Consider the following 56,184-nt stretch of genomic DNA (forward strand, 5'->3'; position numbering starts at 1 on the left):
GGGAACTGCCAGGCATCAAATTAAGTAGTAAGCCGGTGCATTAATCCGGTGGTTACAGAAGTATTCGGTGGAGCGGTAGTTCAGTCGGTTAGAATACCTGCCTGTCACGCAGGGGGTCGCGGGTTCGAGTCCCGTCCGTTCCGCCACTTATTAAAAGCCCTGAGCTAACGCTCAGGGCTTTTTTCTTATCTGTCGTTTTACTATTGCGAAATTAGCAAAAATCCTCTGCGTTTTACGATCTTTTTCGACATAACAACCACAGCGATAATCCTCCTCAGTTTACGAACATAACGATTGAGGAATGATATGACTATCCCTGCACTGGGTCTGGGCACTTTTCGCCTGAAGGACGACGTTGTTATCGCATCTGTTAAAACCGCACTCGAGTTGGGCTATCGCGCTATTGATACGGCGCAGATTTATGACAACGAAGCTGCCGTAGGTCAGGCTATTGAGGAGAGCGGCGTACCGCGCCATGAGCTTTTCATCACCACCAAAATCTGGATTGAGAACCTCAGCAAAGACAAGCTGATCCCAAGCCTGAAGGAAAGTCTGAAAAAGCTGCGTACTGATTATGTTGATCTGACGCTGATCCACTGGCCATCACCTGGCGATGCCGTCTCCGTAGAAGAGTTCATGCAGGCGCTGCTGGAAGCAAAAGAGCAGGGCTTAACGCGTGAAATTGGCATCTCGAATTTCACTATCCCATTGATGGAAAAAGCCATTGCCGCAGTGGGTAAAGAGAATATTGCTACTAACCAGATTGAACTCTCTCCTTACCTGCAAAACCGCAAAGTTGTGGACTGGGCGAAACAGCATGGCATTCACATCACCTCGTACATGACGCTGGCATATGGTAAGGCCCTGAAAGATGAAGTGATTGCGCGCATCGCTGAAAAACACAATGCAACAGCTGCACAGGTGATCCTGGCATGGGCGATAGGTGAAGGATATGCCGTGATCCCGTCTTCAACCAAACGTGAAAACCTGGCAAGTAACCTGTTAGCGTGGGATCTCCAGCTCGATGATGAAGATAAAAAAGCGATCGCTGCACTGGAATGCAACGATCGTCTGGTCAGTCCCGAAGGGTTAGCACCTAACTGGGATTAATAAAAACCCTCCCTCTGTGCCTTTAAACCCTCATACAGCTCCTCCGGGAGCTGTTTTTATATGCTCACTAAGGAAGTCGATAAATGCGCGTATGCGCGTACTTACTGCTCTGTCACTGTAATACACCGCGCTAAAAGGCATCTCTACAGGTAAGCGTTTGTCAGCCATTAGCTCAACTAGCTGGCCCGCAGCTATTTCCTTATCAATCATATAGTCTGATAAACAGGCGATCCCGTTTCCTTCAAGACATAGCTGTTTCAGCGTTTCCCCGCTATTAGACGAAAGTCCGCAGGTGATCTCATGAAGTTGTCCGTCATGACAGGCCACGGGCCAGGTGTTCAGCGAGACAGGCTCCGTAAAGCCCAGGCACAGGTGCTGCTTCAGCTCCTCAACGGTCTCAGGTTTGCCATGCTCTGCAATATATTGCGGTGACGCGATAATTTTGCGGTAGCTGGTGAACAGAGGGCGAGCGCGTAAACTTGAATCCGTCAGGGTTCCCGCGCGGATCGCCACGTCAACTTTACGCTCAATCAGGTTAATGAACGTCTCAGAGGAGACCAGAGACAGGGTCATCTCCGGGTAGCGTTCGCGGAAGGGTTTAATCAACGGCATCAGGAAATGCAGCACGACCGGCGTCGCCGCATCTATACGCAGCAGCCCACGAGGCGTGCTGCGAGATTCCATGATTTCCGTTTCTGCTGCCGCCATCTCCTGCAAAACGGACTGCACGCGTCGAAAATAACGTTCACCTTCTTCCGTCAGGCTGAGCTGCCGCGTTGTTCTGTTGAGCAGACTCACCCCGAGCTTCATCTCCAGCTTTTTCACCGAGCGGCTGATGGCGGAGTTCGCCTGTCCGAGCTGTTCGGCAGCACGGCTGAAGCTGCCGCTTTCAACAACGGCAACGAAGACAGTCAGTTCTTCCGATGTGGCTTTCATTATTGCATCACCTGCAAAATTCTATTGAGATTCTAACCATTTTTGTTATTTAAACACTGGCGCATACTGCCTGTCATCTTAATCCTGAAGAGACGGAGTATTTTATGCCACTGGCGCTTCTTGCCCTGACGATCAGTGCCTTCGCAATTGGCACGACCGAATTTGTTATTGTAGGACTTGTTCCTACCATTGCTGAACAACTCGCTATCTCGCTGCCTTCTGCCGGGCTGCTGGTATCTATTTACGCGTTAGGCGTCGCTGTTGGGGCGCCTGTGCTGACCGCACTGACTGGACGCTTTCCACGTAAACAACTGTTAGTTGCCCTGATGGTGCTCTTCACCGCCGGCAATATTCTGGCGTGGCAGTCACCGGATTACTCCACGCTGGTCATTGCCCGCCTGCTGACAGGCCTCGCGCACGGTGTCTTCTTCTCCATCGGTTCCACGATTGCAACCAGCCTGGTGCCAAAAGAGAAAGCGGCGTCAGCCATTGCGATTATGTTTGGTGGCTTAACCGTCGCGCTGGTCACCGGCGTGCCGTTAGGAACGTTTATCGGACAACATTTTGGCTGGCGTGAAACCTTCCTCGCCGTATCGCTGTTGGGCGTGATTGCTCTGGTAGCCAGCCTGCTGCTGGTGCCCTCCAGTATTCCGGGACGCGCGAGCGCCAGCCTGAGCGATCAGGTTAAAGTTCTGACACACCCGCGCCTGCTGCTGATCTATGCCGTTACGGCCCTGGGTTATGGAGGTGTGTTCACTGCGTTCACCTTCCTTGCACCGATGATGCAGGAACTGGCTGGTTTTTCTCCGGGCGCGGTGAGCTGGATTTTACTGGGCTACGGTATCTCCGTCGCAATCGGCAATATCTGGGGCGGCAAGCTTGCGGATAAGCATGGTGCGGTACCGGCGCTGAAATTCATCTTCGCCGCCCTGGTTGCCCTGCTGATGATTTTCCAGTTCACCGCATCGATGCAATACGCCGCGCTGGTAACGGTGTTGGTTATGGGGATATTCGCTTTTGGTAACGTGCCGGGATTGCAGGTATATGTTGTGCAGAAAGCCGAACGTTATACGCCTAATGCGGTGGATGTCGCATCTGGGCTGAATATCGCCGCATTTAATATCGGTATCGCACTCGGTTCGGTTATCGGTGGGCTGGTGGTTGAACATGTTGGATTAACCCAAACGCCATGGATTGGTGCGGTAATTGTGCTTATCGCTTTCCTCCTTATTGGTCTCAGTGGACGGCTTGATAAACCCGCTCGCGTCGCACTTGGATAAGTATCAGTAAGTGCTTGCTTACAAAACTGGAAAGCGGTTTCTCAGTAATTGCGTTGAAAGTGTGACCTAAAATCCCTATAACATTAGAACCAGTCCGTTTTCCGGGCTGGTTCATGTTACAGAGGCCGTTTCCAAAAGTGCGAAAAAATACCTATGCCATGCGTTATGTTGCCGGAATGCCTGCGGAGAGGATCTTGCCTCCGGGGTCGTTTGCGAGCCTTAGCCAGGCATTACCAGCGGGCACTCCATTAAGCAGTGACGAAAAAATTCGCGTACTGGTGTGGAACATCTTTAAGCAACAGCGTGCGGAGTGGTTATCCGTACTTCAAAATTTTGGTAAAGATGCGCATCTGGTTCTGTTACAGGAGGCGCAAACCACGCCTGAACTGGTCAGGTTTGCAACGACGAACTATCTTGCAGCCGATCAGGTGCCTGCCTTTGTTCTGCCACAGCATCCTTCCGGGGTGATGACCCTTTCAGCCGCACATCCGGTCTATTGCTGCCCGCTGCGTGAACGTGAGCCGATCCTGCGTCTGGCAAAATCAGCGCTGGTCACGGTCTATCCGTTGCCCGACACCCGTCTGCTGATGGTGGTAAACATTCATGCGGTGAACTTCAGCCTGGGTGTTGATGTGTACAGTAAGCAGTTACTTCCCATCGGCGATCAGATTGCTCATCACAGTGGGCCGATCATTATGGCCGGGGACTTCAATGCCTGGAGCCGTCCGCGTATGAACGCGTTGTACCGCTTCGCGCGTGAAATGTCGCTGCGTGAAGTTCGTTTTAACGATGACCAGCGCAAGAAAGCGTTTGGTCGTCCTCTCGATTTTGTCTTCTATCGGGGTTTAAGCGTGCACGACGCCTCCGTTCTGGTGACGCGCGCCTCCGATCATAATCCTCTACTAGTCGAATTCAGTCCCGGCAAACCTGATAAATAATGGTGCGTCAGGTCTGCCGTGGGGCAGGCCTGTGCGGGTGCTGCCCTTTATTTTTTTAACCCATAAAAGGACAGCAACATGACAACAACACACTCCCATCATGACAACGTCGAAAAACAGTTTGGTTCTCAGGCAAGTGCCTACCTGAGCAGTGCCGTACATGCCTCTGGCCGCGATCTGGTACGTCTCGGCGAACGGCTCGCCGCGTTTCCTGACGCGCACGTGCTGGACTTAGGCTGTGGGGCGGGGCACGCCAGTTTTACCGCCGCACAGCAGGTTGCTCAGGTGACGGCGTATGACTTATCGAGCCAGATGCTGGATGTGGTTGCTGAAGCGGCGAAAGCGAAAGGGCTGAATAACGTCACGACGCGCCAGGGCTACGCTGAATCTTTGCCCTTTGAGGATGCATCCTTTGAGGCTGTGATTAGCCGTTACTCTGCACACCACTGGCATGATGTGGGGCAGGCATTACGGGAAGTGAAACGCGTGCTCAAACCGGGCGGAATATTCATCATCATGGACGTGATGTCTCCCGGGCATCCGGTACGGAATATCTGGCTCCAGACGGTTGAAGCGCTGCGTGATACCTCGCACGTGCAAAACTACTCCAGTGGAGAGTGGCTTACGTTTATCACCGAAGCTGGCTTGATTTCACGCTCATTGATAACCGACCGTTTGCCGCTGGAGTTCACGTCATGGATTGCACGGATGCGCACACCGGAGGCATTAACTCAGGCGATCCGATTGTATCAGGAGAGTGCCTCTGCTGATGTCAAGGCGTACTTTGAATTGCATGACGATGGTTCGTTTACCAGCGACACCATTATGGCTGAAGCGCAAAAAGCGGGATAAGCAAAAAAGGCACCGAGGGGAATCGGTGCCTTTTTAATAAGCGATCGTACTATCAGGAATCTGGCGTAGCGCTGTTTTTCACAAACAACGTCAGCTGGTCGCCAGGTTGCAGATTGTCAGTATCGTTGTTCCAGCGCATCACATCTTTGATGTTTACGCCGTGACGCTTAGCAATACTGGACAGCGAGTCGCCTTTACGTACGCGATAGGTAATGCTATCGCTGTTTTTAGCGAGACGCTGTGCGCTGCTACCTGCACCTACGGTCAGCGTTTGACCCACTTTCAGACCGGATCCGCGCAGATTATTCCACTGCTGGAGATCTTTCGTATTCACGCCAAGACGTGATGCAATACCTGAAAGCGTATCACCTGAACGCACCTTATAGCTGCGGCTGCTTACAGGCGACGTATCAGCAATCAGCGTAGACTGAACGGCTGCAATTTCACCCGAAGCTAAAGACTCACGTAACTGCTCCGCGTGTTTCTGCGGAACCATCACATAGCGCGGGCCGCTTGCACCTAGCGTGGAGCCTTTAACACCTGCATTAAAGGTTTTAAGCTTACTTACCGACATACCCGTCATATCGGCAACCTGTTGAATATCAACAGGGCTGCTGAGGCGGACACGCGCCAGTGCACGACTTTCGTCTGGTGTTGGCAGTTGTACACCGTAACGTTTGCTGTTCTTGAGAATGTCACTCAATGCCAGCATTTTCGGTACGTAAATCTTTGTTTCCTGTGGCAGTGAGAGCGACCAGAAGTCTGTGGATTTTCCACGCGCTTTATTCGCTTTCATTGCCTTCAGTACACGACCTTCACCACTGTTATACGCCGCGACAGTCAATAACCAGTCGCCGTCAAACATCTTGTTCAGACGTTGCATCATGTCGAGAGCGGCTGTCGTTGAAGCGACAACATCACGACGCGCATCGTAGTTGCGGGTCTGCTTTAAACCATAATTTCGCCCTGTGCTCGGAATGATCTGCCAGATGCCTGCTGCATTGGCGCCAGACGTCGCGTGCGGGTCAAAAGCGCTCTCCACTATGGGTAGTAGTACCAGTTCCATAGGCATGTTACGTTTCTTAACTTGCCCTGCTATCCAGTACATATACGGCTCTGCCCGTAATGTTACATCGTGGAGATAGCTCTTATTTCTCAAATACTTCTGTTTCTGTTCGCGAATCCGGCTGTTTTCCGGAATTCCCATCTTTAGCTCGTCGCCAATAGAGGCCCACAAGTCTTGTTCCTGCGCGAAGGATGTCCCATCGTCCAACCATCGCGCCTGACTTGTAAACTTCCCTGCTTCCCCTTGACCAGCCGCAGAAAGGCTCTGTGCGTGCTGTTGTACGTTGCTGCCGTTTTGTGACTGGCAACCTACAAGCAGGACAGAGGCGAGTAATATCGCTTTTGCCTTCATGTGTGTGTCAATAGTTGCTTAAAAGACGAGCGATGATAACGGCGAAATTTTGAAAAGGCAACCCGCAATTATCTGAAGTTATCTTTCTTTGACCTTAACCATGCAAATCGCACTTCAGGTTGTAACAAATTTGTTTCTTGATTAATTTTATTAATTAAATCAACGTCATTCGTTCTTAAAAATAAATTTATTTGTCGCTCATTTTTCAGAATTACGGGGAGTGTTTTTTGGTTTTTTGCACGTAACTCCTTCACTTTCTGGTAATAATCCTGAATCGCCCGATCCTCTGGTAGTACGCTTGCAGCAAACTTCATATTCCCTAATGTATACTCATGTGCGCAACAAATTACGGTGTCGGCTGGCAGAGCATTAATTTTTTGTAAAGATTGATACATCTGTTCTGGCGTGCCTTCAAACAGCCTTCCACAGCCGCCGGAAAACAGCGTGTCGCCACAAAAAAGATAAGGTTTGCTGTAGAAACAGAGATGACCGGAAGTGTGACCTGGCGTAGCAAATACGGAAAACTCGCACCCGAGGATGAGGATACTTTCGCCTTCTTCGACAACTTGCGTCGTACCCTTATCCTGTGTCTCTGCTGGTCCGTAGACGGGAATATGGGGATAGCGCGCAAGGAGATCGGGAACACCACCGACATGATCGTGATGGTGATGGGTAAGGAGGATCGCTTCAGGCTGCCAGTCGTTTTCTTCTATCGCGTGCAGGATCGGTACGGATTCGCCGGGATCAACAATGATGCATCTGCGATCGTCATCGACTAAAACCCAGATGTAATTGTCCTGAAAGGCGGAAATACTGATAAGATTCATGCATTACCTCTTATAGCGTGGCGGGTGTTTTGATGAAACCGGCAAGGATACCTCAGACTGTCGCACCACCGGAACGTTGGGCAGAGTTGCCCTGGGGTGAATATTATCGCGAGGCCTTAGAACTTCAGCTTAAACCCTGGCTCGCGAAAATGTATGGTTTTCACCTGCTTAAGATTGGCAATCTGAGCGCAGAAATCAATACCGAAAGCTGCGCTATCTCGCATCAGGTTAGCGTATCGCTTAATGGCTCCCCGGTTCAGGTGAAGGCTGATCCGCTGCATTTGCCTTTTGCGGAAAAATCCATTGATGCCTGTCTGCTCGCCCATACGCTGCCCTGGTGCAGCGATCCCCATCGTCTGCTGCGGGAAGCCGACCGCGTTTTGATTGATGACGGCTGGCTGATCCTGAGCGGTTTTAATCCGCTGAGTCTGATCGGGCTACGTAAACTGACGCCCGTTCTGCGCCGCACGGCGCCATATAACAGCCGGATGTTTACCATGATGCGCCAGCTGGACTGGCTTTCACTGTTAAATTTCGAAGTGCTGAGCTACGGGGGTTTTCAGGTCATCCCCTGGACGCGTAAAGGCGGGGTCTTATTAAGTACCCATTTACCCGCGCTGGGCTGCATGCAATTTATTGTCGCGCGTAAGAGGACGATCCCACTTACGCTCAACCCAATGAAGCAAAGCAAATCAAAAACGCGGATCCGCCAGACCGTGGGTGCCACGCGGCAGTACAAAAAACCGTGATCAGGATTCAGGTTGATAACCTGCATCCTCATGGGTTGGGTTTGATGCCGCCGCGCGAGCCAGCTCGTCACAGCGTTCGTTTTCAGGGTGACCGGCGTGCCCCTTTACCCACTCCCATTTGATTTCGTGCTGACCGAGGGCGGCATCAAGACGCTTCCAGAGATCGACATTCTTGACGGGTTTTTTCTCTGCCGTTTTCCAACCGCGCTTTTTCCAGTTGTGGATCCATTGGGTAATGCCCTGGCGAACATACTGGCTGTCGGTACTCAGCACCACGTCACAATGTTCTTTTAAGGCTTCCAGCGCCACGATGGCCGCCATCAACTCCATGCGGTTGTTGGTGGTCAGGAAATAGCCTTCACTAAATGTTTTTTCATGCTGGCGATAGCGCATAATGGCGCCATAGCCGCCGGGCCCTGGGTTACCGAGACAAGATCCATCGGTGAAAATTTCTACCTGTTTACGCATCTCTGGTAGACTTCCTGTATTTGAAACGTTCAGTAAAACGATAAGTCTGACATAAATGACCGCTATGAGCACTGCAATTACTCGCCAGATTGTTCTTGATACCGAAACCACCGGTATGAACCAGATTGGCGCCCACTACGAAGGGCACAAAATCATTGAGATTGGTGCCGTTGAAGTGGTGAACCGCCGTCTTACGGGCAACAACTTCCACGTTTACCTCAAACCCGATCGGCTGGTGGATCCGGAAGCGTTCGGCGTTCACGGGATTGCCGATGAGTTTTTGCTGGATAAGCCCACCTTCGCCGATGTCGCGGATGAATTTCTCGACTACATCAGAGGTGCGGAACTTGTCATTCATAACGCGTCGTTCGATATCGGCTTTATGGACTATGAGTTCAGCAAGCTCAACCGCGATATTCCAAAGACCAATACGTTCTGTAAAGTCACGGATAGCCTGGCGCTGGCAAGGAAGATGTTTCCCGGCAAGCGTAACAGCCTTGATGCCCTGTGCTCTCGCTATGAGATAGACAACACCAAGCGAACCCTGCACGGCGCATTGCTCGATGCCCAGATCCTGGCCGATGTTTACCTGACCATGACCGGCGGGCAAACGTCGATAAAATTCAGTATGGAAAATGAATCCCAGCAGACGCGGGATGAAGGCGGCATTCAGCGTGTCGTGCGCCAGGCTAATCGCCTGCGGGTTGTTTTAGCCAGTGATGAAGAGCTAATGAACCACGAATCTCGCCTCGATTTAGTGCAGAAGAAGGGCGGAAGCTGTCTGTGGCGTGGATGAAAAAAGGCGGAAACGTTTGTTAAATCGCCGTTTGGGTGATTTTTGCAGCAAACGATTCAAAACCTGAGAAAAAGCGTTGACGAGTTCAGAGGCAAACCGTAATATTCGCCTCGTTCCCCAAACGGGAACAGTGGAGCGGTAGTTCAGTCGGTTAGAATACCTGCCTGTCACGCAGGGGGTCGCGGGTTCGAGTCCCGTCCGTTCCGCCACTATTCAGAAAGCCTGAATCAGAAATGATTCAGGCTTTCGTCGTTTTATACTCCCTACACTCGCTTATCTCTCTTCTTATTTTCGTTAACAAAAAGTTAATATAATCAGTGCAATTTATTAACATTTGCACGGTTTTAGTGCGTTATTTGCACTGCTTTTGTGCATTGTTTGCCCATCCCCTCTCCGAACCTCACTTAGTTATGTAATAATTATGTAAAAATAATTCATAAGAAATCATTCGGTTACCGATCATTTTTCAGAAAAGATCTGAACCAATGCGCTATTGGTTCGCTTATTGCTTAATCATTAGCACGATAAGTAGTTCGTCATATCAATAACTTATCGTTAATAAAAATAAAGTCATGATGAAAGCGAGCGAACCAATATGGAAAAACCTTCACGGGTTTTAGCAAATTCCAGCACCGCGCTTGACCAGTTGCGCGGGCTTATCAACCAGCACGAGTCAACACCAGGCACTCCGCTGCCCACTGAACGTGAGCTATCGGAAACACTCGGCGTAGGACGACGCGAAGTGCGTCGCGCGCTGGACGTGCTGGAAGAAGAAGGGCGGATCTGGCGCAAGCAGGGCAAAGGTACCTTCATTGGTCCGGCTGCCCCTGTTGAGCCGTTGGCGCTTCAGGGATTGGTTCAGCAAACCAACCTGCTGGAAGTCATGGAAGCTCGACTACAGCTCGAACCCGGCTTAGCCCGACTTGCGGCACTGCGTGCCACCAGGGAAAACCTCGCGCTCATGCAGCGCATGCTGGAACGCATTGACAAGGTCAGCCCGGATGACCGCGATCTTAACGAACTGTGGGATAGCGCCTTTCATCGCGCCATTGCGGAAGCAGCCGGCAACCGCCTGATGCTAGGGCTTTTCGATGCGATAGATGCCGTCCGCCGGGAGCCCGGCTGGCAGTATTTACGCGAGCTTGCCCGCACCCCCGAACGTGTCGACAACTACAACGACCACCATCACAAAATCATGTCAGCGATTATTCATCGCCAGCCTAATGAAGCTGCGGCCGCCATGCGCGAACACCTGCTCAGCCTGCAAACCGCCCTGATTCAGGCTATCCACCTTGAGGACGATTCCACGCTATGACGACGATACCCTTTAAGGACTCCATGCCCGTACTGCGGCTGCAAAACCTCAACGTTAAATTCGCGGGCTCGCCGGTAAGCGTGCTCGAAGACATCTCGCTGACGGTCAGGGCGGGAGAGACGCTGGCGCTGGTGGGCGAGTCCGGCTGCGGTAAAAGCATCACTTCCCTGGCGCTGATGGGGTTATTGCCTGCCAGCGCCAGGATCGTCAGTGGGGAGATGCACTTCCGCCGCCACGATCTGCGCAAGCTCTCGCCGCGCGAGTATGCCAATCTGCGCGGCAGCGAGCTGGCGATGATATTCCAGGAGCCCATGACCTCGCTCAACCCGGCTTTCACGCTTGGCGATCAGCTCAGTGAAGCGGTGATGCGCCATCAAACGATCTCCCGGGCTGAGGCGATGACGGTTGCGCTACAGATCCTGGAGAAGGTGCAGATCCCGGCCGCAGAGATGCGCCTTAAGGCTTACCCGCATCAGCTTTCCGGCGGTATGCGCCAGCGCGTGATGATTGCGATGGCGCTGATAAACCATCCCAAATTACTGATCGCTGACGAACCCACTACCGCTCTGGACGTGACCATTCAGGCGCAAATTCTCGCTCTGCTCAATACCTTAAAAGAAGAAACGGGCACGGCGGTGCTGATGATCACCCACGATTTAGGCGTGGTGGCCGAAGTGGCACAGCAGGTGGCGGTGATGTATGCCGGCCAGGTAGTAGAGCAGGGAAGCGTCGAGGCGATATTTGCCGACCCGCAGCACCCGTACACAATTGGCCTGATGGGCTCGATCCCCTCCCTTGGCGTACGCAAGGGCCAGCTTTCCACCATTCCCGGATCGGTCCCGCTGCCGGAATCCATGCCTCAAGGCTGCCGCTTTGCCACCCGATGTCCCTTCGCGCAGACGCGCTGTCATGCTGAAAAACCACCGCTCACTATGCTCGGCACGGGTCATCAGGTTGCCTGCTTCCGCGTGCCGCTGGAACAACACATTGCCCTGGGAGAAATTGCATGACCACGCCCATTCTTGAAGCCCGGGATCTGAGCAAGCTTTTCCCCGGCCCGAAAAAACTGTTTACGCCGGCCCGCTTTGTCACGGCTGTTGACCGCGTTTCACTGTCGGTGCTGCCAGGCGAAACGCTGGCTATTGTCGGCGAATCAGGTTCCGGGAAATCCACCCTCGGCCGTCTGCTGCTGCGCCTGCTGGGCGCCAGCGAAGGGCGCGTATTTTATCAGGGTGAGGAGATCACCCACGCCTCAGGCGCACGTCTGAACCAGCTCCGGCGTGAGCTACAGATCATCTTTCAGGATCCCTTCGCCTCGCTGAACCCGCGCATGACGGTAGAACAGATTGTCGGTGAGCCGCTGTGGCTGCACCAGAACATGAAAAAAGCGGATCGCCAGTACCAGGTCGCCGAGCTGCTCAGGACGGTCGGCTTGCCCGCGGCCTGGGCCGGACGTTATCCGCACGAATTTTCCGGCGGGCAGCGTCAGCGTATCGGCATTGCGCGCGCGCTGGCGTCAGGCCCAAAGCTGCTGCTGGGCGATGAACCGGTTTCCGCACTGGATGTTTCCGTCCAGGCACAGGTGGTCAATTTACTGGAAAGCCTGAAGCACCAGTTGGGGCTAACGATGGTGATCGTCGCCCACGGTCTGGCGGTTATCCGTCATATGAGCGACCGCGTGGCGGTGATGTATCTTGGGCAAATCGTCGAGCTGGCCACCGTCGACGATATCTTCGACGCGCCGCTGCATCCTTATACTCAGGCGTTAATCGCCTCAGCACCGCAAATGCAGCCAGGCGTAGCGCGGGATGCGCCGCTGTTGCAGGGGGATTTACCGAACCCGGCTAATCCGCCCTCCGGCTGCCGTTTCCACACCCGTTGCCCCTACGTTACCGATGAATGCCGCCAGGTCGAGCCGATTAATCAGTTCATCGACGGCGGGCGTCAGGTCGCCTGCCACCGCTGGCAGGAGATTAACCGCGATCGCAGCGTTATCCAGATCGCACCGCCATCCGCCACATTTTTGCGCCGCCGCGCGCTGTTTGAACACGCGGCTACTCACTCCTCCCTTCCTTCAAGGAACTCATGATAATGACAATGCGTAATTCTCTTTTGACCGTACTGGGAAGTGTTATGTTGCTTGGTGCGGCGCTGCCCGCCCATTCTGAAAGCGTGCTGCGAATCGGCCTGGGTGCAGATCCGGACATGCTGGACCCGCATCTGGCGCGTACCTATTATGGCCGCTTCGTCTTTGCCTCCCTGTGTGACCGGCTGGTGGACGTGGACGAGCACCTCAAGGTGGTGCCGGGACTGGCGAAATCCTGGGCGTGGAGCGATGACGGCAAAACGCTGACCCTGGATCTCCGTGAAGGCGTGGCCTTCCACGACGGTGAAAAATTCGATGCCGCCGCCGCGAAATACAACCTCGACCGGGCCCTGACGCTAAAAGGCTCTCTGCGTAAAAGTGAACTCTCTTCCGTTGAGTCGGTGGAGGTCACCGGCCCGATGCAGATAGCCCTGCACCTGAAAACGCCGGATGCCGCACTTCTGATGCAGCTCACCGATCGCGCAGGCGCAATGATGGCGCCGGAAGCCGCGAAAAAAGCCGATTTTGCCGCCCATCCGGTCTGTTCCGGCCCCTATAAATTCGACAGCCGCGTGTCGCAGGACCGCATTGTGCTGACCCGCTTCGACAACTACTGGAACAAAGACGCCTACCACTTCGATAAAATTATCTATCTGCCGATCCCGGATGCCTCCGTGCGCCTGGCGAACCTGCGCGCGGGCGATCTCGACCTGACCGAAGGCATTGCCGCCAGCGACGTCAAAACCGTCGAAGCCGACAGCAAGCTGGCGCTGGCGAAGGTGACGGGCCTCGGATACCAGGGCATCACCTTCAATATTAACAATGGCAGAGTCCCGGCGAACGATCCCTTCAAAGATGCCCGCGTGCGTGAAGCATTTTCCCAGGCCATCGATCGCGATGCTTTAAACCAGGTAGTGTTCGAAGGGCTTTACACTCCGGCAAACCAGGCGTTTTCGCCGGTAAGCCCGTATCACGTCAATCTTCCGGTTCCCCCGCGTGACGTCGACAAAGCCAAAGCGCTGCTGAAAGCCGCAGGCGTCACCGCGCCGCTGACCGTCAATCTACTGGTGCCGAACAACCCAACCTCGCAGCAGGTGGGACAGGTATTGCAGGCGATGGTGGCAGAGGCGGGCTTTAACCTGAACCTGCAAATGACCGAGTTCGCCACGCTGCTGGATCGCCAGCAGAGCGGTGACTACCAGTTGAGCTTCTCCGGCTGGTCGGGTCGCCCGGATCCAGATGGCAGCATCTACGGCTTTATCAACAGCAAAGGCACCCTCAACGACGGCCGCTACAGCAATGCTCAGGTGGATGAATGGCTAACGCAGGCGCGTCAGAGCACCGATCAGGCCGCCCGCCAGCCGCTGTATGACAAGGTTGTGAAGCAGCTTCAGACCGATATGCCGATTGCATACCTTTACTTCGAACCGCGCATTTTTGGCCTGAACAAGCGCGTGCAGGGCTTTAAAGCGTACCCGGACGGCATTGTGCGTCTGGCTGGCTTAACGCTGGCGAAATAAACCTCCTGAGGAGAACCCATGCTGGAACTGATTTGCAAACGTCTGCTGCTGGCTATACCCACTCTGCTGCTGGTGAGCATGATGGTGTTCGGCCTGCAAAAGCTGCTGCCTGGCGATCCGCTGATTGCCATGGCCGGGGAGGAGCGCGATCCGGCGGTGATCGCCCAGCTGCGTGCTGAGCTGAATCTGGACGCGCCGATCCCCGTGCAGTATTTCAACTGGCTGACGCGGGCGCTGCAAGGCGATCTGGGTGTCTCCTTACGCACTCATGAGCCGGTCACGCAACTGATTGCCAGCAAGCTGCCGGTCACGCTGGAACTGTCGCTGCTGGCGATGATTATCGCGCTGGTGTTTGGTATCAGCATGGGGATCCTCGCGGCGGTGAACAAAAACAGCTGGGTCGATCACGGGGCGAACTTTGTGGCGATCTCGGGGATCTCAATACCGCACTTCTGGCTGGGGATCCTGCTGATTCTGGTCTTTTCAGTAAACCTGCAATGGTTGCCTGCGTCCGGTTATGTGCCGTTCAGTGAAGATCCGATCCAGAACCTGCGGACATTGCTGCTGCCCGCGTCCGTGCTCGGAACCGGCCTGGCGGCGACGCTGATGCGCCATACCCGCGCGTCGATGATTGCGGTGCTGAAAGCGGATTACATCCGCACCGCGCGCGCTAAGGGGCTGCTGCCGAAAGCGGTGATCCTGAAGCACGCCTTTCGCAATGCGCTGGTGCCGGTGATCACCCTCACCACGTTGCTGTTCGGCGAGCTGCTGGGCGGGGCGGTGCTGACCGAGCAGGTGTTCACCATTCCGGGCTTCGGCAAAATGATCGTCGACTCGGTGTTCAACCGCGACTACGCGGTGGTGCAGGGCGTAGTGCTGATCGTGGCGATCGGTTTCCTGATGCTCAACCTGCTGGCTGACGTGCTCTACGTCCTTATCAACCCGAAAATGCGAGGTTAATCATGGCGGAACTGACGACGCAAACCGTGGCGCCCGCGCTGCCGCGCGCGCAAAACCGGGTGCTGAAAAAATTCCTCGCCAATAAAAGTGCGGTGATTGGCGCGCTTGTGGTGGGCTTTTTTGTGCTGGTGGCGCTGCTGGCGCCGTGGATCGCGCCATTTGACCCGGTCAAAGCTAACTTCCTCGCGGTGCGCAAAGCGCCATCGGCGATGTACTGGTTCGGCACCGACGAGCTGGGGCGCGATATCTTGTCCCGCATTATCTGGGGGGCGAGAACCTCGCTGATGGCGGGCTGTATGTCGGTGGCGATCGCGGTTGTCATCGGCGTGCCGCTGGGGCTGGTGGCGGGTTATTTCCAGAAGATGTGGGACGGGGTGATCTCCCGCTTTATTGAGGCACTGCTGGCCTGTCCATTCCTGATCATGGCGATCGCGCTGGGGGCATTCTTAGGCCCAAGCCTGACGAATGCCATGATCGCTATTGGACTCTCGGCAATGCCGATCTTCGCCCGCCTGACGCGCGGCCAGGTGATCGCCATTCGCAACGAAGAGTACATCGACGGCGCGCGGGCGATTGGCCTGCCGGACCGCTGGATCATCATTAAATACGTTCTGCCCAACGTGATGTCACCTATCCTGGTGCAGGCCACGCTGGCCATTGCCTCGGCGATTATCGCCGAAGCCAGCCTTTCGTTTTTAGGGTTAGGCCAACAGCCGCCGAACCCATCCTGGGGCTCCATGCTCAACACCGCAAAAGGGTTTCTCGAACAGGCGCCGTGGATGTCGGTTTTCCCCGGCGTGGCGATTTTCCTTGCCGTTCAGGGCTTTAATTTACTCGGCGACGGGCTGCGCGATGCGCTCGATCCGCGCCACGACTAAGGAGTCATGATGACCAAAGCGCTCGATTTTACAACCGGTTACGATTCACGACGCCCGCCGATGATGGGCCATAACGCCGTTGCCACCTCGCAGCCGCTGGCGGCACAGGCGGGAATGAAGATGCTACAGCTGGGCGGAAATGCCGTTGATGCGGCGGTTGCGACCGCCATGGCGCTGACCGTTGTCGAGCCGACCGGCAACGGCATCGGCAGCGATGCTTTTGCCATTGTCTGGGACGGTGAAAAACTTCACGGTCTGAATGCGTCCGGTCGTTCGCCAGCCAGCTGGCATGCGGATCTGTTTGCCGGAAAAACCGCCGTACCGGAAATCGGCTGGGACGCGGTGACCGTGCCGGGTGCGGTGTCGGGCTGGGTGGCGCTGGCTGAACGTTTTGGCACGCTGCCGCTGACCACGCTCGCGCAGCCAGCCATTGATTACGCGCGCAACGGTTTCCCGGTCTCGCCGCTGATCGGCCATCTCTGGCAGCGCGGCTACAACAAGCTGAAAGATCAGCCCGGGTTTAGTGCCTGCTTTGCGCCGGAAGGCTGCGCGCCGCGCGTGGGGGAGATCTTCCGTAACCCGGCGCAGGCGAACTCACTGGAGCTGATCGCCAAAACCAACGGCGACGCGTTTTACCGTGGCGAACTGGCGCAGAAAATTGCCGCCTTCGCCAAAGCACATGGTGCACACCTGACCGAAGCAGACCTGGCGAATCACCGTGTGGACTGGGTGGAACTGCTATCGCGCGACTTCGCGGGCGGTTCGGTGCAGGAATTGCCGCCAAACGGTCAGGGGATCGCCACCCTGATTGCGCTCGGCATTCTGGAGCAGTGCGGCATCGAGAAACATCACCCGGATTCCGTGCAGGGGCTGCACCTCTCTATAGAGGCAATGAAGCTGGCGCTGGCGGATCTCGATCGCTACGTTGCGGATGAAGAGCATATGGAGTTTGCCGCCAAAGCGCTGCTGAGCGACCATTATCTGAAGTCGCGCGCCGCGCTTATCAACCACGATAAAGCCTCTGATTTTGTGTACGGATCGCCGACGCAAAGTGGGACGGTTTACCTCAGCGCAGCGGATTCCAGCGGGATGATGATCTCCTTTATCCAGTCCAATTTTATGGGCTTCGGTTCAGGGATCGTGGTGCCGGAGACGGGGATCAGCCTGCAAAACCGCGGCTGCGGCTTTGTGCTCGATCCCAAACACCCGAACGCGCTGGCGGGCAGCAAGCGTCCTTTCCACACCATCATTCCGGGCTTTGCGATGGACGGTAACGGCAAACCGCTGATGTCCTTCGGCGTGATGGGCGGCCCGATGCAGGCGCAGGGGCACATGCAGATGGCGCTTCGCATTATGCTGCACGGGCAAAACCCGCAAGCGGCGATTGACGCCCCGCGCTGGCGCGTGGTGCAGGGCAGGGAAGTGGTTGTTGAATCGACCTTCGATCGCAATACCATCGCGGCGCTGCGCGAGCGCGGACACCAGATAGTGGTGGAAGATCCGCTTCAGGATTACAATTTTGGCGGCGCGCAGGTGATTTACCGTATGCCGGAAGGGCACTACGTGGCTGCGACGGAGAGCCGCAAAGACGGGCAGGCGTTGGTGAGCTGATTTATAGGCCGGGTAAGGCGCAGCCGCCACCCGGCTTTTTCTTATCCAATGCTAAATGGATCTGCATCCTGCCAGGCCGGAAACTTCTCCCGATACTCCTTTAACGCCGTTAACGAGATCTCAGCGTCAATTCGTGTCGCCTGATGCGGCTCGGCGGTGGCAATAATCTCACCCTGCGGACTGATCACCCGGCTGTCACCGCGATAGTGATGCCCGTTGCCGTCCGTTCCTACGCGGTTACAGCCAACGACATAAGCCTGATTTTCAATCGCGCGCGCGGTCAATAAAGCCTGCCAGTGCAGGGAGCGTGGGGCGGGCCAGTTGGCGACGTACAACGCCAGGTCATAATCGTTGCGGTTGCGCGACCACACCGGGAAGCGCAGGTCATAGCAGACCAGCGGCAGAATACGCCAGCCGCGCCATTCAAATACCACGCGTTCGTTTCCGGCTTCATAATGTTGATGTTCATCCGCCATGCGGAACAGATGGCGCTTATCGTAGAAATGGACGTTTCCTTCCGGCTCGACCAGCAGGAAGCGATTGACCGGTCCGCGCCCGGTCTGGAGCGCGACGCTGCCGGCAATCAGCGCGTTTGTTTCCTGCGCCCTGGCGTGCATCCAGGCCACCACCTCGTCCTGCGGCATGGACTGTTTTGCTGCCTCCATCGCGAAACCTGTGGTGAACATCTCCGGCAGGACAATCACATCGCGTCCGGTAATCTCTTCCAGCTGGCGATCAAAATGGCGAAGGTTGGCGGGGCCGTCCATCCACACTAAAGGTTGCTGCAAAACAGAAATCTTTAAACCAGGCACGATACAGGCTCCTTAATAAACACTTTTTGACACTGTAGCACGTCATTACCAGAAAATGTGGCAATAAAAAACCCCGCGCGGGGCGGGGTTTGTGAGAACAAAATACCTTATGCCGCTTCAGGTTTGCGGTGCTTCTCTGGCAGCTTTACCGGCTGAGTCGCCAGCTCTTCTGGTTCGAAATCATCCACGTTAATACTGCGCAGACGGCTCTCTTCGGCTTTCACCAGAATCGCAGCTTCGCTGTTGTCGATGATGCCACCCGCCAGCGCCTGTTTTGCCAGCTCATCCAGTCGTGTAAACGGCAGGTTTTTGCCCAGCTGTTTGCAGATCTTCTGGTGAATCGGGTCGGCGGCCATCACGTCAAGCAGCGCTTCTTCCAGCAAACCTACCGGGTTATGCGGGGTAGGTTCCAGGTATTGACCACGGCCAATACGGGAACGGGTTGCGCTTGGTACCTGGAGGATCTTCGCCACTTTATGATCCAGCTTGTCAGACGGTGCCAGATGGTGACGACCGGTCGGGAAGATCACCGCGCGCAGGGCGCCCGCCACGAAGCGGTTCGGGAAGTTTGCCAGCAGGTCGTCAATCGCCTGTTCCGCCTGATACATCGCATCCTGCACGCCCCAGTGCACCAGCGGCAGATCCGCTTCCTGACGGCCTTCATCGTCGTAGCGTTTCAGCACCGCAGAGGCCAGGAAGATCTGGCTCAGCACATCACCCAGACGGGCGGAGATGCGTTCGCGACGCTTCAGGCTTCCGCCCAGAACGGCCATGGAGACGTCAGACAGCAGCGCCAGGTTAGCGCTCAGACGGTTCAGGTGTTGGTAGTAACGTTTGGTTGCATCGCGGGTCGGCGTCGCGCTGGTCAGCCCCCGCGTCAGGCCGAGCCAGAAGCTGCGAACTTCATTGCTGCCAACGTGACCGATATGTTTGAACAGCAGCTTGTCGAAGGCATCCACGTCGTTATTCTGCGCGGCAGCCATCTCTTCCAGCACGTACGGATGGCAACGAATCGCACCCTGGCCGAAGATCATCATGCTGCGGGTCAGGATGTTTGCCCCTTCCACGGTGATGGCAATCGGTGCGCCCTGATAGCCGCGCGCCAGGAAGTTGCCTTCGCCAAGCATAATGCCTTTACCGCCTGCGATATCCATTGCATCAATAATTGACTGCTGTGCGCGGTGGGTACAGTGGTACTTCACAATCGCCGACAGCACGGCAGGTTTTTCGCCCAGCATAATACCGTAGGTAATCAGCGAGGCTGCGGCGTCCATCACGTAGGCATTGCCCGCAATACGCGCCAGCGGCTCTTCGATACCTTCCATCTTGCCGATGGAGATTTTGAACTGACGGCGGATATGCGCGTAAGCCCCAATCCCCATCGCCACCGATTTCAGACCGCCGGTAGAGTTCGATGGCAGTGTAATGCCGCGGCCCACCGACAGACATTCCACCAGCATACGCCAGCCCTGACCGGCCATTTTCGGTCCACCGATGATGTAGTCAATCGGCACAAAGATATCCTGACCGCGAGTCGGGCCGTTCTGGAACGGTACGTTCAGCGGGAAATGACGACGACCAATTTCAACCCCCGGGGTCGAGGTTGGGATCAGCGCACAGGTAATGCCCAGATCTTCTTCACCGCCCAGCAGTTTTTCCGGGTCAGAAAGTTTGAACGCCAGACCGAGTACGGTGGCGATAGGCGCCAGGGTGATATAACGTTTGTTCCAGGTCAGGCGCATGCCCAGCACCTGTTCGCCCTGCCATTCGCCCATGCAGACCACGCCAGTATCCGGGATCGCACCGGCATCAGAACCGGCTTCCGGGCTGGTCAGCGCGAAGCACGGAATTTCCTGACCACGCGCCAGACGCGGCAGATAGTGATCTTTCTGCTCTTCCGTACCGTAATGCTGTAACAGCTCGCCCGGGCCTAAGGAGTTTGGCACGCCAACGGTGATCGCCAGGATCCCGGAAACACCCGCCAGTTTTTGCAGGACGCGAGCCTGAGCGTAAGCGGAGAATTCCAGACCGCCGTACTCTTTCTTAATGATCATCGCGAAGAAGCGATGCTCTTTCAGATATGCCCACAGCTCAGGCGGCAGGTCGGCCATTTCGTGAGTGATGGCAAAATCGTTCGCCATGCGGCAGGCTTCTTCCACCGGGCCGTCAATAAAGGCTTGTTCTTCGGCGGTCAGACGCGGCTGCGGGTAGTTGTGCAGCTTTTTCCAGTCCGGGTTGCCCTGGAACAGATCGCCTTCCCACCAGGTCGTGCCCGCATCAATCGCCTCTTTCTCCGTGCGCGACATCGGCGGCATCACTTTACGGAATCCCTTGAACACCGGCGCAGAGATCATCGACTTACGCATCGGCGTCAGGTTAAACGGCAGCAAAATGATTGCCAGGGGAACAAGTACCCAGATATTCCACAGGCCAGCGACGCCAAGTGCAGCCGTCCAGGCCAGAAGAATCAGGCTACTCAGGAATAAACTGACACGGTGATAGAACAACACCCCGAGCAGCACAACGGTTGCGAAAATGCTCAAAATCATCATAAAGAAAAGCTCCCTTGCTTGTAGGAGGTCTGACCACTTGTGATGATATGGTTGTAGTTGATGTCATTTCCTTTAGCAATGTGTTTACAAAATAATTACAACCTGGTTCACATTGTTCGCGTTTTAGCCGGCACAAAAAATCAAAACGCCGGACGATTCGCATGGCTTTAGCTTCTCGCTTTTACTGCTATCCGGTACACTCCACTGTGTTATTTCATCAATACTGAAGGATTATCCTCATGTACCAGGATCTTATTCGTAACGAACTGAACGAAGCGGCGGAAACGCTGGCGAATTTTCTGAAAGATGATGCCAATATTCACGCTATTCAGCGCGCGGCGGTCCTGCTTGCCGACAGCTTCAAAGCCGGCGGTAAAGTGCTCTCCTGCGGTAACGGCGGTTCCCACTGTGACGCCATGCACTTCGCCGAAGAGCTGACCGGACGCTATCGCGAAAACCGTCCGGGCTACCCGGCGATTGCGATTTCCGACGTGAGCCACATCTCCTGTGTAGGCAACGACTTCGGTTACGACCATATCTTTTCCCGCTACGTTGAAGCCGTAGGCCGTGAAGGCGACGTGCTGCTGGGGATCTCCACGTCCGGTAACTCCGCTAACGTGATCAAAGCGATCGCCGCCGCGCGTGAGAAGGGCATGAAAGTGATCACCCTGACCGGGAAAGATGGCGGTAAGATGGACGGTACAGCGGACATTGAAATCCGTGTACCACACTTCGGTTATGCGGATCGCGTTCAGGAAATTCACATCAAAGTGATCCACATCCTGATCCAACTGATCGAAAAAGAGATGGTTAAGTAAGACTTCGCTGGGGGGCGCCGGTGCCCCCCGCTGTTGTGGAGGTGTTCTATGTGCGAACTGCTCGGGATGAGCGCCAATGTGCCAACCGATATCTGCTTTAGTTTCACCGGGCTGGTTCAGCGCGGTGGAGGAACCGGGCCGCATAAAGACGGCTGGGGCATTACCTTCTACGAAGGCAAAGGATGTCGCACGTTTAAAGATCCACAGCCCAGCTTTAACTCACCCATTGCCAGACTGGTGCAGGACTATCCTATTAAATCCTGTTCGGTGATCGCCCATATCCGCCAGGCCAATCGTGGCGAAGTGGCGCTGGAAAATACCCATCCGTTTACCCGTGAACTGTGGGGACGTAACTGGACCTATGCGCACAACGGGCAGCTCTCGGGCTATAAATCACTGGAAACCGGCAATTTTCGTCCTGTCGGTGAAACGGACAGCGAAAAAGCATTTTGCTGGCTGCTGCACAAGCTGACCGAGCGCTACCCCCGTACGCCCGGCAACATGACCGCAGTATTTAAGTACATAGCGTCACTGGCGTCTGAGTTACGCGAGAAGGGCGTGTTTAATATGCTGCTGTCTGACGGACGCTACGTGATGGCATTCTGCTCGACGAATCTGTTCTGGATCACCCGACGTGCGCCGTTTGGCGTCGCCACGCTGCTCGATCAGGATGTGGAAATTGATTTTCAGAAGGAGACCACACCGAACGATGTGGTCACTGTCATTGCAACGCAGCCGCTGACGGGCAATGAAACCTGGCAAAAGATCATGCCAGGCGAGTGGGCGCTATTTTGTCTCGGGGACCGCGTAATTTGACGCCAGCTGAGGCTGAACCACTTCATGGCTGAGCGGTTTACTCACCACGTAACGGCCATTGACGATGGACACCACCGGCGGCTTATGGGTCTGCTCGAAGTAGTCATAACCCGGTTTTAGCTGTTTCCAGAAATCTGTGTAAACAGAGTACTTATGGCGCGCCATGTTGGCATCCGTCATACGGAACGGATAGATGCTGACCTGAACATTCGGCTGGCCGAAGACCAGTGCGCCCGTGACAAACTGGAAGATTTCATCAATGCCGGAATCCGTCATCGCATAACAGCCGACAGACACGCAGGCGCCGTGGATCATCAGGTATTTCCCTTCGTAACCGTGCGCACGGTCGAAGGCATTGGGGAAACCGATGTTAATCGCTTTATAAAAGCGGCTGTCCGGTTTTAGCTGGCTACGCTGAACGTTGTAAAACCCTTCCGGACTTTTGAAGTCACCCTGGCGCTGTTTCGGCCCCAGTCCGCCAGAATAGTTACAGATTTTGTAGCTATCGAGCAGTTGATACGTCTCGCCCATTTTGACAAACAGATCGAGTGTGCGCTCTTCCTTGAAGATTTGAATATAAACCGGGGATCCCATCAACTGCTGTTTATACTCTTTGCTGACCGGCGTCGTTGAACTATTACTGCCAAGCAGCCCGGCAAACGACATGCACGGTATCAGAAGCATCGCAATGAACAATGCGATTTTACGCATACTACTGGTTCCTTGATAAAACAATGACCAACTTGCCAGAACGGCAAAAGACACCCGAAATCAGACTAATCTGGACAGGAGCGCTCACATTAGCACCGATGGAGATTTTCGCAAGAGCCAACCTTTGCGTTTACAAATTAGTTTTACTTTATAACCCATTCATATTGTCCTGACTCCAGGAACTTTGCGCAATAGCTCGCATTTCGGCGCGCCAGACGGCGGATTTACTGCCCTTGGCAGGGCCGAAAATGGTACACTCCGGCCTCTCTGGATTGTTGTTCATGGATACCTGCTAACCACATGTTTAGAATCAGAAAAGGACTCGATCTGCCAATCTCTGGCGTGCCTGAACAGCACGTAACGACCGGCGCCAGTATTCATCATGTCGCTATTGTGGGTGATGATTACGTGGGCATGCGCCCCGCGATGCTGGTACAGGAAGGCGATCGTGTAATAAAAGGCCAGGCACTCTTCGAGGATAAAAAAAATCCTGGCGTTATGTTTACAGCCCCTGCCAGCGGTACCGTCGTCGCCATCCATCGTGGTGAGCGTCGCGTTCTGCAGTCGGTTGTCATTCAAATTGAAGGTGACGAAAAACGCGAGTTTGCGCGTTTTGACGCCGCCGATCTCGCTACCCTCAGCCACGACGCGGTGCAGACGCAACTGATGGAGTCAGGACTGTGGACGGCGCTTCGCACGCGTCCCTATAGCAAAACGCCCGTACCTGGCACTGTGCCAGCCGCTATCTTCGTTACGGCCATCGACACTAACCCGCTCAGCGCGGATCCGCAGCCTCTTATCCTGGCGGAACGCAAAGCTTTCGATGCCGGCCTCACCGTGTTAACGCGCCTGACGCCGGGCAAAGTGCATGTCTGCCAGGCCAGCGGCGGTAAGCTGGGCGGGCATCCTCAAGGGCAGGTCGCCTTTAATGAATTTGCCGGCCCGCATCCGGCCGGGCTGGTGGGAACGCATATTCATTTCCTGGAGCCGGTAAGCCTGACGAAACAGGTCTGGCATCTTAATTATCAGGACGTGATCGCTATCGGTAAGCTCTTCACCACGGGTGAGCTGTGCTCAGAACGCATTATTGCCATCGGCGGCCCTCAGGCAACCCAACCGCGTCTGGTTCGCACGCTGCTTGGGGCAGACCTGACGGCGCTGTTGGCTGGCGAAACGAAAGAAGGTGAAAACCGCATTATTTCCGGTTCGGTGCTGAGCGGCAGACACGCGACAGGCCCGATGGCCTGGCTGGGTCGTTTCCATCTTCAGGTGAGCGTGGTGCTTGAAGGGCGTGAGAAAGAGCTGTTCGGCTGGGTGCTTCCTGGCGCGGAAAAATACTCGGTAACCCGTACCACGCTCGGCCACTTTTTGCGTCGTAAGCTGTTTAACTTCTCCACCAGCACCAACGGCGGTGAGCGCGCCATGGTCCCGATTGGCAACTACGAACGCGTGATGCCGCTGGATATTCTGCCCACTGTGCTGCTGCGCGATCTGCTGGCCGGCGATACCGACGGTGCCCAGGCGCTGGGCTGTCTGGAGCTGGACGAGGAAGATCTGGCGCTGTGTACCTATGTGTGTCCAGGTAAATACGAATATGGACCCGTATTGCGCGAGGTGTTAACCCGCATTGAGCAGGAAGGATAACCATGGGCTTAAAACACCTCTTTGAAAAAATTGAGCCGCACTTTACCGAAGGGAAGCTCAAAAAGTACTACCCGCTGTATGAAGCGACAACGACCATTTTCTACACGCCGGGTCTGGTGACGAAAGGCGCGGCGCACGTTCGCGACGCCATCGACCTCAAGCGAATGATGATTCTGGTCTGGTTTGCGGTCTTCCCGGCCATGTTCTGGGGGATGTATAACGTTGGGTTGCAGACTATTCCGGCGCTGCACCATATGTACGATGCAGAGCAGCTGGCGCAGGTGATTCAGTCTGACTGGCACTATCGTCTGGCGCAGTCGCTGGGGGTGAGCTTTGCGGCAGATGCAGGCTGGATCAGCATGATGACGCTGGGCGCTGTCTTCTTCCTCCCCATCTATATGACTGTCTTTATTGTGGGCGGTTTCTGGGAGGTTCTGTTCGCTATTATTCGCAAACATGAGATAAACGAAGGCTTCTTTGTTACCTCTATTCTGTTTGCGCTGATTGTTCCGCCAACGCTGCCGCTCTGGCAGGCGGCGATGGGGATCAGCTTTGGCGTGGTGATTGCCAAGGAGATCTTCGGCGGGACCGGACGCAACTTCCTCAACCCGGCACTGGCAGGGCGCGCGTTCCTGTTCTTTGCTTATCCGGCGCAAATCTCGGGCGACCTGGTGTGGACGGCAGCAGACGGATTCTCCGGCGCGACGCCACTTTCACAGTGGGCGGCTGGCGGCGGCGAAACGCTGGTTAACAATGCAACCGGACAGCCTGTCACCTGGTTTGATGCGTTTATTGGCAATATTCCAGGCTCCATCGGTGAAGTGTCTACCCTGATGATTTTGATCGGCGGAGCCATCATCCTCTTTGGCCGCGTGGCGTCCTGGCGCATTGTCGCTGGCGTCATGCTTGGGATGGTCCTCACCGCCACGCTTTTCAATTTCATTGGTTCAGACACTAACCCGATGTTCTCCATGCCGTGGTACTGGCACCTCGTGCTGGGAGGCTTTGCGTTTGGCATGATGTTCATGGCCACCGATCCGGTCTCGGCTTCGTTTACCGACAGAGGAAAATGGTGCTACGGCGCGCTCATTGGGGTGATGTGTGTACTGATTCGCGTGGTCAACCCGGCCTATCCGGAAGGGATGATGTTGGCCATTCTGTTTGCCAATCTGTTTGCGCCGCTGTTCGACTATCTGGTCTTGCGCGCCAACATTAAGCGGAGGAAGGCGCGTGGCTGAGATCAAAAATAACGACAGTATCAGCAAAACGCTGCTGGTGGTGCTGGTACTGTGTCTGGTCTGCTCCATTGTCGTGGCCGGTTCTGCCGTTGGGTTGAAACCGCTACAGCAGGAGCAACGTGCGCTGGATAAACAGCGTAACATCCTGGCCGTTGCCGGGCTGATGCAGGAAGGCATGACGAAGGATGACGTCGCAGCGGTGTTTGCCGAACGCATTACCGCACGGCTGGTGGATTTAAAAACCGGGGAGTTAATGGATAAAGACCCGGCGAAATATAACCAGGCGCTGGCGCTAAAAGATCCGCAGATGAGCACCATGCTTGACGCCTCGCAGGATCCGGCAGGCATTAAGCGCCGCAGCAATGTCGCGGAGATTTACCTCGTCCGCGACGAGCAAAAGCGCATCCAGGAAATCGTGTTGCCCATCTATGGCAACGGTTTATGGTCAATGATGTACGCCTTTGTGGCGCTGGATACCGATGGCCGTACGGTCAAAGGCATTACATATTACGATCAGGGCGAAACACCAGGGCTGGGGGGCGAAGTTGAGAACCCTAACTGGCGGGCACAGTTTGTCGGTAAAAAAGTGCTCGATGACAACGGCCAGCCTGCGCTGAAGGTGGTGAAAGGAGGAGCGCGTCCCGGTGATGAATTTGCCGTTGATGGCCTTTCCGGCGCCACGCTCACCTCTAATGGGGTGCAGCACAGCTTTGATTTCTGGATGGGTGAACTGGGCTTTGGTCCCTTCCTGAAGAATGTACGTGAAGGAGCGCTGAACAATGGCTGATACGGGTGAACTGAAAGAAGTTAAAAAGGTGCTGATTGGCCCACTTTTAGCCAATAACCCGATAACGCTTCAGGTGCTGGGTGTATGCTCGGCTCTGGCGGTAACCACCAAGCTGGAAACGGCGGTGGTCATGACGCTGGCGGTAACGCTGGTGACAGCGTTTTCCAGCATGTTTATCTCAATGATCCGCCACCACATACCCAACAGCGTGAGGATCATTGTCCAGATGGCGATCATCGCCTCGCTGGTGATCGTGGTTGATCAGCTTCTGCGCGCCTTCGCTTATGAAACCTCGAAGCAGCTTTCGGTGTTTGTCGGCCTGATTATCACCAACTGTATCGTGATGGGGCGCGCTGAAGCCTATGCGATGAAAATGCCGCCACTGGCGAGCTTTATGGACGGTATAGGTAACGGGCTGGGTTACGGTGTGATCCTGTTGACGGTTGGTTTCCTGCGCGAACTTATTGGCAGCGGCAAACTGTTTGGCATTCCGGTGCTGGATACGGTACAGAACGGCGGCTGGTATCTGCCGAACGGCCTGTTCCTGCTGGCACCAAGCGCATTTTTCATTATCGGTTTGCTGATCTGGCTGATTCGTACGCTGAAGCCTGAACAGCAGGAAAAGGAGTAACCGACGATGGCTCATTACCTGAGTTTATTTGTGCGCGCGGTGTTTGTTGAAAACATGGCGCTCGCTTTCTTCCTGGGCATGTGTACGTTCCTTGCTGTTTCTAAGAAGGTATCGACGGCATTCGGTCTGGGTGTGGCGGTCACTGTTGTGCTGGGGCTTTCCGTTCCGATTAACAACCTGGTGTTCAACTTCGTGCTTCGCGATGGCGCGCTGGTGGAGGGCGTTGATCTTAGCTTTCTGAACTTCATCACCTTTATCGGGGTGATTGCGGCGCTTGTTCAGATCCTGGAGATGATCCTCGATAAATACTTCCCGTCGCTGTACAACGCACTGGGGATCTTCCTGCCGCTAATCGCAGTGAACTGCGCCATTTTCGGCGGCGTCTCATTTATGGTTCAGCGCGATTACAACTTCAGTGAATCGGTTGTGTATGGTTTCGGTTCCGGTATCGGCTGGATGCTGGCGATTGTCACCATGGCGGGGATCCGTGAAAAAATGAAATATGCCAACGTACCTGCGGGGCTTCGTGGCTTAGGGATCACCTTTATCACCACCGGCCTGATGGCGTTGGGCTTTATGTCCTTCTCCGGTGTGCAGCTATAAGGGCTAAAAGATGGAAATTATTCTTGGCGTGGTGATGTTCACGCTGATAGTACTGGTGCTGTCAGGGCTGATCCTGGCGGCGCGTGCGAAGCTGGTGAATTCCGGGGATGTGATCATTGATATCAATGACGATCCGCAGAATCAGATCCGTACCCCGGCAGGGGATAAGCTGCTTAATACGCTCTCCGGCAACGGGATTTTTGTCTCGTCTGCCTGTGGCGGCGGTGGCTCCTGTGGACAGTGCCGTGTGACGGTGAAAGAGGGAGGCGGTGATATTCTGCCAACAGAACTGTCGCATATCACGAAGCGTGAAGCGAAAGAGGGCTGCCGTCTGGCGTGTCAGGTCGCTGTGCGCCAGAACATGAAGATTGAGCTGCCGGAGGAGATCTTCGGCGTGAAAAAATGGGAGTGCGAAGTTATCTCTAACGATAACAAAGCCACGTTCATTAAAGAGCTCAAGCTGCGCGTTCCTGAAGGGGAGAGCGTCCCGTTCCGTGCGGGTGGGTATATCCAGATTGATTGTCCGGCACATACCGTGGCGTATGCTGACTTCGACGTGCCCGAGGAGTACCGGGCTGACTGGGATAAATTTAACCTCTTCCGCTTTGTTTCCGAAGTAAAAGAGCCCGCGCTTCGCGCTTATTCCATGGCTAACTACCCGGAAGAGAAGGGCATTATTATGCTCAACGTGCGTATCGCCACGCCGCCGCCGAATGTGCCTGATGCCCCCCCTGGCGTCATGTCGTCCTATATCTGGTCCCTCAAGCCTGGCGACAAAGTGACGATTTCCGGCCCGTTCGGCGAATTCTTTGCCAAAGACACCGACGCGGAAATGGTCTTTATCGGCGGCGGTGCGGGTATGGCGCCGATGCGTTCGCATATCTTTGACCAGCTCAAACGCCTTGGCAGCAAGCGCAAGATCAGCTTCTGGTACGGGGCGCGTTCACTGCGCGAAATGTTCTATGACGATGAGTTTGAACAACTGGCACGTGATAACCCTAACTTTACCTTCCATGTGGCGTTATCCGATCCGCAGCCGGAAGATAACTGGACAGGTTATACGGGCTTCATCCACAACGTGCTGTATGAAAATTACCTCAAACAGCACCCGGCACCGGAAGATTGCGAGTTTTATATGTGTGGCCCGCCAATGATGAACGCTGCCGTGATTAAGATGCTAAAAGATCTTGGCGTGGAAGATGAGAACATCATGCTCGATGATTTCGGAGGCTGATTATGCTGACCTTTCTGGCGACCTTTGCGGTGTTTGTACTGGTGATATTCGGGATGTCCTTAGGTTGGATCATCAAGCGTAAAAGCATCCAGGGCAGCTGTGGAGGTATATCTTCCATCGGAATGGAAAAAGTGTGCGATTGTCCGGAACCGTGCGATGCGCGAAAAAAACGGATGGCTCGCGAGCAGCAACGCATTATTTAGTTTTGTATGTCGGGTAAGGCAACGCCGCCACCCGACAATTCCCACGCACACTTCTCAACCCTCATTTGTTTACTGTATACTTATCCAGTAATGAGTGAGGGCTTACTATGCGCAAAATAATCCATGTCGATATGGACTGCTTTTTTGCCGCAGTGGAGATGCGTGACAACCCGGCGCTGCGGGATATTCCCATCGCCATTGGCGGCAGCCGGGTTCAGCGCGGTGTCATCAGCACCGCCAACTATCCTGCTCGCAAATACGGTGTGCGCAGCGCCATGCCGACAGCGATGGCGCTGAAACTGTGCCCGCATCTCACTCTTTTGCCCGGACGTTTTGATGCCTATAAAGAAGCATCGAGCCACATTCGGGAGATCTTCTCCCGCTACACCTCTCTGATTGAACCGTTATCGCTGGATGAAGCCTATCTGGATGTCACCCACAGCGTGCACTGCCACGGATCCGCCACCCTGATGGCGCAGGAGATACGCCAGACTATTTTTAACGAGCTGAACCTGACGGCATCGGCAGGCGTCGCGCCGATAAAATTTCTCGCCAAAATCGCCTCCGATTTAAATAAGCCCAACGGCCAGTACGTCATCACCCCGGAAGAGGTTCCGGCGTTTTTAAAGACGCTGCCGCTCAGCAAAATCCCCGGTGTGGGTAAAGTCTCCGCCGCGAAGCTGGAAAGTATGGGGCTACGCACCTGTGAAGACGTTCAGCGCAGCGATCTGGCGCTGCTGCTTAAGCGTTTTGGTAAGTTTGGCCGCGTACTGTGGGAACGCAGTCAGGGCATTGATGACCGGGATGTGAACAACGAACGGCTGCGTAAATCGGTCGGCGTTGAACGCACGCTGAGCGAAGATATCCATGACTGGGCAGAGTGTGAAACCATTATTACGGAACAACTCTATCCTGAGCTTGAACGACGCTTACTGAAGGTCAAACCAGATCTGCTTATTGCCCGGCAGGGCATCAAACTGAAATTTAACGATTTTCAGCAGACGACGCAGGAACACGTCTGGCCACGCCTCAACAAAGAGGATCTTATTGCGACGGCAAAAAAGGCATGGGAAGAGCGGCGGGGCGGACGAGGGGTAAGACTGGTGGGGCTGCACGTCACATTGCTGGATCCGCAGCTGGAGCGTCAGCTGGTGCTGGGACTGTAGATTAGGCTAATCGTAGGCCCGGTAAGCGAAGCGCCACCGGGCATCAAACGGCTTATTACTTAACAGGGATTGCTTTCAGCAGCTCAGTCAGCAGCGTCCAGTAGTGACCGACGCTTTCAATGTGAACCTGCTCATCCGGGGAGTGTGGACCCGTGATGGTCGGCCCGATGGAGACCATGTCCATATCCGGATACGGTTTCTTGAACAGACCACATTCCAGACCCGCGTGAATAACCTGAATGTTCGGGGTGCTGTTGAACAGTCTCTGATAAGTTTCACGCACCAGTGCCATGACCGGAGAACTTGCATCCGGCTGCCAGCCAGGGTAGCTGCCTTTTGCAGACGTTTTCGCGCCCGCCAGGGTACCCAGAGATTCCAGCATGCTCACAACGTACTCTTTACCGCTGTCGATCAGGGAACGGATCAGGCAAATGATCTCTGCGCTGTCGTCGCCCATGGTCACTACGCCCACGTTCAGGGAGGTTTCAACCACGCCTTTTGCGACGTCAGAATTGCGGATCACGCCGTTTGGCGTTGCGTTCAGCAACTGGACGAACGTGTCACGAGACTGAGTGGTCAGCGCGGCTTTATCCGTTGTAACGGACTCCAGTACCACCGTCAGGTTTTTCTCTTTCTCAGACAGCTCGTTTTTCAGGATATCCAGATACAGGCTGGAGAGGTTTTTCAGCTCTTCCGCTTTCGCCGCAGGCACCGCCACGGTCGCGAAGGCTTCGCGAGGGATCGCGTTACGCAGAGTGCCGCCGTTGAAGTCCACCAGACGCAGATCCAGTTCAGCGGCATGGCCCGCCAGGAAACGCGCCAGCAGTTTGTTGGCGTTGCCCAGGCCCAGGTGAATATCACCGCCGGAGTGACCGCCTTTCAGCCCTTTCAGCGTCAGCTTAAAGGTCTCGAAACCGGCAGGAATCGCTTCGCGGGACAGCGGCAGGGTAGAGATGAAATCGATCCCGCCCGCGCAGCCCATGTAGATCTCACCTTCTTCTTCGGAATCGGTGTTGATCAGAATGTCCGCTTGCAGCCAGTTTGCCTGGAGACCGAACGCGCCATCCATGCCCGCTTCTTCAGTCATGGTCAGCAGCACTTCCAGCGGACCGTGTTCAACGCTGTCGTCAGCCAGCACGGCCAGCGCGGAAGCCATACCAATACCGTTATCTGCGCCCAGGGTCGTGCCGCGCGCCTTCACCCACTCACCGTCGATGTACGGCTGAATCGGGTCTTTTGTGAAGTCGTGAACGGTGTCGTTGTTTTTCTGCGGAACCATGTCCAGGTGCGCCTGCAATACCACTGGCTTACGGTTTTCCATACCTGCGGTGGCAGGTTTGCGGATGAGAATATTGCCAACCTGGTCGCGCTCAGCGTGCAGACCTTTTTCCTTTGCCCAGCCCATAATATGTTCGGCAAGCTGTTCTTCGTGATAGGAAGGGTGCGGAATGGAGCAGATTTTGGCAAAAATATCCCACAGCGGCTGTGGAGATAATTGAGACAGTTCAGACACGATAGGTCTCCTTGTCGTTGCGCTGCAAAACAATGTTGCAGGTCACTGGGTTAGCAGGTTAATCGTTACCACAAGACGGGCTTGCGAGATGCATCTGAGAATACCACTTTCTCCCGTGGCTGGTAGCATTAAGCATGTAAAAACTCAGGCTCATGGCGCGTAACACTGGTTTTTAGTGCTTCAGATCTCTATAATCTCGCGCAACCTGGTTCACCCTCATTTTTTTAAGCCGTATATAAACAGGCTGGGACACTTCACATGAGCGAAAAATACGTCGTCACCTGGGACATGTTGCAGATTCACGCACGCAAACTGGCTGCGCGTCTGATGCCTTCCGAACAGTGGAAAGGCATTATTGCCGTCAGCCGTGGCGGTCTGGTACCGGGGGCGCTGCTGGCACGTGAGCTGGGTATTCGTCATGTCGATACCGTATGTATCTCCAGCTATGACCACGATAACCAGCGTGAGCTGAAAGTGCTGAAGCGCGCGGAAGGCGACGGTGAAGGCTTTATCGTTATCGACGATCTGGTGGACACCGGCGGTACCGCTGTGGCTATCCGCGAAATGTATCCAAAAGCGCACTTCGTCACTATCTTCGCGAAACCAGCGGGTCGTCCCCTGGTTGATGATTACGTCATTGATATCCCTCAGGATACCTGGATTGAACAGCCATGGGATATGGGCGTGGTCTTCGTACCGCCTATCTCTGGCCGTTAATTTCAGTACGTAACTTTACACGCCCGGTTATGCCGGGCGTTGTTCTTTTTGGCCTGCCACGCGTTACAATGGTCTCCAAGTGATGTATCCATGGAGGCAACGCAATGGCGCAGGCGAATCTCACCGAAACTCTTTTCAAACCCCGTTTCAAGCACCCTGAAACCTCGACGCTGGTGCGTCGGTTTAATCCGGGGACCATGCCTGCTGTTCAGTCAGCGTTAGATGGTAAAAACGTGCCCCACTGGTACCGCATGATTAATCGCCTGATGTGGATCTGGCGCGGTATCGATCCACGTGAAATCCTCGACGTGCAGGCGCGTATCGTGATGAGCGAGTCTGAGCGCACCGACAGCGATCTCTACGACACGGTGGTGGGCTACCGTGGCGGGAACTGGATCTACGAATGGTCAAAGCAGGCCATGCTCTGGCAGCAAAAAGCGAGCCAGGAAGAAGATGCCACTCTCAGCGGCAAACACTGGCTGCATGCGGCAAACCTTTACAGCATCGCTGCATACCCGCATCTGAAAGGAGACGAACTGGCGGAGCAGGCCCAGGCGCTGGCAAACCGGGCTTATGAAGAGGCCGCCCAGCGGCTGCCTGGCCGGATGCGTGAAATTGAGTTCGCCATTCCCGGCGGTAGCCCGGTGACTGGATTCCTGCATATGCCGGAGGGGGAAGGCCCGTTCCCGACGGTTCTGATGTGCGGCGGCCTGGATTCGTTACAAATTGATTATTACAGCCTGTATGAGCGCTACTTTGCCCCAAACGGGATCGCCATGCTGACGCTCGATATGCCATCAATTGGTTTTTCATCCAAATGGAAACTTACGCAAGATTCCAGCCTGCTGCACCAGCATGCATTAAAAGCGCTGGAGAATATCCCCTGGGTTGACCATACCCGGGTAGGTGCGTTTGGCTTCCGCTTTGGCGCTAACGTCGCGGTACGGCTGGCCTACCTTGAATCTTCCCGCCTGAAGGCCGTCGCCTGTCTTGGTCCGGTAGTGCATGCACTGCTAAGCGAGCCTGCGCGTCAGGGTAGCGTTCCTGAAATGTATCTGGACGTGCTGGCGAGCCGACTTGGCATGCATGATGCTTCAGATGAAGCGTTGCGCATTGAACTTAATCGGTATTCATTAAAAACGCAGGGCTTGCTGGGCCGCCGTTGCCCAACCCCGATGATGTCCGGTTTCTGGAAGAACGATCCATTTAGCCCGGAAGAGGAGTCACGCTTAATCACCTCGTCATCTTCGGATGGCAAATTGCTGGAGGTACCCTTCAGCCCGGTGTACCAAAATTTTGACAAAGGGCTTAAAGAGATCACACGCTGGATCACGCAGAGATTGTGTTAATAGTTTGCTAAATTTCGTTGGTTTGGTAAAACAGTGCTTCACAAAAGGAGATCGCAATGACGTTACCGAGTGGACACCCGAAAAGTAGACTGATTAAGAAGTTCATGGCTCTTGGCCCGTATATTCGAGAAGAGCAGTGTGAAGAGAATCGCTTTTTTTTCGACTGCCTGGCTGTTTGCGTCAACGTGAAGCCTGCACCCGAAAAACGTGAGTTCTGGGGCTGGTGGATGGAAATGGAAGCACAGGAAAACCGTTTTACCTATAGCTATCAGTTTGGCCTGTTTAATAAAGACGGGCACTGGCAGGCGACGAGCATCAAAGATCAGGAAGTGATCGATCGCCTGGAGCATACGCTAAAAGAATTTCACGCCAGAGCTCGCGACCTGCTGGCAACGCTGGATCTGAAGCTGGAGCCTGCGGACGATTTTTCCAGCGAAGCGGTGAAACTGAGAGCCTGATGATGTCACTGCGCCGGGTGGCGGCTACGCCTTACCCGGCCTAAAAACGTATTACTCCGTAGGTCCGGTAAGCACAGCGTCACCGGGCACAAAAAAACCGGCTCAGCGCCGGTTTTTTTATTACCACAACATCAGAACTGGTAGGTCATGCCCAGCGCAACGATATCATCGCTGCTTACGCCCAGTTTATTATCGTCATCGATCTGGTTGATTTTATAATCAACAAACGCAGACATGTTTTTGTTGAAATAATAGGTCGCACCTACATCGATGTATTTCACGATATCTTCATCGCCGATGCCTTCGATATCTTTGCCTTTAGACTGCACGTAACCCAGAGATGGGCGCAGACCAAAGTCAAACTGATATTGCGCAACCACTTCGAAGTTTTGCGCTTTATTTGCAAAGCCACCGGAAATAGGGGCCATATTGCGGGTTTCAGAATAGAGAGTGGCCAGATATATATCGTTGGCATCATATTTCAGACCGGTCGCCCAGCCTTCTGCTTTTTTACCTTCGCCGCGTGCCTGAAGGTTTTGCTCATTGGTGCGATCGGAGCTGGCATACGCACCAATCACAGAGAAATCGCTGCCGCCGAAGTCATAGCTCAGGGAGGTACCGAAGCCGTCACCGTTTTGCTTCTTCACGTCGCGGTTTTCATTTTTACCCTGGTATTGCAGGGTCATATTAAGACCGTCAACCATGCCAAAGAAATCGGTATTACGGTATGTAGCCAGACCGGAAGCGCGTTTCGTCATGAAATTATCGGTCTGCGCCAGGCCGTCACCGCCGAACTCCGGGAACATATCGGTGTATGCGGCGACGTCATACAGCGCACCCAGGTTACGACCGTAATCAAAAGAACCAAAATCTTTCAGTTTAATACCCGCAAATGCCAGGCGCGTTTTTTGAGAAGAGTCGCTTTCTGCTTTGTTACCCGCGAACTCTGCTTCCCAACGTCCGTAGCCCGTCAGCTGATCGTTAATCTGCGTTTCACCCTTAAAGCCAAATCGAACGTAAGTCTGGTCACCATCCTTCGCGTCATCATCACTGAGGTAGTGCATTGCTTTTACTTTGCCGTACACGTCCAGTTTATTACCGTTTTTATTATAAACTTCCGCTGCGTGAACAGATGTGGATGCAACTACGCCCATTACCACTAATGCCAGAGTGCTCTTTTTCATTTTCAATCCTGATTTTATAAAAACGCGCTAATATTCGCTGAGCAATAAGATTCAACTTATTACCCCGTGAAAAACAGGAAGGGTTTTATCGTTAGTGGGTGAACGTTTTATGACAAAGTAAGAATATGTCTAAAAAAGTATGTTTTAATTTTTCGGTAATAAAATTGTCAAAATCTGCCGCTACGCTTCCTGATCCCGCGCAACAAAGTGACGGGTGATGTGCTAAGGCAGTTGGCAACGGGGCTGACACCTGTTAAAACGTCTGACTGACATCATTTTCCCTTATTGTTGAACGGCAGAGAATCATGAGTGACAGCCAGACGCTGGTGGTAAAACTCGGTACCAGTGTGTTAACAGGCGGATCACGCCGCCTTAATCGTGCCCATATCGTTGAGCTTGTACGTCAGTGCGCTCAGTTGCATGCCGCAGGGCATCGTATTGTGATTGTGACCTCCGGGGCGATTGCCGCCGGGCGTGAACACCTGGGCTACCCCGAACTCCCCGCGACGATCGCCTCCAAACAGCTGCTGGCCGCCGTAGGACAAAGCCGACTCATCCAGCTCTGGGAACAACTGTTCTCCATTTATGGCATTCACGTCGGGCAGATGCTGCTGACGCGTGCGGATATGGAAGACAGAGAACGTTTCCTGAACGCCCGCGATACGCTTCGCGCGCTGCTGGATAACCATATCGTTCCGGTCATCAACGAAAACGACGCTGTTGCCACCGCTGAAATCAAAGTAGGCGACAACGATAACCTCTCTGCGCTGGCGGCGATCCTTGCAGGGGCCGATAAGCTGCTGCTTCTGACCGATCAGCAGGGGCTGTTTACCGCTGACCCGCGTTCCAATCCACAGGCAGAACTGATCAAAGACGTTCACGGCATTGACGATGCGCTGCGTGCCATTGCGGGAGACAGCGTTTCTGGTCTTGGGACAGGCGGTATGGGCACCAAGCTCCAGGCTGCGGACGTGGCGTGCCGGGCCGGTATCGACACCATCATTGCCGCGGGCAGCCGTCCGGGCGTGATAGGTGATGTGATGGAAGGCATCTCTGTGGGCACACGCTTCCACGCCCAGGCGTCCCCGCTGGAAAACCGCAAACGCTGGATCTTTGGCGCGCCCCCGGCTGGTGAATTGACCGTGGATGAAGGCGCGACCGCCGCTATTCTGGAAAGAGGAAGCTCGTTGCTTCCAAAAGGAATTAAAAGCGTGACAGGCAACTTCTCGCGTGGTGAAGTGATCCGAATCCGTAACCTTGAAGGTCGCGACATCGCTCATGGCGTAAGCCGTTATAACAGCGACGCGCTGCGTCGGATTGCTGGCCACCATTCCCAGCAGATCGACGCCATCCTGGGCTATGAATATGGCCCGGTTGCCGTGCATCGCGACGACATGATTATTCGTTAAGGAGCCAGAACATGCTGGAACAAATGGGCGCAGCTGCGAAAGCCGCCTCGTATAAACTGGCGCTCCTTTCTAGCCGCGAGAAAAACCGCGTGCTGGAAAAAATCGCTGATTATCTGGAATCCCAGTCGCAGGAAATTTTGCTCGCCAACGAGCAGGATCTGCTGGAAGCGCGTCGCAACGGCTTGAGCGAAGCGATGCTCGACCGTCTGGCGCTAACCCCGGCGCGTCTGAAAGGTATCGCCGATGACGTCCGTCAGGTGTGCAACCTCGCCGACCCGGTAGGGCAGGTGATTGACGGTGGGGTGCTCGACAGCGGGTTACGCCTTGAGCGTCGTCGTGTGCCACTCGGCGTCATCGGTGTGATTTACGAAGCGCGTCCAAACGTGACGGTGGATGTTGCCTCCCTGTGCCTGAAAACCGGTAACGCCGCTATCCTGCGTGGCGGGAAAGAGACCTGGCGCACCAACGCCGCCACGGTGAACGTCATTCAGCAGGCGCTGGAAGAGTGCGGCTTACCGGCGGCTGCCGTGCAGGCGATTGAAAGCCCTGACCGCGCGCTGGTCAACGAGATGCTGCGCATGGACAAATACATCGACATGCTCATCCCACGCGGCGGCGCGGGCCTGCACAAGCTGTGCCGTGAGCATTCCACCATTCCGGTCATTACCGGCGGTATCGGCGTATGCCATATCGTGGTGGATGACACCGCGGAGATCGAACCTGCGCTGAAGATTATCGTCAACGCTAAAACTCAGCGTCCAAGCACCTGTAATACGGTGGAAACGCTGCTGGTGCATCAGGGCATCGCCAGTACCTTCCTGCCAGCGCTGAGCAAGCAGATGGCGGAAAGTGGCGTTACGCTGCATGCGGACGAGAAGGCTCTCGCCCTGCTGAAAGACGGTCCGGCGAAGGTCGTTTCGGTTAACGCGGAGCAGTACGACGATGAGTATTTGTCGCTGGATCTGAACGTGAAGGTAGTTGCGGATCTCGATGATGCTATTGCGCACATTCGTGAACACGGAACCCAGCATTCTGATGCGATCCTGACGCGCACCCTGCGCAATGCCGATCGTTTTGTGAATGAAGTGGATTCGTCTGCGGTTTACGTGAATGCCTCGACGCGCTTCACCGATGGCGGCCAGTTTGGTCTGGGCGCGGAGGTGGCTGTGAGCACTCAGAAGCTGCATGCCCGCGGTCCGATGGGGCTGGAAGCGCTGACCACCTACAAGTGGATCGGCTTCGGTGATGATACCATTCGTGCGTAAATAATCGCGGGTGATGCAAAAATAGCCGTTTGATTCAAAAGGGCATTGACGCATCACCCGGTTAGATCTACTCTTTTGCCCCGTGGTTACGCTCGTAACCGGTCTCTCAGGGCCGATATAGCTCAGTTGGTAGAGCAGCGCATTCGTAATGCGAAGGTCGTAGGTTCGACTCCTATTATCGGCACCATTTCAAACTCTTCTCAAGTCTACCGAAATCAACTTAAAGCCCGTATAATGCGGTTTCTAGCCCGTATCTTATCTCCTGTTATCAACTGGACTCAACCGGAATCAAGTTACAGTTGGGGGCATAAGTGGGGGCATTCTGTGTTCGGTCCAGGGAGATGCCCCCAATGAAGCTAAATGCACGGCAGGTAGACGCCGCTAAACCCAGAGAGAAGGCCTACAAGCTGGCAGATGGTGCTGGCTTGTATCTTGAGGTTGTTCCCTCTGGTTCCAGATATTGGCGGATGAAGTATCGCTTCAATGGAAAAGAGAAGCGTATGGCTTTTGGTGTCTATCCAGCAGTGTCCCTTGCACAAGCGAGGGCACTACGAGATGAAGCCAAGAAAAAACTGGCCGAGGGTATCGATCCATCGTTTGCTAAGAAAGAAGAAAAGTTGGTTCGCGATGTCCAGCTCAATAATACGTTTCAGGCAGTGGCGCTTGAATGGCACGGAACGAAGGTGAGCCGATGGTCAGAAGGGTATGCTTCTGACATTATCGAAGCCTTCAATAAAGATATTTTCCCCTATATCGGCCAGCAGCCGGTGAATGATATCAAACCTTTGGTTCTGCTGAATGTGCTACGTCGAATGGAAAACCGTGGCGCGACAGAGAAGGCCAAGAAGGTTCGCCAGCGCTGCAGCGAAGTTTTTCGTTACGCCATCGTCACCGGTCGTGCGGAATACAATCCTGCAGCGGATCTAACCAGCGCGATGTCAGGGCATGAATCGAAGCATTATCCCTTCCTTACTGTTGAGGAGTTACCAGACTTCTTTAAAGCTCTCGCAGGCTATACAGGAAGCCCGTTAGTTGTTCTTGCAGCACGTCTGCTGATTCTTACGGGAGTACGCACCGGTGAGCTCCGAGGTGCTTTCTGGAGTGAGTTTGATCTTGAAAAAGCGGTGTGGGAAATTCCTGCCGAACGAATGAAAATGAAGCGGCCCCATCTTGTGCCTCTCTCTACCCAAGCGCTGGAAATCGTACAGCAACTCAAAGTTATGTCAGGGCAATATCCGCTGGTGTTCCCAGGGCGTAATGATCCCCGCAAGTCGATGAGCGAAGCGAGTATTAATCAGGTATTCAAACGGATTGGGTATACGGGGAAGGTAACGGGGCATGGTTTCCGTCACACGATGAGTACGATTTTGCACGAGGAAGGGTTCAATACGGCATGGATCGAAACCCAGCTTGCGCATGTTGATAAGAACGCGATTCGAGGGACGTATAACCATGCGTTGTATCTAGAAGGGCGAAGGGAGATGATGCAGTGGTATGCAGATTTCATCGGTCAAGTAGGCAAATTCCAGCTAACCCCTAGCTTATGCAGCTATTAGCTTGATTGCTTGATAGAGTGGTAAGGGGCAAGTAGAGCCTCTTCTCATCGAAGAGGCTGAACCAACGTGAGTTTATTTTTTGCCTTCGAAGTTAATGCTTTACGCAAATTTTTTGTTGTACCGTAGGATGTGAAGATCTGCGGAGGTTAGAGATGAAAATCATGCTATGTTAGTCACTGAGGAGTGAGTCAAAATGTTATAACTTTTTCAAAGAGGCGTTGTATCGTGAAAGTTGTCTTTAATGTTAATGGTAAAAAAGTCCCGCTCGAATCTCTGCAATATATAAGTAAAGCAAATCAACTTGAAGTTATGCGGAATTGGTTTTTTGAAAATTTCGAAGATCCCGCAAACTCTTGTCCGTATGAATCCCGTGAAGGCGGATATGCTTACATTTATGGTGGCCCATACGAAGCAAGTGAAGAGTTGCAAGCGATGTTTGAAGGGTACGTGAAATTTGATTATATCCAAGAACTAGTTAATGATTTACAAGAACAGTGCTACGAGTGGTCAGGTAATTCAAATAATATTAATGATTGGTACGACGAAGACTTGTACGATGCTGTTACATCTTCCGAACAACCCTTTTCTAAGTTCGTTGAAAGCATTGATGGAATAAAAATGCTGGCTAAAGGCGAATTTAAAGATAAGCAAAAAGAACATCTGCTTAGCATCTTATACATTAACGTCATTACAGCTTTGGAAACTCTTTATGTTGAGTTGTTTATTAACTCCATAGATAAAAATGACTCATACCTTAAAGATTTCATAGAAAAAGGTAAGACGGAATTTAAGGTAAGTAAAGAAATATTGGCTTTGCCATTCAAAGGAGAATCTATTGAAAACATGAGGGCGGAATTGATTAAAGCAATCAAAGAACATCTGATTAGTGCAAGTTGGCATAGTACAAACAAAGTTGTAGGTCGTTATAAAGCTACATTTGATATTAATGTACATAAAGAGTGGCCAATAGATGCGATAGAAATAGCTACACAAAAGCGTAATCATTTAGTCCATCGTGGCGGAAAAGATAAAGAAGGTAATTCGGTAGTGATCACCGAACAAGATTTAGAAATGTTGCTGGATCACGCACAAGCTCTTGGAGAAAAATTGTTTGATAGCCTTGGTGTGGCATTACAGAAAAAAGATGAGAGTGAATTTTGAGTCTCGAGGTCGGTTAATACTGCTACCGATAACGAGCAAGCAACTGATACTCGGCAGGCAGTGCCTGCCTGAGGATTACTTTTTACTTCCAAATTGAATGCCGAGAAGTTTATTCTCTGCTTTATCACCACGAAGAGTAAGGACAATTTTTGATTTCAGTTCTAACATTTCGATTTCAGATAAAGTTGTTTCCATAGCATTAAAGTTTTCAGTATTTAAAGATGCTATATATTGCTTTCCGCTTCGTTTTAATGACTGATTGACAAAAGAGAACCATCTTGCGCGAACACCTGGATCTATATCGGCAAAAAGACGATTATCATGCCATAGCATATCCATGGCATGGTTTTCGCCACATGTAAATACTAACCAGTCAAAGCATAATATCCTAGCATCATTGATCCCATCCGAATCATCACCCTCGATTTGGATGCTTAGATCATAACGGATTTTGTTGTCACCAGTATTAACATCTAAAACTATTCCTGCTGGTACCCTCGGGTACATTATTTCTGCGAGTTCAGCAAAAAATTTATCATATTCTGAAAGAGGATTTGTAGAAGCATAGTTCACCGCTAATCTGTCTTGTTCAACTTTTCTTTCTCTTAGATTTTGAGCTTTCTTTTGAAGGTTAATAGAGAAATTTAAATAATCATGCAGCCTTTCTTTTTCTTCTTTAAATTCAGCCAGTTGTCTCGCTATGACTGCGTATTCATCAAATGCTTTCTTGCCTTGCAGGGATTCCAAATATGAATCACGTAATGCCGAAATATCATTAATGTCAATTTTAAGAGATTCAATTTCTAACAAAAGTTTTATTTTATCATTTTCAAGTCTTTTCTTTCTGTTAAAAGATAATGATTTGTGAAAATTTTCAACTGACTCAAAATGGGCCAATGTTTCTGGCTTGAAAATCTCTTGTAAGCCATTGTACAGTTCAAGAAGATCTTCTCTTGAAATATCAGGGTGTGATAATAAAGTTTTTTCTATATTACTAACTTTAAATTCAGCTATATTTTTATTTTTTTCAACTTCTCGTAATTTTATAGTTAAACTGTTTGTTTCATTCTCAATAGCTCTGTATTGCTCGTGAACTTGAAATGTATTAAGTTCATCTTGCAGTCTTGGGATCTCTCTTTCTAGCCATTCATAGCGTACTTTAGGTTGAGAGCCTGCTCTAAACATGTCTTTAAGAATATCATCGTCTTGCCAATTTTTTAGGGATTGACTTACTTTATCCAGTTCTTGCTTATTATTTCTTTTGGATAATATTAAATTATGATCTATGCCGAGAAGAAATGCGGTGCGAAGCAATGCTTCAAAGTCTTGCTCCTTTTTTGTCCTAGTTGGACTGATGCAGTCATCTCTGGTATATCGCGAAAAACGCTTAAATAAAGATCTAAATGATAAATACGGAATGTTATTCTCAAGATTAAATATCCCTATTTTGTCTAATAGATCTTTAAATGCTTTTAGAGATATTGTTTTGTCATTTAATAATAATTTTTTCCCATTTCCCGTTCTAGATATTAAGTATTCAACTCCATTATGAGAAAAAAGTAACGAGAACCACCAATCTGGAACTGCTGAAGTTAATTTTTTATCAGCATTAGCGCCTAAGCAATGTTGAACGAGGCCGAGAATAAGTGTCTTGCCGACTCCGTTACTACTGCCTTCTTTTTCTTTAGAGCTATCACCAATAATCAACGTTAGCCCTGTGTCATTGAAATGCACTGGATGAAAGGTTGGCTGATCGCAAGTTAAGCGAATTAACTTCATTTAACTTTCCTTATTTTGTAATTTGTCATCAATGCTGCATATTGGCATTATTCTGTTTTCGTTATCTAGCATTATTTGTTTGATGCAAAAAAGAATGTCTACGGCAAGCATAAATTGTGTAAAAGAGGGCGTGATTATCGTTGATTTATTTTTTCGCTCTACTTTTGTCCATAGTTCTTCTATGGATACCGGTCCATCAATTAACGAACGGGTGTATCCTGCAATCGCAATTAGGGAGTTACTAAACCTAACATGCTTATGTGGCAGAAGCATTGCTTGGATGTTCATAAGCATCACATGTCTCAAAATATTTAGCTAAAATTAACTCTGCTGCAAATCGATAACTCGCGACCGCACTTGTGGTAACTTGAGGGGGAAGGAGTTTATCTATCATCCAAGTGTATCTTAAATCTGCATAATTGTGGTTATCTTCAGTTATCGCCAATTTGCTTTTTGCATAAGTTTCTTTAACTTCTTGAGCTATAGTTTGTTCAAGACCGCTATCAACAGAATCTAAAAATTCATTTATCAAATATAGTTGATAACTAAAAGATTCCAGCCTGCTCTTTATTGGTTTTGTAATACCATTTATTTTTATTTTATCTTCGAAGTCCGGGGCGGTTTCACTTAAAAAATTTATGGGTGAAGAAGATTTTTGTGCTAAAAAAGTCAACACTTCGCCAACAGCTCGACTATCTGTAAAATCCAAATCAACCTCAGGAATGAAACCTACAATATCTTGCTTTTCACCCTCAGATAATGACATAAATTTTTGAAGGAGCTCCATCCCGCCCATTGCACCTGCGTGATTAAGACTTTTACTGATTGCAAGCGAATTTAATGAAAGTCCAACAGGTGCTGGAATACCCTTAAAATAATCATTCATTACAAAAGTATATTTTGATACTTTCCCCCATTTGGCGACTAATTTATCAAAGTCGCCAATCGATTTATTAACAGCTTCTAGCTCTTTGGTTTGATTTGAAGGTTTAGGCCCATAAACTTGGAAGTAATGAGCTTCATGAGCAATCCACCCATCATTCCCGCCATCTCCCCAGTTTCCCCAAGGGGAAACAGCTTGAAAGCCAGGAGTTGCGTATTGCATAACCTTCGAAAAGAGCGCCTGAAAACTGTCTCCCATACATTCGTGTACTTTTAACCGAAAGAACTGTCTGTAGAGGTAATCTTGCTGTGTCGAACTCATTTTCCTCTCATCCATGATGAACACTCTTAGTGATAATATCCTCTCATTCATTGTTGTAAACCTATGATTAGCAAAATTGGAGATGATTTCACTTTGCACGGCGCTGGAACAGTCGCAGCCTAAGATCTCTCGTCATCTGGCGATGCTTCGGGAAAGTGGCCTATTGCTGGATCGCAAGCAGGGCAAGTGGGTTCACTACCGCTTATCTCCGCATATTTCTTCTTGGGCTGCTCAGGTAATTGAGCAGGCTTGGTTAAGCCAACAGGACGACGTACAGGCCATCGCCCGTAAGCTGGCATCAGCAAACTGCTCGGGTAGCAGTAAGGCTGTTTGTATTTAAAAAATTTGCCTGTACATATGTGTTTATTCAAATGTGAGGTATTAGAATGAAAGCGTTAATGGTATTTGAACTGGCATATGCTGCTATAAAGATAGCGTTCCATCGACCCGTTGAACTCACAGTTCTAATGACTCTTCACATTAAGGCTTTTTAATCACTTCAACATTAACGCTCGTGGTGCCATTCTCACGGCTTATCTGCCCGCTCACCCGCACCAGATCCTGCGCATCGAAGTGCTGCCCGTTCCAGACTTTCTGCGGAATACGAACTTTGATGGTTCCGGTTGGATCGCGGAAGGTGTACCACTCTTCCTGCTGCTGGCTGATGACATTGCCTTCCAGCGTGATCCACGCCCCTTCGTGCATTGACGACACGGCCTGAATGCGGCTTTGACTGTTTTCCTGCTGAACCTTATGACCGGCATACATGCGCTCAGTGGCGACTGGATCTTTCTCTGCGGAGAAACCGCCTTGCGCTGCCAGGGCTGGAATGGCGATGGATGAAGCGAGCAATACGCCGGTGACGTTGACGAACTGGCGACGAATATGACTGAAGTATTGTTTTTGCATAGCAGGTTCCATTTATGATTTCACATCCTCCCAGGGGGGATAACTTAATCATAAATGAGCGTCTATAAAAGCTCAATTGCTATCCCCTGCGGGGGGATAAAAATGTGACAGGCTTCAGAGATAAAAAAACCCACCGGTCGGTGGGTTCAGGCATGTGGCTTTTACAAGAGAAAATCAGCGGGTAACGCCGATCCAGCCATGGTAGCCCATGTAAATGCCGACAAGGGCAATCAGTACGCTTGAGAAGTATGGGGCTCGGCGTGCCAGAGTATCCAGACCGCTCCAGCGTTTGGTTGCCTGGCGAACGCTAAACGCCGCCGCTGCACCCACAGAAACCAGCGTAATCGCCAGGCCGATACTGAAACACAGTACCAGTGCAGCGCCGAGCGTAAATTCCTTCACCTGGATGCACAGCAGCAGAACGGTGATGGCCGCCGGGCAAGGAATGAGTCCACCGGTTAGCCCAAACAGGATAATCTGCCCTGTGGTTACGCTGCGATTGGCAAAACGTTTTTTGATGTCGTTAGCATGGGCTTTTTCGTGAGCGTCCTGGTATTCGCGGGAATTAACATCCAGCCCCTCCAGCGCGGAGTGGTCATGGTCGTGACCGTGCTCATGCTCGCGAAACTCCACATCATAATCGTGTACATGCCCACGATGGCCTAAAGACAGGCGCACATCGAAACTGTGTGGCTCAGGGATTGCCAGGACTGATTCCATAAACCCGTCTTTTTCAACGAAGTCGAAAACCTGAGAATACGTTCCAGTCCCCCGCCTTGTGGCCACAGAGATATTGCTGGCTTCCCATTTCCTGCCGCTGAGTGTGCGTAAACGCCAGTGAGGCGGTTGCCCTTCCTCGAAAATAGAGAGTTCAACGCTGCCGTGGCCGGTATCGATTATGCGGGTTTCGTCATGTTCGTGATGGCCGTGGCCATGTTCCTCTTCCTGCTCCATTTTCCACAGTTTTTCACCGCGCCAGGTGCGCCAGAACATCCATGCCGCCGTGACAAGAATGATGATGGCTGAAATCAGCTGGAACCAGGGTTCAGCGGACTCGGCGGTGAATTTCTGACTGATGTACATCCCGCCCATAGCAATGAGCCAGACCACAGACGTATGAGAAATGGTCGCGGCAAGCCCCAGTAATACGGCTTGTTTCACCGTTCCCCTGATAGCCACAATAAACGCGGCCATCATCGTTTTGGAGTGTCCCGGCTCCAGTCCGTGAAGCGCACCCAGCAGGATCGCACTGGGGATGAACAGCCAGGCATTCGCCACGCCTTGCTGTAAAAGAGCAGAAAAATCAGTCATGTTTCGCTTGCCTTAAAGATATTTAGTTATCTCTTTAAATTCGCTAAGCGTGTTATCAGACTCACTGTGGTCGGCATGAAGGGCGTCCTCCAGGCAGTGATCCAGATGGTCATGAATTAAGGTACGCTTCGCATTCGTTATCGCCTTTTCCACTGCGTGCAGTTGCTGGGCGATATCCAGACAGGCTCTTTCATCTTCGAGCATCTGGATGGTACTTTTCAGGTGCCCTGCGGCACGTTTAAGTCTTTTAATAATGTCAGGGTGTGATGCGTGAACGGTCATGATTTATCCTCTCCAGGTGGAGGGGATAAGATAATGTGTATCAACGCCAGGGTCACACTTTTTATCGGCTTATCCTCTCCTGATTCTTTGTCTTTTTGGGTTAATTACTTATCTTTCTTCGGCCATGACGGATGTTCATCGTCGATGACGAAATCATGCTCATGGGTTGTGTCTGAATCGGTATGACGGTGAATCTGAGCGTAAGCTTCATGCTCAGGACGCCAGATCAGTACGGCGGCAAGCAGCGACAGCACGGCCACAATAGTCAGGGCGACAAACGAAGCCTGTGTTCCCCATGTGGCACCTACCCACCCGGCCAGCGGATAAGTGACCAGCCAGCAGGAATGCGACAGTGCAAACTGGGCAGCAAACAGCGCAGGTCTGTCTTCAGCCGTTGATGAGCGGCGCAGCAGGCGACCACTTGGCGTCTGAGAAAGCGAATAGCCCACACCCAGCAGCGCCCACAGCACAACCAGCGTGACGTAATCCTTCAGGAAAATACCCAGCCCAAGTCCAATCACTAAAAGCGCGGTCCCCACAAGCATCGGCATGCGGTCGCTCATTTTGTCGAGGAGTTTTGGGAGAACCAGCGCCGACACCATGGAACCCACACCGAAGAAGGCCAGAGCAATGGCGGTAGATCGCTGTGAGAAACCAAAATCAGCCTGAACCAGAACAACGGTGTTGACGATAACCATCGCGCTCGCCGCTGCTACGGCCATGTTGAGTGCCAGCAGGCCACGCAGTCTTGGTGTTTTCAGGAAGATACGCATGCCTCGCGTCGTTTTGTCATAGATGCTGCGTTTAACCGTTAACGCTTTCATCTTTGGTAATGTGACGGAAACAACCAAAGCCGCAGAGGCGAGGAACCCGACCGCCGTCCCGGCAAACAGATTGTGGAAGCTCATGACCGTCAGCAGCGCCGCCGCCAGCATTGGGCTGATAACGCTTTCCAGATCGTAGGCCAGACGCGACAAAGACAGCGCCCGCGTATATTCGCGTTCGTCAGGAAGAATATCCGGGATAGTTGCCTGGAAGGTTGGCGTGAACGCCGCCGAGGCAGACTGAAGTACGAAGATCAGAATATAGATTTCCCAGATCTGGGTGACGAACGGCAGCGCAATAGCCACCAGAGCGCGAACCAGATCCAACGTCACCAGCATAGTGCGACGCGGGAATTTGTCGGCAAAGGCTGCCGCCACCGGCGCAACCAGAATATAGGCGCTCATCTTGATCGCCAGCGCGGTACCCAGCACAGCACCGGCCCTGTCTCCGGCGAGATCATAAGCTAACAGACCCAGCGCGACGGTCGCCAGACCGGTGCCGATAAGGGCGATAACCTGTGCCATAAACAGGTGGCGATAGGTACGATTAGATAGAATATTGAGCATCAGGAATTCTCTTGGCTTAAATTTATATCCCCCTGGGGGGGATATTGAAAGCATAGAGCGACCTGAAAAAAATGACAAGCATTATCCTGGTGGGGAGGATAGGAAGTTGACCAATCATCTGATATTTAGAATAAAAAAAGCTTCAGGTATCCCAGCGTTATACCTGAAGCAGCATAAAGAGTGTCGAAGGTGTTATCACCGCTTCCTTGCGAAGCCCCTTCTGACGAGAAAGGTGTTAACTCAGAAGTCCCAGGCAGGTTTTCAGACTCAGCCGCGTGGCTTCAACATCGCTATGGACGATGGTGCACCAGTCATCACGGTTAGCCCGAACGTCGTCCAGCCAGCTATTCAGCGCCTGATTGAAGGCCATGGTTTTCTCGCGCTGAGGCCAGCTCATCTGGTTAGCGCTGTAAATATCCTGACCGGGCTGTGGCATCTGTACGGTTTGCTGCGTCGACATCCGGGAGGTCACCGACCAGGTATCAGAGTTGCCATCCCAGGAAGGCATCACCGGGAAGCCCGCGCCGCGCAGGGCGATATCCCAGGTGGCATCAAACAGGCAGGTTTTCCCGTTTAACTCAAAAGTTACTGTGTCATGAAATCCCTGGGTTTGCGGCAAAATAGCCAGTATTTCCGGAGGAACGGGTAAATCAGCCCAGTCAAACTGCACCAGTTTTCTCTTCGCCGTAATCCCACCGGCAACCAGCAATCGTTCGGCCGCGGCGGCTTTATGACGACAGTCGCCAAAACCCTGCTCAAACAGGCTCATGCTTTGGTTATTCCATGACCCAAGCTGATAGGGCACGCGCCTGACCAGTTCAAAAATGGCTCTCCGCAGTTCCGTTGAGCCCGGCTGAAGCCCGAGCGACTGCAAAATCCAGCCCGGCGTTATCGTCTCCTTAGCAGTGCGGCGAGCAATAATTCTTTGCCATGTATCACTGACTTTTTCGGCCAGAGAGGCTGCCAGGGTTTCCCCCGGCAGTAATGTTGTCATCAGCAACGCTCCTGTGGTGGTGAGAAAATGTCTGCGCGTCAACATATCGGGCGTTACACCTCCACGCTGCGACGAAGTGCCGACATAACCAGTGATTCACAGACCACTTCATCGTCCTGTTCCCGGTTTACGCCGGGGAAAACCATTTGACTCACTGGGGATGAACGAAGCCGGTGATAACGGGCAATCGCGCCATTCATTCCGCCCATTTGCTTACGTCTGACCAGCCGCAGTCCGTGCTCCCACGCGACTTCATCCATCGCGCTCGCCAGAACAGGATCATGGTTGAAGATTAAGACGCCATCCCCTTTCAGCAGACGGGCTGCGCTGCGAAGGAACGTTGTGTAGTCCTGCTCGAAATAGGCTGCGGCCTGGGAATAAATAATATCGACCCCACCGGCCTGAACGCCGCGATTTTCCAGTGCGCAGAGACCGGCTGCCGTCACGTAGGGATGCTCAGTCACCCCCTTTGGCAGCGATTCGTGCCATGGCGTGAGATTGGTGAAATGCAGGAATGCACTCTCCCCAAGCTGCTCCCTGAAACTCTGGGCAAGCCCGGAAATCGTCGCCTGATGGCTGGTCGCTTCTTCAGCACGAAAACCTGCCCAGGCAGCACCAATTTCAAGGAAGGTGACGGTACCGTTTTTGTGGTGAATATTTTTCGCATGGTGGGCAATGTCGAACCCAATTTCTCGCGCCAGACGAAAAGAACCACCGCTGGAGGTCCAGGGACCATCGAAACCAAAAGCAAGAATAGCTTTCAGCATCGAACCCGTTTCTTTGTGCATCATTTTCAGGAACGGAATGACCTTACGCCGCGAAGGAACAGGGACGTTCGGACGCAGTTTTTTGGCCTGGAGATCGCGATTCACGCCCATGCACAGTGTCTGCCAGTGCAGAGGGTTAATGCGATAATTAAGTTCAGTAAAATTACGCGCAATCTCACGACGCGCCTGTATGGAGTCTGTGTACATAGCTTCTCCGCTAAATCTGAAGTTGGTAAACGCCAGGCAGCAAACTGCTACCGGCAACAGCGATCAGATCTTGCGGGTGCTTGGAGGGCGGTAAATTATGTCCGTAGCCTTAACCGGGCTGCGAAGATCGGCGAGCGGCAACCATCTGTCTGCTATAGGAGAGAGGGTGATCTCCACAGAGGGCGGCTGCTGAGGGGTTTCATGGAAATGGTCTGTCTGATGATGGCCTGCGTGACCAGACTGAGGGATATCCGAGTCGTGGGAGTGATCCTGCACTGTCATGGTGACTTCTGCATCATGCAGATTCATCTCGTAACCTGTCAGGCCGTTGGTACCGTGTGACGCAAACGTGCCCATCGACGACATCATCATGCCAACGGCCATGATGACAATCATCAGAATATAACGGGGTGAACGTTTAAACATCAGGTACATCGCTGAGTGCTTCTCTCAATGGACAGTGACAACGGTTTAAAAATATTAGCATCCCCCTGGGGGGGATGTAAGAGGCTGGAGTGTAAAGTCTTGTATTGCCGAAGTGTGTAAAAAGGCCCGCATAATGCGGGCCTGATTAATCAGATTACGCGCTTAATGCTCTGGTATTCGCCATTGGTATCAAGCTGGATAGTAATCGTTTGTGAACCACGATTTCGCCAGAACCAGCCGTGCTTACCGTCAAAGGCGGCCTGCAACACACCATCCCTTGAGGTTATCTGCCGGTCCTTACCATAGCCGTGGTAAAACCCTTTCGGTGCGTTAACCGGATCGCCGTGTGCATCCACGTTGACAGGTCCAGAGCTTGTCCACTGGTAAGTCACCCGGGCATCCTTACGCATTTCCATCTTAACTTCAGCCGCCTCATTCGGTTTCAGAGTAATTAACAGCTGATTGCGCTGAGAACCGGCAGTTGGGGCTTCTGGCGCACGAGTTGTCGCCGGAACGCTCAGCTCCGGATAGTTGTTTTGCGTGATTGTCGGCGGGTTATCCGGCACCGGACGTTCATTCACCGGAGTGGTTGACTGTCCCCACTGGCTCGTACTCGCCTGTTTGTCCGTGGCGGCTTCCTCCGCCAGCTGCGTTTTGATTTCGCCCATCTGTTTAAGGCCCAGCAGACGGCCAACGCCCGTTGGATCGATACCGTATTCTGAAGGCATCACGATGGTTATCAGCAGCGTCAAAGCGACGATAGCCGCCAGAATAGTGGACTGCATCAGCTTCATCGCAGACGGCAGCTCTGCGCGGGTCGGTAAATCGGTGTTATACATTCTCTTTTCTCCCTCAGGCTAAAATGTAGCCACAAATCTGGTAACTCATTAACAGGAAACCGGCGCTCATCATCACTACGTTGGCGGTGTAGGCATGGCGGAAAAAGCTCGCCGTCTGCCGCCAGTAACTCATGATGATAAGGATGGCGCTCAGCGCCAGAAGCTGACCTATCTCGACCCCGACATTGAAGGCAATCAGGTTGACGAAAAGGCCATCGGGGGAAATTTCGAACTCCTTGATTTTGGTCGCCAGGCCAAAGCCATGGAAGAAACCAAAGATAAGCGTAGCCATCTTCGTATTAGGCTGAAAGCCAAACCAGCGCTGGAATGCGCCAAGGTTATCAAGGGCTTTGTAGACCACGGACAGTCCGATAATGGCATCAATGAGATAGGCGCTGACGCTGATATCAAAGAACGTACCAATAAGCAGCGTCGTGGAGTGCCCGATAGCAAACAGGCTGACGTACAGCCCGATATCACGCATTTTGTAGAGAAAGAAAATCACGCCGAACAGAAATAGCAGATGATCGTAGCCGGTGACCATGTGCTTCGCGCCAAGGTAGATAAACGGGATGATGTTAATCCCGGTGATTTCCTGAATGTACCCTTTGTCGCCTTCGGCTACGCCATGTGCGGCCGCACCCTGGCTGTAGAAAAGCAATAACAATAAGAAAAACAGACAAGCCGAACGCGCCTGAGTCGAAAACAGGCCACCGCTCAACCGGCCTTGTAAATTAAGGCAGGTGTTCATACAAAATCCTTACAGTTTGAATAATAACGAATTAACAGCAGTTATTACGCAGACAGGGATCTCGGAGGGCGTTCGGGGGTGGCCTGTGGCATTCGCAGAATTTGTTCTGAACTCAGTGCAAACGTCGCGCGCATACCTGCGTTCCAGGCCTGCAAGGCAGTCAGAGTGAAGAGCTTGTTCAGATCGTGGGAATGATCGGCATTGAGGTGATGCACATTACCGTGCGAGTGGAACAGTAGCGGATCGTGTTCATTCAGCGGCTCATCGCTGTCGTGCTGATGCTCACTGACAGACGTTGTATCCTGAACGTTATACATAGCCTGTGGTTTTGCCATAAGCGAACTGCTCAGCACGGCAACAGCCATGATGATAAGCACGATTCTGGAAATGACTTCACGGCTAAAAAACACAGTCAACGACATCCTGGTGATACAAGGTAACAACGTGCGTAATGTATCTGTTTTGCTGACCGCATTTCAATAGGTCTTTTGGAGCCGGATGTTGTTTTAATAATTACTTGGCATAACTTCCGCTTTTTGGCGTCAAGCAATCGATACAGCTCTTACACATCAGTTGCATAGATCCAGTCAGCACATTGAGGACATATCTTCTCTCCATGCCAACAAACATGGCACCAGCAGCATCGCCATTGCCTTATCTTCGTGTTGGTAGGTCGAATGGGCTTTTCCGAAGTTGGGATGATTTTTAGCGAGGTTTGCTCTGGTGCTGTTTGTAGCTTGTTAAATCGACATGTTTTGAGCCGAGCAACATTGTTGATATGTCCCGGTAGGTGCACAAACGTTTTTGTAGATGTCAGTGGATCAACTTGAACGCCGATCTGCAGTTTGCAGTAAATACAATACATTGAATCAAAATCAACCTGTTGAACAGATTCTGGTGTAACCCATTCGCCCTTTGCGGTGACGGCATGAGTGGCTAAAACGAAGTAATTCATCATGAACTCCGGAGAAAAATAAAAAAGCCAGCATGGTTAGCTGGCTTTGTGTTTGGTTGAGAGATGTGGCTGGCGGTAACACCCTGACCAGCCCCTGTTCGATCAAGACTGGCTACAGCCAAATGACCGTTCCTCATTGCTGTATACTTTCGTACGTTCCTTTGCCAGATAGCTAAGGCGGTACATTAAACCGTTATATGACTCAGAGTAGGCTGGAGGATTATTGATATTCAGGTGATAACAGGGATTATCAGGGAAGTGAATCAGCGTTAAATATTCAGTAGCTAAAGGTAGCTTTAAAGCGCTCAACCATGCAGCCTGAATCATAGAGGCCACGTTATAATCATTCCCCGTATAATCACCGAGACCGAGAAAGGCATCCTTATTGAGGAATAACACCACATGCCAGTGTGGTTTATCACTTTTATCTTTATCAATTTCTTTAACCCAGGCGTAGCGTAAATGGCACGGATAGACTCTCATGCCATTTTTACTTTTGTTCTTCAGGAATATCTGTATACGGGCATCAAGTGCTTCAATAAAACGGGACATGAGTCCTTTATTCATATCGATGATGCAAGAAATGCTATCACCGGTATCTTTATAATTGGGTACATGAAGGTCAACACGAATGGCTGTTGTTCTTGGATGTTCACGCACAGCGTTATGAATGACATTCGACAATCGATGTAAGTAATGAGTGTTGAATGGTGCATGGTTCATATTGAGTGTATAGATATTATTCATTGTTTCTTTTCTCAGAATGAAGAGCATCATTGCTGATGCCATAATGTTTTAAAGGATGGGAGTGATATCACTTCAGATTGTTAGAGTGTAGATGCCATGTTTAACTGATAAACGTATCGGACATATATCACTGATGTGATATTAATGAAGTTTATGTGGTAATTATTGTTGCTTATTTTAGTGTGATGCTTGGTGTTGATGTTTATATTACGCATGTATAGCAGGTATGTACTGATGAGTATATATTACCATACCAACACAACTGGTGTATTAAACGACCGCTGAATTCCAGGAGATATTCACATTCTATATTTAGAATTCACTCCGAAGTTAGCTGGTTTTTCATAAGGAAAGGGCTTACTTGTTTTCCTCATTAAAGATTACAATAGAACCAGAACGCGATAATTTAATCCTCTCCTCGATCCACTCTTTTACTTCACTTTCAATCCAGCGGGAGCTGCGACCAAACTTCACCGGCTTTGGAAACTTACCTTCATGCACCAGCTTATAAAACCATTTATCAGATAACCCTGTCAGTTCAGTAATGAACTGCATGCTAACGAATTTATCTTCGTGAATATTAATAGTGCTCATGACATGTTTCCGTAATTTATCAGGAGGACACCGGTCGGCATCCTTTCATGTCATTGGTCGCGTATGTACGATTTTACATTCCCAGTGATCTGGGCAGCATTTGAAAAGCTGCAACCTTTTACTGCAGATGCTCAGAAGTCACCCTGTCGTCACACTTTGATAAACTGGAAGCAGAAATCCATGCTGAAATCACATCCATAAATATGGTAAAAGCCCTGACGTTACGAGACTTACAGGCCAGTCATGTACTACATTTTTTACTACATAAAAAACTACGTTTATAGCTATGAAAATAACTAGTTTTCACTCTTCTTTTTTGACTATTTTTATACCTGACCTTATGATGATTGAAATTTAATCGAAACGTATTACAGGACGTAACTTGTGGAAAATTCACTGCACAGTGCAATAATAAATAACAGGAGGGCCATGAGATTATTCTTGTGGTATCTATCTGATCAGGATCTGGCCATACTGACCAATAAACTGGCATCAACTAAAAACATTTACAATGCAGATGACATATTTGGCAGTAATATTGAAATCGCTGAAGAGGCAATTAATCAGGCTGTGCGACTGATAAAAGATAATGAGGTTAAGAGGATCTACACAATAGATTTTAATGAGTTTAAATCACTCCAGATACCCGCATCTGAATTTTCTTGGGTAAAAAAATCACCTGATGCTTGCTACTTCACATGGCTGTTTATCAAAAGCCAGATACACGATTCATTCAAATTGCTTGAGTTGGACGTTTTTATAGTTGGTAGAATAAGGAACCAACGCTATCCCAATATACATGATTCCCTTTACAATAAACTGGAACTGGATGCTTACCCTGTCGATAATAAAGAGCGTCTATCAGTTATAGAGGATTTTTTTGACCGTGCACCTGCGACCCTTAAAGCCAGGCTCGATCTGATGCGCCAGATTCGTAACAAGTGGGAGGAAATTTATCCTTCGAGTATAAATTTCCCTCTTTCACCAAAAAGCAAGAAAAAATGCGACTGGGCATGGAAATACATTCAGAAAGATAGAAGTCGAATGAATACCCGGAGAAAAGACCGTGAGGGGCATTATACAGGAGAAACCAATCCGGCACCTTTTACTAACAGCAGTATGCTGTCCATGCTGAGGCCGTCAGGCTCCTTTGAAAAATACATGGCTGTTAAGTTTTATTTTTTGTTCATTTATTTGTTTTTAAAAGATGAACTATTTATGCAACGTTTTAAAAAGGCATGGCAGGTACATCAGTACAGAGCAACTTCTGATACCAGAGAAAGAAAAGCATCTTTGCGTGCCCGGATAAAGAATAAAACATCCGCGCCCAATCCCGTTTCTGAACCATTTACAGTCACAACACTTACCGAGCTTGCTACTATCAGTAACATGTCCTTCATACCGGAAATACAGTCCTATAGCCAATATGCTCCGGTCAATGAAATAACGGAAAAGGAA

At 52.0% G+C, this 56,184-nt stretch carries 56 protein-coding genes, 3 tRNA genes and 1 pseudogene (1 of these 60 only partly in view); 35 read left to right on the top strand and 25 right to left on the bottom strand.

All coding sequences use genetic code 11. The features are described from left to right. The first annotated feature begins 69 nt into the window (after nucleotides 1-69). Nucleotides 70-146, top strand: a tRNA-Asp gene (locus CKK19_RS01330). 160 nt (nucleotides 147-306) lie between these two features. Continuing rightward, on the top strand, nucleotides 307-1,110 hold the full coding sequence (gene dkgB / locus CKK19_RS01335; protein ID WP_045308946.1) for a 2,5-didehydrogluconate reductase DkgB: 804 nt from the start codon (nucleotides 307-309) through the stop codon (nucleotides 1,108-1,110). Nucleotides 1,111-1,140: 30 nt separating this feature from the next. On the opposite strand, the gene yafC is transcribed toward dkgB, so the two are convergent. Then, nucleotides 1,141-2,046 carry a DNA-binding transcriptional regulator YafC gene (gene yafC, locus CKK19_RS01340; RefSeq protein ID WP_022647124.1) on the bottom strand — a complete coding sequence of 302 codons (906 nt, stop codon included), beginning with the start codon at nucleotides 2,044-2,046 and terminating at the stop codon, nucleotides 1,141-1,143. Nucleotides 2,047-2,150: 104 nt separating this feature from the next. Between yafC and CKK19_RS01345 the strand changes: the two genes are divergently transcribed. The 3 genes from CKK19_RS01345 to CKK19_RS01355 all read left to right on the top strand — a co-directional run bounded on the left by CKK19_RS01345 (nucleotide 2,151) and on the right by CKK19_RS01355 (nucleotide 5,116). Beyond that, complete coding sequence (locus CKK19_RS01345; protein WP_048966287.1) at nucleotides 2,151-3,326, top strand: MFS transporter; 1,176 nt, start codon at nucleotides 2,151-2,153, stop codon at nucleotides 3,324-3,326. Nucleotides 3,327-3,463: 137 nt separating this feature from the next. Then, nucleotides 3,464-4,264 carry an endonuclease/exonuclease/phosphatase family protein gene (locus CKK19_RS01350; protein ID WP_032621812.1) on the top strand — a complete coding sequence of 267 codons (801 nt, stop codon included), beginning with the start codon at nucleotides 3,464-3,466 and terminating at the stop codon, nucleotides 4,262-4,264. A 78-nt stretch (nucleotides 4,265-4,342) separates the two neighbouring features. Next, on the top strand, nucleotides 4,343-5,116 hold the full coding sequence (locus tag CKK19_RS01355) for a class I SAM-dependent methyltransferase (RefSeq protein WP_022647127.1): 774 nt from the start codon (nucleotides 4,343-4,345) through the stop codon (nucleotides 5,114-5,116). Nucleotides 5,117-5,168: 52 nt separating this feature from the next. Here the strand turns inward: CKK19_RS01355 and mltD are convergent, their stop codons facing one another. Then, entirely contained in the window at nucleotides 5,169-6,533 is a 1,365-nt protein-coding gene (gene mltD / locus CKK19_RS01360) for a murein transglycosylase D (RefSeq protein WP_022647128.1), read from the bottom strand. A 68-nt stretch (nucleotides 6,534-6,601) separates the two neighbouring features. Next, entirely contained in the window at nucleotides 6,602-7,360 is a 759-nt protein-coding gene (gloB, locus tag CKK19_RS01365) for a hydroxyacylglutathione hydrolase (protein WP_063854134.1), read from the bottom strand. 32 nt (nucleotides 7,361-7,392) lie between these two features. On the opposite strand from gloB, the gene CKK19_RS01370 reads away from it, so the two are divergent. Beyond that, nucleotides 7,393-8,109 (top strand): class I SAM-dependent methyltransferase, encoded by a 717-nt coding sequence (locus CKK19_RS01370; RefSeq protein ID WP_023299381.1) that lies wholly within the window; start codon nucleotides 7,393-7,395, stop codon nucleotides 8,107-8,109. On the opposite strand, the gene rnhA is transcribed toward CKK19_RS01370, so the two are convergent. Further along, the gene (rnhA, locus tag CKK19_RS01375; RefSeq protein WP_160840538.1) at nucleotides 8,110-8,688 is read right to left on the bottom strand and encodes a ribonuclease HI; all 579 of its coding nucleotides are present in this window, start codon (nucleotides 8,686-8,688) and stop codon (nucleotides 8,110-8,112) included. Here rnhA and dnaQ point away from each other — a divergent pair. From dnaQ to CKK19_RS01420, 9 genes are all read left to right on the top strand, one after another. Beyond that, entirely contained in the window at nucleotides 8,642-9,373 is a 732-nt protein-coding gene (dnaQ, locus tag CKK19_RS01380) for a DNA polymerase III subunit epsilon (RefSeq protein WP_072201000.1), read from the top strand. The genes rnhA and dnaQ overlap by 47 nt on opposite strands. 132 nt (nucleotides 9,374-9,505) lie before the next feature. Further along, a tRNA-Asp gene (locus CKK19_RS01385) sits at nucleotides 9,506-9,582 on the top strand. Nucleotides 9,583-9,968: 386 nt separating this feature from the next. Further along, the gene (locus CKK19_RS01390) at nucleotides 9,969-10,688 is read left to right on the top strand and encodes a FadR/GntR family transcriptional regulator (protein WP_022647132.1); all 720 of its coding nucleotides are present in this window, start codon (nucleotides 9,969-9,971) and stop codon (nucleotides 10,686-10,688) included. Further along, nucleotides 10,685-11,698, top strand: a complete 1,014-nt coding sequence (locus CKK19_RS01395; protein ID WP_046620616.1) for an ABC transporter ATP-binding protein — start codon at nucleotides 10,685-10,687, stop codon at nucleotides 11,696-11,698. The genes CKK19_RS01390 and CKK19_RS01395 overlap by 4 nt, the downstream gene beginning before the upstream one ends. After that, entirely contained in the window at nucleotides 11,695-12,777 is a 1,083-nt protein-coding gene (locus CKK19_RS01400) for an ABC transporter ATP-binding protein (RefSeq protein ID WP_063854135.1), read from the top strand. Before CKK19_RS01395 ends, CKK19_RS01400 begins: the two co-directional genes overlap by 4 nt. Before the next feature lie 2 nt (nucleotides 12,778-12,779). Continuing rightward, nucleotides 12,780-14,294, top strand: coding sequence for an ABC transporter substrate-binding protein (locus CKK19_RS01405; protein ID WP_074174436.1), 1,515 nt, complete (start codon nucleotides 12,780-12,782; stop codon nucleotides 14,292-14,294). Between the two features lie 18 nt (nucleotides 14,295-14,312). Continuing rightward, on the top strand, nucleotides 14,313-15,254 hold the full coding sequence (locus CKK19_RS01410; RefSeq protein ID WP_022647136.1) for an ABC transporter permease: 942 nt from the start codon (nucleotides 14,313-14,315) through the stop codon (nucleotides 15,252-15,254). 2 nt (nucleotides 15,255-15,256) lie between these two features. Then, nucleotides 15,257-16,132, top strand: coding sequence for an ABC transporter permease (locus tag CKK19_RS01415; RefSeq protein WP_048965741.1), 876 nt, complete (start codon nucleotides 15,257-15,259; stop codon nucleotides 16,130-16,132). Nucleotides 16,133-16,141: 9 nt separating this feature from the next. Continuing rightward, nucleotides 16,142-17,743 carry a gamma-glutamyltransferase family protein gene (locus CKK19_RS01420; RefSeq protein ID WP_048965740.1) on the top strand — a complete coding sequence of 534 codons (1,602 nt, stop codon included), beginning with the start codon at nucleotides 16,142-16,144 and terminating at the stop codon, nucleotides 17,741-17,743. 41 nt (nucleotides 17,744-17,784) lie between these two features. On the opposite strand, the gene CKK19_RS01425 is transcribed toward CKK19_RS01420, so the two are convergent. Both CKK19_RS01425 and fadE read right to left on the bottom strand, forming a co-directional pair. Next, complete coding sequence (locus CKK19_RS01425; RefSeq protein WP_023305484.1) at nucleotides 17,785-18,555, bottom strand: amidohydrolase; 771 nt, start codon at nucleotides 18,553-18,555, stop codon at nucleotides 17,785-17,787. A gap of 107 nt (nucleotides 18,556-18,662) precedes the next feature. After that, nucleotides 18,663-21,107: an acyl-CoA dehydrogenase FadE gene (gene fadE / locus CKK19_RS01430; RefSeq protein ID WP_023299388.1), complete on the bottom strand. Its 2,445-nt coding sequence runs from the start codon at nucleotides 21,105-21,107 to the stop codon at nucleotides 18,663-18,665. 239 nt (nucleotides 21,108-21,346) lie between these two features. On the opposite strand from fadE, the gene lpcA reads away from it, so the two are divergent. Together lpcA and CKK19_RS01440 are read left to right on the top strand one after the other, a co-directional pair. Beyond that, entirely contained in the window at nucleotides 21,347-21,925 is a 579-nt protein-coding gene (lpcA, locus tag CKK19_RS01435; RefSeq protein WP_003863232.1) for a D-sedoheptulose 7-phosphate isomerase, read from the top strand. 48 nt (nucleotides 21,926-21,973) lie between these two features. Further along, complete coding sequence (locus CKK19_RS01440; protein WP_017383120.1) at nucleotides 21,974-22,741, top strand: class II glutamine amidotransferase; 768 nt, start codon at nucleotides 21,974-21,976, stop codon at nucleotides 22,739-22,741. Here CKK19_RS01440 and dpaA read toward each other — a convergent pair. After that, nucleotides 22,712-23,452 carry a peptidoglycan meso-diaminopimelic acid protein amidase gene (dpaA, locus tag CKK19_RS01445; protein ID WP_023305486.1) on the bottom strand — a complete coding sequence of 247 codons (741 nt, stop codon included), beginning with the start codon at nucleotides 23,450-23,452 and terminating at the stop codon, nucleotides 22,712-22,714. The genes CKK19_RS01440 and dpaA overlap by 30 nt on opposite strands. A 300-nt stretch (nucleotides 23,453-23,752) precedes the next feature. On the opposite strand from dpaA, the gene CKK19_RS01450 reads away from it, so the two are divergent. The 8 genes from CKK19_RS01450 to dinB all read left to right on the top strand — a co-directional run bounded on the left by CKK19_RS01450 (nucleotide 23,753) and on the right by dinB (nucleotide 30,958). Beyond that, complete coding sequence (locus tag CKK19_RS01450; RefSeq protein ID WP_063854136.1) at nucleotides 23,753-25,096, top strand: Na(+)-translocating NADH-quinone reductase subunit A; 1,344 nt, start codon at nucleotides 23,753-23,755, stop codon at nucleotides 25,094-25,096. Nucleotides 25,097-25,098: 2 nt separating this feature from the next. Next, nucleotides 25,099-26,334, top strand: a complete 1,236-nt coding sequence (locus CKK19_RS01455) for an NADH:ubiquinone reductase (Na(+)-transporting) subunit B (RefSeq protein ID WP_063854138.1) — start codon at nucleotides 25,099-25,101, stop codon at nucleotides 26,332-26,334. Next, nucleotides 26,327-27,121, top strand: coding sequence for a Na(+)-translocating NADH-quinone reductase subunit C (locus CKK19_RS01460; RefSeq protein ID WP_022647144.1), 795 nt, complete (start codon nucleotides 26,327-26,329; stop codon nucleotides 27,119-27,121). The genes CKK19_RS01455 and CKK19_RS01460 overlap by 8 nt, the downstream gene beginning before the upstream one ends. Beyond that, the gene (locus tag CKK19_RS01465) at nucleotides 27,114-27,752 is read left to right on the top strand and encodes an NADH:ubiquinone reductase (Na(+)-transporting) subunit D (protein WP_003863219.1); all 639 of its coding nucleotides are present in this window, start codon (nucleotides 27,114-27,116) and stop codon (nucleotides 27,750-27,752) included. The genes CKK19_RS01460 and CKK19_RS01465 overlap by 8 nt, the downstream gene beginning before the upstream one ends. Before the next feature lie 6 nt (nucleotides 27,753-27,758). Next, nucleotides 27,759-28,355 (top strand): NADH:ubiquinone reductase (Na(+)-transporting) subunit E, encoded by a 597-nt coding sequence (nqrE, locus tag CKK19_RS01470; RefSeq protein WP_003863217.1) that lies wholly within the window; start codon nucleotides 27,759-27,761, stop codon nucleotides 28,353-28,355. 10 nt (nucleotides 28,356-28,365) lie between these two features. After that, a complete protein-coding gene (gene nqrF, locus CKK19_RS01475; RefSeq protein WP_015571374.1) occupies nucleotides 28,366-29,589 on the top strand; it encodes an NADH:ubiquinone reductase (Na(+)-transporting) subunit F in 1,224 nt (407 codons plus the stop codon). Nucleotides 29,590-29,591: 2 nt separating this feature from the next. Next, nucleotides 29,592-29,792, top strand: coding sequence for a (Na+)-NQR maturation NqrM (gene nqrM / locus CKK19_RS01480; RefSeq protein WP_003863212.1), 201 nt, complete (start codon nucleotides 29,592-29,594; stop codon nucleotides 29,790-29,792). A gap of 107 nt (nucleotides 29,793-29,899) precedes the next feature. Further along, nucleotides 29,900-30,958, top strand: a complete 1,059-nt coding sequence (gene dinB, locus CKK19_RS01485; RefSeq protein WP_045308932.1) for a DNA polymerase IV — start codon at nucleotides 29,900-29,902, stop codon at nucleotides 30,956-30,958. Nucleotides 30,959-31,013: 55 nt separating this feature from the next. On the opposite strand, the gene pepD is transcribed toward dinB, so the two are convergent. Then, nucleotides 31,014-32,471 carry a cytosol nonspecific dipeptidase gene (gene pepD, locus CKK19_RS01490; RefSeq protein WP_063163978.1) on the bottom strand — a complete coding sequence of 486 codons (1,458 nt, stop codon included), beginning with the start codon at nucleotides 32,469-32,471 and terminating at the stop codon, nucleotides 31,014-31,016. Between the two features lie 258 nt (nucleotides 32,472-32,729). Between pepD and gpt the strand changes: the two genes are divergently transcribed. From gpt to crl, 3 genes are all read left to right on the top strand, one after another. Beyond that, nucleotides 32,730-33,188: a xanthine phosphoribosyltransferase gene (gene gpt, locus CKK19_RS01495; protein ID WP_003863205.1), complete on the top strand. Its 459-nt coding sequence runs from the start codon at nucleotides 32,730-32,732 to the stop codon at nucleotides 33,186-33,188. A 104-nt stretch (nucleotides 33,189-33,292) separates the two neighbouring features. Continuing rightward, nucleotides 33,293-34,537 (top strand): esterase FrsA, encoded by a 1,245-nt coding sequence (gene frsA, locus CKK19_RS01500; protein WP_032624794.1) that lies wholly within the window; start codon nucleotides 33,293-33,295, stop codon nucleotides 34,535-34,537. Nucleotides 34,538-34,593: 56 nt separating this feature from the next. Continuing rightward, a complete protein-coding gene (crl, locus tag CKK19_RS01505) occupies nucleotides 34,594-34,995 on the top strand; it encodes a sigma factor-binding protein Crl (protein WP_063854139.1) in 402 nt (133 codons plus the stop codon). 131 nt (nucleotides 34,996-35,126) lie between these two features. On the opposite strand, the gene phoE is transcribed toward crl, so the two are convergent. Continuing rightward, a complete protein-coding gene (phoE, locus tag CKK19_RS01510) occupies nucleotides 35,127-36,179 on the bottom strand; it encodes a phosphoporin PhoE (protein ID WP_022647150.1) in 1,053 nt (350 codons plus the stop codon). 305 nt (nucleotides 36,180-36,484) lie between these two features. Between phoE and proB the strand changes: the two genes are divergently transcribed. The 5 genes from proB to CKK19_RS01535 all read left to right on the top strand — a co-directional run bounded on the left by proB (nucleotide 36,485) and on the right by CKK19_RS01535 (nucleotide 41,570). Beyond that, complete coding sequence (gene proB / locus CKK19_RS01515; protein ID WP_015571369.1) at nucleotides 36,485-37,588, top strand: glutamate 5-kinase; 1,104 nt, start codon at nucleotides 36,485-36,487, stop codon at nucleotides 37,586-37,588. A gap of 11 nt (nucleotides 37,589-37,599) precedes the next feature. Then, on the top strand, nucleotides 37,600-38,853 hold the full coding sequence (gene proA, locus CKK19_RS01520; RefSeq protein ID WP_046620604.1) for a glutamate-5-semialdehyde dehydrogenase: 1,254 nt from the start codon (nucleotides 37,600-37,602) through the stop codon (nucleotides 38,851-38,853). Nucleotides 38,854-38,964: 111 nt separating this feature from the next. Beyond that, nucleotides 38,965-39,040 (top strand) — tRNA-Thr (locus CKK19_RS01525). Between the two features lie 163 nt (nucleotides 39,041-39,203). Continuing rightward, entirely contained in the window at nucleotides 39,204-40,409 is a 1,206-nt protein-coding gene (locus tag CKK19_RS01530) for a tyrosine-type recombinase/integrase (RefSeq protein ID WP_023303126.1), read from the top strand. A gap of 225 nt (nucleotides 40,410-40,634) precedes the next feature. Next, complete coding sequence (locus tag CKK19_RS01535) at nucleotides 40,635-41,570, top strand: hypothetical protein (RefSeq protein WP_023303127.1); 936 nt, start codon at nucleotides 40,635-40,637, stop codon at nucleotides 41,568-41,570. A gap of 75 nt (nucleotides 41,571-41,645) precedes the next feature. On the opposite strand, the gene CKK19_RS01540 is transcribed toward CKK19_RS01535, so the two are convergent. From CKK19_RS01540 to CKK19_RS01545, 3 genes are read right to left on the bottom strand one after another with little or no spacing between them, the layout of a single operon-like run. Continuing rightward, nucleotides 41,646-43,349: a DUF2326 domain-containing protein gene (locus CKK19_RS01540; RefSeq protein ID WP_023303128.1), complete on the bottom strand. Its 1,704-nt coding sequence runs from the start codon at nucleotides 43,347-43,349 to the stop codon at nucleotides 41,646-41,648. After that, nucleotides 43,350-43,643 (bottom strand): ABC-three component system middle component 6, encoded by a 294-nt coding sequence (locus CKK19_RS25400; RefSeq protein ID WP_023303129.1) that lies wholly within the window; start codon nucleotides 43,641-43,643, stop codon nucleotides 43,350-43,352. It lies immediately after the preceding gene. After that, nucleotides 43,606-44,553 (bottom strand): ABC-three component system protein, encoded by a 948-nt coding sequence (locus tag CKK19_RS01545; protein WP_032649950.1) that lies wholly within the window; start codon nucleotides 44,551-44,553, stop codon nucleotides 43,606-43,608. The genes CKK19_RS25400 and CKK19_RS01545 overlap by 38 nt, the downstream gene beginning before the upstream one ends. A gap of 85 nt (nucleotides 44,554-44,638) precedes the next feature. Between CKK19_RS01545 and arsR the strand changes: the two are divergent. Next, nucleotides 44,639-44,893, top strand: a pseudogene (gene arsR, locus CKK19_RS01550) (As(III)-sensing metalloregulatory transcriptional repressor ArsR); the annotation flags it as partial. Between the two features lie 140 nt (nucleotides 44,894-45,033). On the opposite strand, the gene CKK19_RS01555 reads toward arsR, so the two are convergent. The 13 genes from CKK19_RS01555 to CKK19_RS01615 all read right to left on the bottom strand — a co-directional run bounded on the left by CKK19_RS01555 (nucleotide 45,034) and on the right by CKK19_RS01615 (nucleotide 54,726). Continuing rightward, a complete protein-coding gene (locus CKK19_RS01555) occupies nucleotides 45,034-45,474 on the bottom strand; it encodes a YgiW/YdeI family stress tolerance OB fold protein (protein ID WP_135702047.1) in 441 nt (146 codons plus the stop codon). A 162-nt stretch (nucleotides 45,475-45,636) separates the two neighbouring features. After that, nucleotides 45,637-46,773 carry a nickel/cobalt efflux protein RcnA gene (locus CKK19_RS01560; RefSeq protein WP_023303132.1) on the bottom strand — a complete coding sequence of 379 codons (1,137 nt, stop codon included), beginning with the start codon at nucleotides 46,771-46,773 and terminating at the stop codon, nucleotides 45,637-45,639. 12 nt (nucleotides 46,774-46,785) lie between these two features. Beyond that, nucleotides 46,786-47,055 carry a metal-sensing transcriptional repressor gene (locus tag CKK19_RS01565; RefSeq protein ID WP_023303133.1) on the bottom strand — a complete coding sequence of 90 codons (270 nt, stop codon included), beginning with the start codon at nucleotides 47,053-47,055 and terminating at the stop codon, nucleotides 46,786-46,788. Nucleotides 47,056-47,159: 104 nt separating this feature from the next. After that, the gene (gene nirA, locus CKK19_RS01570) at nucleotides 47,160-48,446 is read right to left on the bottom strand and encodes an MFS transporter (RefSeq protein WP_023303134.1); all 1,287 of its coding nucleotides are present in this window, start codon (nucleotides 48,444-48,446) and stop codon (nucleotides 47,160-47,162) included. A 235-nt stretch (nucleotides 48,447-48,681) separates the two neighbouring features. Beyond that, nucleotides 48,682-49,440 carry a hypothetical protein gene (locus tag CKK19_RS01575; RefSeq protein WP_023303135.1) on the bottom strand — a complete coding sequence of 253 codons (759 nt, stop codon included), beginning with the start codon at nucleotides 49,438-49,440 and terminating at the stop codon, nucleotides 48,682-48,684. Nucleotides 49,441-49,493: 53 nt separating this feature from the next. After that, nucleotides 49,494-50,414, bottom strand: a complete 921-nt coding sequence (locus CKK19_RS01580; RefSeq protein WP_023303136.1) for a hypothetical protein — start codon at nucleotides 50,412-50,414, stop codon at nucleotides 49,494-49,496. 63 nt (nucleotides 50,415-50,477) lie between these two features. Further along, a complete protein-coding gene (locus CKK19_RS01585; protein ID WP_223826472.1) occupies nucleotides 50,478-50,840 on the bottom strand; it encodes a hypothetical protein in 363 nt (120 codons plus the stop codon). Nucleotides 50,841-50,989: 149 nt separating this feature from the next. Next, the gene (locus CKK19_RS01590) at nucleotides 50,990-51,679 is read right to left on the bottom strand and encodes a hypothetical protein (RefSeq protein WP_023303138.1); all 690 of its coding nucleotides are present in this window, start codon (nucleotides 51,677-51,679) and stop codon (nucleotides 50,990-50,992) included. Nucleotides 51,680-51,692: 13 nt separating this feature from the next. Beyond that, on the bottom strand, nucleotides 51,693-52,430 hold the full coding sequence (locus CKK19_RS01595) for a HupE/UreJ family protein (RefSeq protein WP_023303139.1): 738 nt from the start codon (nucleotides 52,428-52,430) through the stop codon (nucleotides 51,693-51,695). A gap of 44 nt (nucleotides 52,431-52,474) precedes the next feature. Beyond that, a complete protein-coding gene (locus CKK19_RS01600; RefSeq protein WP_223259293.1) occupies nucleotides 52,475-52,852 on the bottom strand; it encodes a hypothetical protein in 378 nt (125 codons plus the stop codon). A gap of 140 nt (nucleotides 52,853-52,992) precedes the next feature. Continuing rightward, nucleotides 52,993-53,388: a putative zinc ribbon protein gene (locus CKK19_RS01605; RefSeq protein ID WP_080297790.1), complete on the bottom strand. Its 396-nt coding sequence runs from the start codon at nucleotides 53,386-53,388 to the stop codon at nucleotides 52,993-52,995. A 99-nt stretch (nucleotides 53,389-53,487) separates the two neighbouring features. Next, nucleotides 53,488-54,132, bottom strand: a complete 645-nt coding sequence (locus CKK19_RS01610) for an inovirus Gp2 family protein (RefSeq protein ID WP_023303141.1) — start codon at nucleotides 54,130-54,132, stop codon at nucleotides 53,488-53,490. Between the two features lie 357 nt (nucleotides 54,133-54,489). Beyond that, nucleotides 54,490-54,726, bottom strand: coding sequence for a helix-turn-helix transcriptional regulator (locus tag CKK19_RS01615; RefSeq protein WP_023303142.1), 237 nt, complete (start codon nucleotides 54,724-54,726; stop codon nucleotides 54,490-54,492). Between the two features lie 429 nt (nucleotides 54,727-55,155). On the opposite strand from CKK19_RS01615, the gene CKK19_RS01620 reads away from it, so the two are divergent. After that, on the top strand, nucleotides 55,156-56,184 hold the 5' portion of the coding sequence (locus CKK19_RS01620) for a hypothetical protein (protein WP_023303143.1). 237 nt of this gene lie beyond the right edge of the window; the window shows 1,029 of its 1,266 coding nt (coding positions 1-1,029); its start codon is at nucleotides 55,156-55,158; the stop codon falls past the right edge of the window.

The organism is Enterobacter sp. CCUG 70166 (assembly GCF_020224095.1).
GTDB classification, from domain to species: Bacteria; Pseudomonadota; Gammaproteobacteria; order Enterobacterales; family Enterobacteriaceae; genus Enterobacter; species Enterobacter intestinihominis.

What these genes read in the sequence shown, in the direction of transcription:
- dkgB (WP_045308946.1), top strand. Translation starts at nt 307, where the DNA reads ATGACTATCCCTGCACTGGGTCTGGGCACTTTTCGCCTGAAGGACGAC.
- yafC (WP_022647124.1), bottom strand. Translation starts at nt 2,046, where the DNA reads ATGAAAGCCACATCGGAAGAACTGACTGTCTTCGTTGCCGTTGTTGAA.
- CKK19_RS01345 (WP_048966287.1), top strand. Translation starts at nt 2,151, where the DNA reads ATGCCACTGGCGCTTCTTGCCCTGACGATCAGTGCCTTCGCAATTGGC.
- CKK19_RS01355 (WP_022647127.1), top strand. Translation starts at nt 4,343, where the DNA reads ATGACAACAACACACTCCCATCATGACAACGTCGAAAAACAGTTTGGT.
- mltD (WP_022647128.1), bottom strand. Translation starts at nt 6,533, where the DNA reads ATGAAGGCAAAAGCGATATTACTCGCCTCTGTCCTGCTTGTAGGTTGC.
- gloB (WP_063854134.1), bottom strand. Translation starts at nt 7,360, where the DNA reads ATGAATCTTATCAGTATTTCCGCCTTTCAGGACAATTACATCTGGGTT.
- CKK19_RS01370 (WP_023299381.1), top strand. Translation starts at nt 7,393, where the DNA reads ATGAAACCGGCAAGGATACCTCAGACTGTCGCACCACCGGAACGTTGG.
- dnaQ (WP_072201000.1), top strand. Translation starts at nt 8,642, where the DNA reads ATGAGCACTGCAATTACTCGCCAGATTGTTCTTGATACCGAAACCACC.
- CKK19_RS01390 (WP_022647132.1), top strand. Translation starts at nt 9,969, where the DNA reads ATGGAAAAACCTTCACGGGTTTTAGCAAATTCCAGCACCGCGCTTGAC.
- CKK19_RS01395 (WP_046620616.1), top strand. Translation starts at nt 10,685, where the DNA reads ATGACGACGATACCCTTTAAGGACTCCATGCCCGTACTGCGGCTGCAA.
- CKK19_RS01400 (WP_063854135.1), top strand. Translation starts at nt 11,695, where the DNA reads ATGACCACGCCCATTCTTGAAGCCCGGGATCTGAGCAAGCTTTTCCCC.
- CKK19_RS01405 (WP_074174436.1), top strand. Translation starts at nt 12,780, where the DNA reads ATGACAATGCGTAATTCTCTTTTGACCGTACTGGGAAGTGTTATGTTG.
- CKK19_RS01410 (WP_022647136.1), top strand. Translation starts at nt 14,313, where the DNA reads ATGCTGGAACTGATTTGCAAACGTCTGCTGCTGGCTATACCCACTCTG.
- CKK19_RS01415 (WP_048965741.1), top strand. Translation starts at nt 15,257, where the DNA reads ATGGCGGAACTGACGACGCAAACCGTGGCGCCCGCGCTGCCGCGCGCG.
- CKK19_RS01420 (WP_048965740.1), top strand. Translation starts at nt 16,142, where the DNA reads ATGACCAAAGCGCTCGATTTTACAACCGGTTACGATTCACGACGCCCG.
- fadE (WP_023299388.1), bottom strand. Translation starts at nt 21,107, where the DNA reads ATGATGATTTTGAGCATTTTCGCAACCGTTGTGCTGCTCGGGGTGTTG.
- lpcA (WP_003863232.1), top strand. Translation starts at nt 21,347, where the DNA reads ATGTACCAGGATCTTATTCGTAACGAACTGAACGAAGCGGCGGAAACG.
- CKK19_RS01440 (WP_017383120.1), top strand. Translation starts at nt 21,974, where the DNA reads ATGTGCGAACTGCTCGGGATGAGCGCCAATGTGCCAACCGATATCTGC.
- dpaA (WP_023305486.1), bottom strand. Translation starts at nt 23,452, where the DNA reads ATGCGTAAAATCGCATTGTTCATTGCGATGCTTCTGATACCGTGCATG.
- CKK19_RS01450 (WP_063854136.1), top strand. Translation starts at nt 23,753, where the DNA reads ATGTTTAGAATCAGAAAAGGACTCGATCTGCCAATCTCTGGCGTGCCT.
- CKK19_RS01455 (WP_063854138.1), top strand. Translation starts at nt 25,099, where the DNA reads ATGGGCTTAAAACACCTCTTTGAAAAAATTGAGCCGCACTTTACCGAA.
- CKK19_RS01465 (WP_003863219.1), top strand. Translation starts at nt 27,114, where the DNA reads ATGGCTGATACGGGTGAACTGAAAGAAGTTAAAAAGGTGCTGATTGGC.
- nqrE (WP_003863217.1), top strand. Translation starts at nt 27,759, where the DNA reads ATGGCTCATTACCTGAGTTTATTTGTGCGCGCGGTGTTTGTTGAAAAC.
- nqrF (WP_015571374.1), top strand. Translation starts at nt 28,366, where the DNA reads ATGGAAATTATTCTTGGCGTGGTGATGTTCACGCTGATAGTACTGGTG.
- nqrM (WP_003863212.1), top strand. Translation starts at nt 29,592, where the DNA reads ATGCTGACCTTTCTGGCGACCTTTGCGGTGTTTGTACTGGTGATATTC.
- dinB (WP_045308932.1), top strand. Translation starts at nt 29,900, where the DNA reads ATGCGCAAAATAATCCATGTCGATATGGACTGCTTTTTTGCCGCAGTG.
- gpt (WP_003863205.1), top strand. Translation starts at nt 32,730, where the DNA reads ATGAGCGAAAAATACGTCGTCACCTGGGACATGTTGCAGATTCACGCA.
- frsA (WP_032624794.1), top strand. Translation starts at nt 33,293, where the DNA reads ATGGCGCAGGCGAATCTCACCGAAACTCTTTTCAAACCCCGTTTCAAG.
- crl (WP_063854139.1), top strand. Translation starts at nt 34,594, where the DNA reads ATGACGTTACCGAGTGGACACCCGAAAAGTAGACTGATTAAGAAGTTC.
- phoE (WP_022647150.1), bottom strand. Translation starts at nt 36,179, where the DNA reads ATGAAAAAGAGCACTCTGGCATTAGTGGTAATGGGCGTAGTTGCATCC.
- proB (WP_015571369.1), top strand. Translation starts at nt 36,485, where the DNA reads ATGAGTGACAGCCAGACGCTGGTGGTAAAACTCGGTACCAGTGTGTTA.
- proA (WP_046620604.1), top strand. Translation starts at nt 37,600, where the DNA reads ATGCTGGAACAAATGGGCGCAGCTGCGAAAGCCGCCTCGTATAAACTG.
- CKK19_RS01530 (WP_023303126.1), top strand. Translation starts at nt 39,204, where the DNA reads ATGAAGCTAAATGCACGGCAGGTAGACGCCGCTAAACCCAGAGAGAAG.
- CKK19_RS01540 (WP_023303128.1), bottom strand. Translation starts at nt 43,349, where the DNA reads ATGAAGTTAATTCGCTTAACTTGCGATCAGCCAACCTTTCATCCAGTG.
- CKK19_RS25400 (WP_023303129.1), bottom strand. Translation starts at nt 43,643, where the DNA reads ATGCTTATGAACATCCAAGCAATGCTTCTGCCACATAAGCATGTTAGG.
- CKK19_RS01545 (WP_032649950.1), bottom strand. Translation starts at nt 44,553, where the DNA reads ATGAGTTCGACACAGCAAGATTACCTCTACAGACAGTTCTTTCGGTTA.
- CKK19_RS01555 (WP_135702047.1), bottom strand. Translation starts at nt 45,474, where the DNA reads ATGGAACCTGCTATGCAAAAACAATACTTCAGTCATATTCGTCGCCAG.
- CKK19_RS01560 (WP_023303132.1), bottom strand. Translation starts at nt 46,773, where the DNA reads ATGACTGATTTTTCTGCTCTTTTACAGCAAGGCGTGGCGAATGCCTGG.
- CKK19_RS01565 (WP_023303133.1), bottom strand. Translation starts at nt 47,055, where the DNA reads ATGACCGTTCACGCATCACACCCTGACATTATTAAAAGACTTAAACGT.
- nirA (WP_023303134.1), bottom strand. Translation starts at nt 48,446, where the DNA reads ATGCTCAATATTCTATCTAATCGTACCTATCGCCACCTGTTTATGGCA.
- CKK19_RS01575 (WP_023303135.1), bottom strand. Translation starts at nt 49,440, where the DNA reads ATGACAACATTACTGCCGGGGGAAACCCTGGCAGCCTCTCTGGCCGAA.
- CKK19_RS01580 (WP_023303136.1), bottom strand. Translation starts at nt 50,414, where the DNA reads ATGTACACAGACTCCATACAGGCGCGTCGTGAGATTGCGCGTAATTTT.
- CKK19_RS01585 (WP_223826472.1), bottom strand. Translation starts at nt 50,840, where the DNA reads ATGTTTAAACGTTCACCCCGTTATATTCTGATGATTGTCATCATGGCC.
- CKK19_RS01590 (WP_023303138.1), bottom strand. Translation starts at nt 51,679, where the DNA reads ATGTATAACACCGATTTACCGACCCGCGCAGAGCTGCCGTCTGCGATG.
- CKK19_RS01595 (WP_023303139.1), bottom strand. Translation starts at nt 52,430, where the DNA reads ATGAACACCTGCCTTAATTTACAAGGCCGGTTGAGCGGTGGCCTGTTT.
- CKK19_RS01600 (WP_223259293.1), bottom strand. Translation starts at nt 52,852, where the DNA reads ATGTCGTTGACTGTGTTTTTTAGCCGTGAAGTCATTTCCAGAATCGTG.
- CKK19_RS01605 (WP_080297790.1), bottom strand. Translation starts at nt 53,388, where the DNA reads ATGATGAATTACTTCGTTTTAGCCACTCATGCCGTCACCGCAAAGGGC.
- CKK19_RS01610 (WP_023303141.1), bottom strand. Translation starts at nt 54,132, where the DNA reads ATGAATAATATCTATACACTCAATATGAACCATGCACCATTCAACACT.
- CKK19_RS01615 (WP_023303142.1), bottom strand. Translation starts at nt 54,726, where the DNA reads ATGAGCACTATTAATATTCACGAAGATAAATTCGTTAGCATGCAGTTC.